This window comes from Aquimarina sp. AWH4_224 (genome assembly GCF_056160245.1).
In genome coordinates this window covers 287,666-345,336 of sequence record NZ_JBSWWU010000008.1, presented here as the reverse complement: position 1 = coordinate 345,336, position 57,671 = coordinate 287,666, and the positions used below count along the sequence as shown (strand labels likewise).

At 36.0% G+C, this 57,671-nt stretch carries 61 protein-coding genes, 1 tRNA gene and 1 pseudogene (1 of these 63 cut by a window edge); 38 read left to right on the top strand and 25 right to left on the bottom strand.

What is annotated here, in order from left to right:
• Positions 1 to 149 precede the first annotated feature (149 nt).
• Positions 150 to 470, bottom strand: a complete 321-nt coding sequence (locus ACXAGJ_RS17385) for a hypothetical protein (RefSeq protein ID WP_474841437.1) — start codon at positions 468 to 470, stop codon at positions 150 to 152.
• A gap of 444 nt (positions 471 to 914) precedes the next feature.
• Between ACXAGJ_RS17385 and ACXAGJ_RS17380 the strand changes: the two genes are divergently transcribed.
• Entirely contained in the window at positions 915 to 1,655 is a 741-nt protein-coding gene (locus tag ACXAGJ_RS17380) for a LexA family transcriptional regulator (RefSeq protein WP_474841435.1), read from the top strand.
• 123 nt (positions 1,656 to 1,778) lie between these two features.
• Positions 1,779 to 1,872, top strand: a pseudogene (locus tag ACXAGJ_RS17375).
• 236 nt (positions 1,873 to 2,108) lie between these two features.
• On the opposite strand, the gene ACXAGJ_RS17370 reads toward ACXAGJ_RS17375, so the two are convergent.
• From ACXAGJ_RS17370 to ACXAGJ_RS17360, 3 genes are all read right to left on the bottom strand, one after another.
• A complete protein-coding gene (locus tag ACXAGJ_RS17370; RefSeq protein WP_474841433.1) occupies positions 2,109 to 3,023 on the bottom strand; it encodes a TolB family protein in 915 nt (304 codons plus the stop codon).
• A 56-nt stretch (positions 3,024 to 3,079) separates the two neighbouring features.
• Entirely contained in the window at positions 3,080 to 4,066 is a 987-nt protein-coding gene (locus ACXAGJ_RS17365) for a TolB family protein (protein ID WP_474841432.1), read from the bottom strand.
• 154 nt (positions 4,067 to 4,220) lie between these two features.
• Positions 4,221 to 5,354, bottom strand: coding sequence for a helix-turn-helix domain-containing protein (locus tag ACXAGJ_RS17360; RefSeq protein WP_474841431.1), 1,134 nt, complete (start codon positions 5,352 to 5,354; stop codon positions 4,221 to 4,223).
• Between the two features lie 320 nt (positions 5,355 to 5,674).
• On the opposite strand from ACXAGJ_RS17360, the gene ACXAGJ_RS17355 reads away from it, so the two are divergent.
• The 20 genes from ACXAGJ_RS17355 to ACXAGJ_RS17260 all read left to right on the top strand — a co-directional run bounded on the left by ACXAGJ_RS17355 (position 5,675) and on the right by ACXAGJ_RS17260 (position 26,918).
• On the top strand, positions 5,675 to 6,616 hold the full coding sequence (locus ACXAGJ_RS17355; RefSeq protein WP_474841429.1) for a tryptophan 2,3-dioxygenase family protein: 942 nt from the start codon (positions 5,675 to 5,677) through the stop codon (positions 6,614 to 6,616).
• Between the two features lie 375 nt (positions 6,617 to 6,991).
• Positions 6,992 to 10,114 (top strand): starch-binding protein, encoded by a 3,123-nt coding sequence (locus ACXAGJ_RS17350; RefSeq protein WP_474841427.1) that lies wholly within the window; start codon positions 6,992 to 6,994, stop codon positions 10,112 to 10,114.
• A 207-nt stretch (positions 10,115 to 10,321) separates the two neighbouring features.
• Positions 10,322 to 11,620 (top strand): cytochrome ubiquinol oxidase subunit I, encoded by a 1,299-nt coding sequence (locus ACXAGJ_RS17345; RefSeq protein WP_474841425.1) that lies wholly within the window; start codon positions 10,322 to 10,324, stop codon positions 11,618 to 11,620.
• A gap of 5 nt (positions 11,621 to 11,625) precedes the next feature.
• Positions 11,626 to 12,645, top strand: a complete 1,020-nt coding sequence (locus ACXAGJ_RS17340; protein WP_474841423.1) for a cytochrome d ubiquinol oxidase subunit II — start codon at positions 11,626 to 11,628, stop codon at positions 12,643 to 12,645.
• 54 nt (positions 12,646 to 12,699) lie between these two features.
• Positions 12,700 to 12,774, top strand: a tRNA-Pro gene (locus ACXAGJ_RS17335).
• Between the two features lie 179 nt (positions 12,775 to 12,953).
• Complete coding sequence (locus ACXAGJ_RS17330; RefSeq protein WP_474841421.1) at positions 12,954 to 13,850, top strand: carboxypeptidase-like regulatory domain-containing protein; 897 nt, start codon at positions 12,954 to 12,956, stop codon at positions 13,848 to 13,850.
• Positions 13,851 to 14,090: 240 nt separating this feature from the next.
• Positions 14,091 to 14,279 (top strand): hypothetical protein, encoded by a 189-nt coding sequence (locus ACXAGJ_RS17325; RefSeq protein WP_474841419.1) that lies wholly within the window; start codon positions 14,091 to 14,093, stop codon positions 14,277 to 14,279.
• 646 nt (positions 14,280 to 14,925) lie between these two features.
• The gene (locus ACXAGJ_RS17320) at positions 14,926 to 16,212 is read left to right on the top strand and encodes a serine hydrolase (protein WP_474841417.1); all 1,287 of its coding nucleotides are present in this window, start codon (positions 14,926 to 14,928) and stop codon (positions 16,210 to 16,212) included.
• A gap of 248 nt (positions 16,213 to 16,460) precedes the next feature.
• On the top strand, positions 16,461 to 17,552 hold the full coding sequence (locus ACXAGJ_RS17315) for a hypothetical protein (protein ID WP_474841415.1): 1,092 nt from the start codon (positions 16,461 to 16,463) through the stop codon (positions 17,550 to 17,552).
• 53 nt (positions 17,553 to 17,605) lie between these two features.
• Entirely contained in the window at positions 17,606 to 18,541 is a 936-nt protein-coding gene (locus ACXAGJ_RS17310) for a protein-glutamine glutaminase family protein (RefSeq protein ID WP_474841414.1), read from the top strand.
• 3 nt (positions 18,542 to 18,544) lie between these two features.
• The gene (locus tag ACXAGJ_RS17305) at positions 18,545 to 19,222 is read left to right on the top strand and encodes a hypothetical protein (RefSeq protein WP_474841412.1); all 678 of its coding nucleotides are present in this window, start codon (positions 18,545 to 18,547) and stop codon (positions 19,220 to 19,222) included.
• 89 nt (positions 19,223 to 19,311) lie between these two features.
• Positions 19,312 to 19,755, top strand: coding sequence for a hypothetical protein (locus tag ACXAGJ_RS17300; protein ID WP_474841411.1), 444 nt, complete (start codon positions 19,312 to 19,314; stop codon positions 19,753 to 19,755).
• Positions 19,756 to 19,943: 188 nt separating this feature from the next.
• Positions 19,944 to 20,792, top strand: coding sequence for a hypothetical protein (locus tag ACXAGJ_RS17295; protein ID WP_474841409.1), 849 nt, complete (start codon positions 19,944 to 19,946; stop codon positions 20,790 to 20,792).
• A 58-nt stretch (positions 20,793 to 20,850) separates the two neighbouring features.
• Entirely contained in the window at positions 20,851 to 21,354 is a 504-nt protein-coding gene (locus tag ACXAGJ_RS17290; RefSeq protein ID WP_474841407.1) for a hypothetical protein, read from the top strand.
• A 141-nt stretch (positions 21,355 to 21,495) separates the two neighbouring features.
• Positions 21,496 to 22,131 (top strand): hypothetical protein, encoded by a 636-nt coding sequence (locus ACXAGJ_RS17285; protein WP_474841405.1) that lies wholly within the window; start codon positions 21,496 to 21,498, stop codon positions 22,129 to 22,131.
• A 230-nt stretch (positions 22,132 to 22,361) separates the two neighbouring features.
• Positions 22,362 to 23,000: a DUF5343 domain-containing protein gene (locus ACXAGJ_RS17280; protein WP_474841404.1), complete on the top strand. Its 639-nt coding sequence runs from the start codon at positions 22,362 to 22,364 to the stop codon at positions 22,998 to 23,000.
• On the top strand, positions 22,993 to 23,574 hold the full coding sequence (locus tag ACXAGJ_RS17275; RefSeq protein WP_474841402.1) for a Swt1 family HEPN domain-containing protein: 582 nt from the start codon (positions 22,993 to 22,995) through the stop codon (positions 23,572 to 23,574). The genes ACXAGJ_RS17280 and ACXAGJ_RS17275 overlap by 8 nt, the downstream gene beginning before the upstream one ends.
• Before the next feature lie 5 nt (positions 23,575 to 23,579).
• Positions 23,580 to 24,143 (top strand): hypothetical protein, encoded by a 564-nt coding sequence (locus ACXAGJ_RS17270; RefSeq protein WP_474841400.1) that lies wholly within the window; start codon positions 23,580 to 23,582, stop codon positions 24,141 to 24,143.
• Positions 24,144 to 24,276: 133 nt separating this feature from the next.
• Positions 24,277 to 25,731: a P-loop NTPase fold protein gene (locus tag ACXAGJ_RS17265; protein WP_474841398.1), complete on the top strand. Its 1,455-nt coding sequence runs from the start codon at positions 24,277 to 24,279 to the stop codon at positions 25,729 to 25,731.
• Between the two features lie 212 nt (positions 25,732 to 25,943).
• Positions 25,944 to 26,918: a hypothetical protein gene (locus ACXAGJ_RS17260; protein WP_474841396.1), complete on the top strand. Its 975-nt coding sequence runs from the start codon at positions 25,944 to 25,946 to the stop codon at positions 26,916 to 26,918.
• 167 nt (positions 26,919 to 27,085) lie between these two features.
• On the opposite strand, the gene ACXAGJ_RS17255 is transcribed toward ACXAGJ_RS17260, so the two are convergent.
• On the bottom strand, positions 27,086 to 28,195 hold the full coding sequence (locus tag ACXAGJ_RS17255) for a sensor histidine kinase (protein WP_474841394.1): 1,110 nt from the start codon (positions 28,193 to 28,195) through the stop codon (positions 27,086 to 27,088).
• Positions 28,196 to 28,197: 2 nt separating this feature from the next.
• Positions 28,198 to 28,986: a LytR/AlgR family response regulator transcription factor gene (locus ACXAGJ_RS17250; protein ID WP_474841392.1), complete on the bottom strand. Its 789-nt coding sequence runs from the start codon at positions 28,984 to 28,986 to the stop codon at positions 28,198 to 28,200.
• Positions 28,987 to 29,195: 209 nt separating this feature from the next.
• Here ACXAGJ_RS17250 and ACXAGJ_RS17245 point away from each other — a divergent pair, with 209 nt between their 5' ends.
• From ACXAGJ_RS17245 to ACXAGJ_RS17190, 12 genes are all read left to right on the top strand, one after another.
• On the top strand, positions 29,196 to 30,449 hold the full coding sequence (locus tag ACXAGJ_RS17245) for a hypothetical protein (protein ID WP_474841391.1): 1,254 nt from the start codon (positions 29,196 to 29,198) through the stop codon (positions 30,447 to 30,449).
• A 43-nt stretch (positions 30,450 to 30,492) separates the two neighbouring features.
• Positions 30,493 to 31,347, top strand: a complete 855-nt coding sequence (locus ACXAGJ_RS17240; RefSeq protein WP_474841389.1) for a DUF5694 domain-containing protein — start codon at positions 30,493 to 30,495, stop codon at positions 31,345 to 31,347.
• Positions 31,348 to 31,352: 5 nt separating this feature from the next.
• The gene (locus tag ACXAGJ_RS17235; RefSeq protein WP_474841387.1) at positions 31,353 to 31,982 is read left to right on the top strand and encodes an SGNH/GDSL hydrolase family protein; all 630 of its coding nucleotides are present in this window, start codon (positions 31,353 to 31,355) and stop codon (positions 31,980 to 31,982) included.
• Between the two features lie 15 nt (positions 31,983 to 31,997).
• Positions 31,998 to 32,396 carry a DoxX family protein gene (locus ACXAGJ_RS17230; RefSeq protein WP_474841385.1) on the top strand — a complete coding sequence of 133 codons (399 nt, stop codon included), beginning with the start codon at positions 31,998 to 32,000 and terminating at the stop codon, positions 32,394 to 32,396.
• A 105-nt stretch (positions 32,397 to 32,501) separates the two neighbouring features.
• Positions 32,502 to 34,112, top strand: coding sequence for a sigma-54 interaction domain-containing protein (locus ACXAGJ_RS17225; protein WP_474841383.1), 1,611 nt, complete (start codon positions 32,502 to 32,504; stop codon positions 34,110 to 34,112).
• A 214-nt stretch (positions 34,113 to 34,326) separates the two neighbouring features.
• Positions 34,327 to 34,662, top strand: a complete 336-nt coding sequence (locus ACXAGJ_RS17220; RefSeq protein WP_474841381.1) for a putative quinol monooxygenase — start codon at positions 34,327 to 34,329, stop codon at positions 34,660 to 34,662.
• A gap of 23 nt (positions 34,663 to 34,685) precedes the next feature.
• Positions 34,686 to 35,075 (top strand): CsbD family protein, encoded by a 390-nt coding sequence (locus ACXAGJ_RS17215; protein WP_474841380.1) that lies wholly within the window; start codon positions 34,686 to 34,688, stop codon positions 35,073 to 35,075.
• Between the two features lie 63 nt (positions 35,076 to 35,138).
• Entirely contained in the window at positions 35,139 to 35,681 is a 543-nt protein-coding gene (locus ACXAGJ_RS17210) for a DUF4136 domain-containing protein (RefSeq protein ID WP_474841378.1), read from the top strand.
• A 30-nt stretch (positions 35,682 to 35,711) separates the two neighbouring features.
• A complete protein-coding gene (locus ACXAGJ_RS17205; RefSeq protein WP_474841377.1) occupies positions 35,712 to 36,266 on the top strand; it encodes an HdeD family acid-resistance protein in 555 nt (184 codons plus the stop codon).
• A gap of 24 nt (positions 36,267 to 36,290) precedes the next feature.
• Complete coding sequence (locus tag ACXAGJ_RS17200; RefSeq protein WP_474841376.1) at positions 36,291 to 36,584, top strand: DUF2513 domain-containing protein; 294 nt, start codon at positions 36,291 to 36,293, stop codon at positions 36,582 to 36,584.
• Between the two features lie 75 nt (positions 36,585 to 36,659).
• Positions 36,660 to 37,424, top strand: coding sequence for a DUF481 domain-containing protein (locus tag ACXAGJ_RS17195; RefSeq protein ID WP_474841374.1), 765 nt, complete (start codon positions 36,660 to 36,662; stop codon positions 37,422 to 37,424).
• 73 nt (positions 37,425 to 37,497) lie between these two features.
• The gene (locus ACXAGJ_RS17190) at positions 37,498 to 38,010 is read left to right on the top strand and encodes a hypothetical protein (protein ID WP_474841372.1); all 513 of its coding nucleotides are present in this window, start codon (positions 37,498 to 37,500) and stop codon (positions 38,008 to 38,010) included.
• 133 nt (positions 38,011 to 38,143) lie between these two features.
• Here ACXAGJ_RS17190 and ACXAGJ_RS17185 read toward each other — a convergent pair whose 3' ends face one another.
• From ACXAGJ_RS17185 to ACXAGJ_RS17170, 4 genes are all read right to left on the bottom strand, one after another.
• Positions 38,144 to 39,046 carry a hypothetical protein gene (locus ACXAGJ_RS17185; RefSeq protein WP_474841370.1) on the bottom strand — a complete coding sequence of 301 codons (903 nt, stop codon included), beginning with the start codon at positions 39,044 to 39,046 and terminating at the stop codon, positions 38,144 to 38,146.
• A 36-nt stretch (positions 39,047 to 39,082) separates the two neighbouring features.
• The gene (locus ACXAGJ_RS17180) at positions 39,083 to 39,691 is read right to left on the bottom strand and encodes a carboxymuconolactone decarboxylase family protein (RefSeq protein WP_474841369.1); all 609 of its coding nucleotides are present in this window, start codon (positions 39,689 to 39,691) and stop codon (positions 39,083 to 39,085) included.
• Between the two features lie 371 nt (positions 39,692 to 40,062).
• The gene (locus ACXAGJ_RS17175) at positions 40,063 to 40,869 is read right to left on the bottom strand and encodes a DUF1330 domain-containing protein (RefSeq protein WP_474841367.1); all 807 of its coding nucleotides are present in this window, start codon (positions 40,867 to 40,869) and stop codon (positions 40,063 to 40,065) included.
• Positions 40,870 to 40,993: 124 nt separating this feature from the next.
• The gene (locus tag ACXAGJ_RS17170) at positions 40,994 to 42,709 is read right to left on the bottom strand and encodes a LytTR family transcriptional regulator DNA-binding domain-containing protein (RefSeq protein WP_474841365.1); all 1,716 of its coding nucleotides are present in this window, start codon (positions 42,707 to 42,709) and stop codon (positions 40,994 to 40,996) included.
• A gap of 110 nt (positions 42,710 to 42,819) precedes the next feature.
• Here ACXAGJ_RS17170 and ACXAGJ_RS17165 point away from each other — a divergent pair, with 110 nt between their 5' ends.
• Both ACXAGJ_RS17165 and ACXAGJ_RS17160 read left to right on the top strand, forming a co-directional pair.
• Positions 42,820 to 43,173, top strand: coding sequence for a hypothetical protein (locus ACXAGJ_RS17165; RefSeq protein WP_473286068.1), 354 nt, complete (start codon positions 42,820 to 42,822; stop codon positions 43,171 to 43,173).
• Positions 43,170 to 43,976 carry a DNA alkylation repair protein gene (locus ACXAGJ_RS17160; RefSeq protein ID WP_474841363.1) on the top strand — a complete coding sequence of 269 codons (807 nt, stop codon included), beginning with the start codon at positions 43,170 to 43,172 and terminating at the stop codon, positions 43,974 to 43,976. The genes ACXAGJ_RS17165 and ACXAGJ_RS17160 overlap by 4 nt, the downstream gene beginning before the upstream one ends.
• Before the next feature lie 41 nt (positions 43,977 to 44,017).
• Here ACXAGJ_RS17160 and ACXAGJ_RS17155 read toward each other — a convergent pair whose 3' ends face one another.
• The 14 genes from ACXAGJ_RS17155 to ACXAGJ_RS17090 all read right to left on the bottom strand — a co-directional run bounded on the left by ACXAGJ_RS17155 (position 44,018) and on the right by ACXAGJ_RS17090 (position 56,422).
• On the bottom strand, positions 44,018 to 44,464 hold the full coding sequence (locus tag ACXAGJ_RS17155; protein WP_474841361.1) for a hypothetical protein: 447 nt from the start codon (positions 44,462 to 44,464) through the stop codon (positions 44,018 to 44,020).
• Between the two features lie 261 nt (positions 44,465 to 44,725).
• Positions 44,726 to 45,676: a bifunctional helix-turn-helix transcriptional regulator/GNAT family N-acetyltransferase gene (locus ACXAGJ_RS17150; protein ID WP_474841359.1), complete on the bottom strand. Its 951-nt coding sequence runs from the start codon at positions 45,674 to 45,676 to the stop codon at positions 44,726 to 44,728.
• Between the two features lie 134 nt (positions 45,677 to 45,810).
• Positions 45,811 to 46,629, bottom strand: coding sequence for an OmpA/MotB family protein (locus ACXAGJ_RS17145; RefSeq protein WP_474841358.1), 819 nt, complete (start codon positions 46,627 to 46,629; stop codon positions 45,811 to 45,813).
• Positions 46,630 to 46,695: 66 nt separating this feature from the next.
• Positions 46,696 to 47,127, bottom strand: a complete 432-nt coding sequence (locus ACXAGJ_RS17140) for a hypothetical protein (RefSeq protein ID WP_474841356.1) — start codon at positions 47,125 to 47,127, stop codon at positions 46,696 to 46,698.
• Between the two features lie 64 nt (positions 47,128 to 47,191).
• Positions 47,192 to 48,094, bottom strand: a complete 903-nt coding sequence (locus ACXAGJ_RS17135) for a DJ-1/PfpI family protein (RefSeq protein WP_474841354.1) — start codon at positions 48,092 to 48,094, stop codon at positions 47,192 to 47,194.
• A complete protein-coding gene (locus tag ACXAGJ_RS17130) occupies positions 48,091 to 48,828 on the bottom strand; it encodes a PepSY domain-containing protein (protein ID WP_474841352.1) in 738 nt (245 codons plus the stop codon). Before ACXAGJ_RS17130 ends, ACXAGJ_RS17135 begins: the two co-directional genes overlap by 4 nt.
• Positions 48,829 to 48,843: 15 nt before the next feature.
• Complete coding sequence (locus ACXAGJ_RS17125; RefSeq protein ID WP_474841350.1) at positions 48,844 to 50,109, bottom strand: PepSY-associated TM helix domain-containing protein; 1,266 nt, start codon at positions 50,107 to 50,109, stop codon at positions 48,844 to 48,846.
• Positions 50,110 to 50,158: 49 nt separating this feature from the next.
• The gene (locus tag ACXAGJ_RS17120) at positions 50,159 to 52,309 is read right to left on the bottom strand and encodes a TonB-dependent receptor family protein (protein ID WP_474841348.1); all 2,151 of its coding nucleotides are present in this window, start codon (positions 52,307 to 52,309) and stop codon (positions 50,159 to 50,161) included.
• A gap of 58 nt (positions 52,310 to 52,367) precedes the next feature.
• On the bottom strand, positions 52,368 to 53,390 hold the full coding sequence (locus tag ACXAGJ_RS17115; RefSeq protein ID WP_474841346.1) for a transporter: 1,023 nt from the start codon (positions 53,388 to 53,390) through the stop codon (positions 52,368 to 52,370).
• A 141-nt stretch (positions 53,391 to 53,531) separates the two neighbouring features.
• Positions 53,532 to 53,858 (bottom strand): hypothetical protein, encoded by a 327-nt coding sequence (locus tag ACXAGJ_RS17110; RefSeq protein WP_474841344.1) that lies wholly within the window; start codon positions 53,856 to 53,858, stop codon positions 53,532 to 53,534.
• Positions 53,859 to 54,051: 193 nt separating this feature from the next.
• Complete coding sequence (locus tag ACXAGJ_RS17105; protein ID WP_474841342.1) at positions 54,052 to 54,582, bottom strand: hypothetical protein; 531 nt, start codon at positions 54,580 to 54,582, stop codon at positions 54,052 to 54,054.
• Positions 54,583 to 54,715: 133 nt separating this feature from the next.
• Positions 54,716 to 55,078: a VOC family protein gene (locus ACXAGJ_RS17100; RefSeq protein ID WP_474841340.1), complete on the bottom strand. Its 363-nt coding sequence runs from the start codon at positions 55,076 to 55,078 to the stop codon at positions 54,716 to 54,718.
• A gap of 10 nt (positions 55,079 to 55,088) precedes the next feature.
• Positions 55,089 to 55,871 (bottom strand): anti-sigma factor, encoded by a 783-nt coding sequence (locus ACXAGJ_RS17095; protein WP_474841338.1) that lies wholly within the window; start codon positions 55,869 to 55,871, stop codon positions 55,089 to 55,091.
• Positions 55,868 to 56,422, bottom strand: a complete 555-nt coding sequence (locus ACXAGJ_RS17090; RefSeq protein WP_474841336.1) for an RNA polymerase sigma factor — start codon at positions 56,420 to 56,422, stop codon at positions 55,868 to 55,870. Before ACXAGJ_RS17090 ends, ACXAGJ_RS17095 begins: the two co-directional genes overlap by 4 nt.
• A 122-nt stretch (positions 56,423 to 56,544) precedes the next feature.
• Here ACXAGJ_RS17090 and ACXAGJ_RS17085 point away from each other — a divergent pair, with 122 nt between their 5' ends.
• Positions 56,545 to 57,063, top strand: coding sequence for a fasciclin domain-containing protein (locus ACXAGJ_RS17085; protein ID WP_474841334.1), 519 nt, complete (start codon positions 56,545 to 56,547; stop codon positions 57,061 to 57,063).
• 58 nt (positions 57,064 to 57,121) lie between these two features.
• Positions 57,122 to 57,469 carry a hypothetical protein gene (locus tag ACXAGJ_RS17080; protein WP_474841332.1) on the top strand — a complete coding sequence of 116 codons (348 nt, stop codon included), beginning with the start codon at positions 57,122 to 57,124 and terminating at the stop codon, positions 57,467 to 57,469.
• 52 nt (positions 57,470 to 57,521) lie between these two features.
• On the opposite strand, the gene ACXAGJ_RS17075 is transcribed toward ACXAGJ_RS17080, so the two are convergent.
• On the bottom strand, positions 57,522 to 57,671 hold the 3' portion of the coding sequence (locus tag ACXAGJ_RS17075) for a hypothetical protein (protein ID WP_474841330.1). The gene runs 264 nt beyond the window's last position; 150 of the gene's 414 nt are visible here — the last part of the coding sequence; its start codon lies off the right edge, out of view — the gene reads right to left on this strand; the stop codon is at positions 57,522 to 57,524.

Sequence of the window (57,671 nt, the reverse complement as noted above, 5' to 3'; positions counted from 1 at the left end):
TAAGCCACCCTTATATGCTCCAAGGTCTTTATTGATTTTTCTTATCCATTGACGAAATGTATATGGAGAACATCCATAAGCATTATGAAAATCAGATTTAGATACAGCCTTATATCATTGATTAGCATTTTTAATGAATGAATACTTTTTCATTTGGTAAGATTTAATTGTTTTATAAGCTTCTGATCGTGTAGTCTTTTTAATGTTTGTGTATTGTGTTTAGGAATTCTATTATTCAATAATTCCTCAATAGTACAATCAAAAAAATTGGCAACGATCGCCAATTTATCGGCTGATATCTCCAATCGTTCTTCTTTGGTGACATATAACCACCTCTCAAATGTTCGTTTGCTTACTTTACAGGCGACTGGTAGTTTACGTTTAGCTATTATGTATTCCTGATACGGTAATTTCTTAAGGTGTTTTAAGATATTATATTTACGTTTATTAAAATTCATCTCTACTTTCATTCTTCTTTGTTTTTAATTAATAAACACTGTTTTTCAGATTTTTACTTTTTTAATCTTTCCTTGTTTCTTTTTGTGATATTACATCTGATTATTAGTTATTTTACATTGAGTTTATATTGTTTTATCAACTTTTTGTTGATATTTTTTGAAATTTTCATTTATTTTGTGTTTTAAATTTTTATTCTAGGAGGGTTTAATACCCCGAGGCTTGCCTCGTCAGTAAAACTTAAACAGTTTGAAAACGAGAATTCCTTTGAATGCTCCGCGAGCTTGCTCCGGAGATTTTTACTATTACTTACTAAAATCAATTTAACGACATTTTACACATATTATCACTGTTTTAGACGTTAATTAACGACATAATTTTAAATGTAAAGATAATAATATGTACTTAATGTATGTTTTGATTGGCATTTTTTTTACGAATTTTTATTTTTTTTAGATATGGGACAACATATAGTGACCAAACGAATATTAGATATCATGGAATTAATTGTCAGAGAAAAAAAAGTAAAATCCATGAGTGCCTTAGCGCGTAGCTTGGATTATTCTCCACAATCATTAGACAAGATAAAGAACGATGAAAGGAACTTTCCTTTAGAGGTTATCTATAAATTCTTTGATAAGTACGGAATCAACCCTAGTCTGGTATTTATTGATGATTTATGGAAAAGACATAATGAAGCAAGTGAAAAGCATCGATATTACGACCCAAAAACTTTTGGTGTTGCCGAATTAGCAGTGTATGTTGACATAGAATATACACGGCAAGTAGCAATGGTGAGTAATGAGAATGCCAAAGACTACACATATAATCACGAAAAAGAGGAGTATATAGAAAAATTAACTTTTATGACCTTTTCAAATAGGGATAATGATTTTAGAAGTATCAGAGGTTTTCAAGTTAACGGAGATGATATGGAACCTAATTTTTTTCATGGAGATTGGGTGTTTGGCATAAAAAAAAGAAAACTAAATAACTTTAATATAAATAGGATATACATTATAGTCCTTATGCATGAGATTATTGTTAGAAGAATAAGAGCACATGATAAAGAGAATAAACTGATAACAGTTTCTATGGATAATTATGCATATCCAGATTATGATATCTCGTTAGAGAGCGTATTTGAGATTTGGGAATTTGAAAATGCTTTGAAAACCCGATTCCCAATGCCAAAGTAGTCATGTTTTAATATAAAGTGCTTGTTTCCAGAAAATTAAAGGGTAGTCAGTAGTAGTCAGTAAAAACTAGAAAATCAGCTATAAGAATTAATCAAAAAAAATCCTTGATATACTTGCAGAAATCAGGATGTGTTTTATATTTGCGGCGCTGAAAACGTCAAATAATAGTATAAATATATGGGTAAAGTAGCAGGTTCGAATCCTGCCACCCCGACCAACAAAATCCAATCACGAAAGTGGTTGGATTTTTTATTTGATGAAACTTCAAAACGTAGTTTTAGAAAGTGAAATCAAATAAAAAAGACAATCTGGCGATAGCAGGGATTGGGTTTTGTTGAGCAACAACTCCAAAACCAGGATCAATAAAGTTAATCCTGCCACCCTGACTCCTAGAAATGAGTATAAAAAAATACTGTTAATTATTTGAATTTCAGTGTTTTTTATTGTGTAAGATTAATTCGTCCAAAAAGGAGTAATTTCTGTGTCGTTGTTATTTGTTATTTGAGATAAATTTGATCCATCTTTGTTGACAATAAAAAGTTCTAAATCTCCACCCACCATGGCATTAAAAACGATTTGTTTCCCGTCGGGGGACCAACTTGTTTTATAGGCCCAGATACTATTCACATCAGCATCTGCTGATTTTAGATTGGGAGTAAGGTTTTTTAAGGAGCCTGTGTCTAGATCCATAACAAACAGATCAATTTTACCAGTTTTATCAGATAAGAAAGCAATTTTGTTTTCAACCTTAGATGAAGATACGGCAAAATCATTAGCATTATGCTGTGATAGTTTTTTGAATGTTTTTTGGTCTAACGATTTTAAGTAAACCCTTAATTTTTCATTTTCGATATAAGTAAGGATGATCGATTTCCCGTCTTTGTTCCAGGCTAAATTCTGATCACTGATAGTGTTGGTGAAGAAGTGCTTGGCATTTTTTCCTGTTTTGTCGGCTATATAGATATCAGCAGTTCCTCTTGCCCAGTTGTACTCTTGATACACAATTTTAGAGCCATCTGGAGCATATTTTGCATTATACTCATAGTTAGATCGAGAGGTTAGTTTAGAAATATTAGTGATGCTCTTCCCATCAAAATCACCAATACCTAGTTTCCAACCACTAAACATGTAGGTATTAAAAATGATGTTTTTAGAGTCTGGAGAGGTAACTGCATTGTATTCTCCTCTTCGGTTTACTGTACCTTTCAACAACAGTTTTGTGGTGTTATCTACAGGATTATATAGCATGAGATCCAAAGTCCCTCCAGTATTTAAGCCTCCAGCACTCTTAGAAAATATAATTTTGGACTGCGCATAAGAAAATAAGCAATGGATTATCAAGAATATGGTGATGATATTTCGTTTCATTGAATTGGGATTTATGTAGTACTAATTTTAATGGGTAGTTAAGGCATTTTGATGTGTTACGGATGAATCATTCCCCAAACGGGAGTTAATTCTGATCCCTCAGTTTTGGTGATTTGCTGTAATTCAGTACCATCTTTTTTGATGGTAAATAGATCGATATTGGCGGTATTGGCATTCGAGAATACCAGAGATGACCCATCAGGAGACCAGGAGCATTTAAAAAGCCAAAATAGATTGCTGTTTTTGTAATAATTGTATTCGTTGTTTTTATTGTGAAGGCTAGCCGTAAGGTTCTTGGAGTTAGTTCCATTACTATCCATAATATATAGATCCAGATACCCGTTTCTATCCGAGAAAAAGGCAATTTTCTTTCCATCAGGAGATATACTCGGGTTAAAATTATTCCCCTTTTCGGTTTTGGTGAGATTGGTGATATCTTTTTTCGTTATATCATAGCGATAAATATCAGTTCCTCCATTTTTATCACTATAGAAAATGATGGATGTACCATCGGGACTCCATACCGGCATCCGGTTTTCAACATCTTTCATCCCTACAGAAACCAAAGTTTCCTTGCCTCCATTTTTATCCGAAATGTATATCTGCGTTTTTTCTCCGCGTCCTACTTTTTCATATACGATTTGATTTCCATCAGGCGAATAGTGACCATTAAAATAATAATCAGTAGAAGATGAAATCCTCTTAAATTCTTTGGTGAGCAGATTAGTAGTTAATAGTTTCCATCCACCAAATCGATAGGAGTTAAATAAAACCGTAGTCCCATCAGGAGAGATGTCTGGATTGTATTCGCCTTGTCCGGATGCGTAAGGGATGACGATTTTTTCTTCAGTTCCATCTGGGTCGATAGCAAATATGGACCACCCATTTTCGGTGTTATGTTTTCGTGCAAACAGAATTTTAGAGGATAGTGCTTTTTTGACTTTTGTGATTCCTTGGACAGCCTTGTTTTCTATTGTATTCGTTTGACTTTTACCAGTACAAGCAAAAATTAGTATTGCGATACCTACTACATGTATTTTCATAGCATTTTGAATTTGAAAGATTGATTGATGATATCAGTACGCTTTGAAAATCAATAGGTGATGTTTCAAATGGACTTGGATACAAAGCTTATAAAACAATACCAGATCGTAGTAAATACCAGGAATAATGTAGTGTCAAAACTTAGTTTTAAGACTAGTTTACAGATTGATCATGCTGTTTTGCATAGGACAAAGGAGTTACCCCTTCCTGATCTTTAAACACTCTGAAAAATGTAGATTTAGACGAAAACCCTGCCTCATTACCAACCGCTTCGATGGTTAGATCCTTCAAGATTCCATGTTCAATACGGGTCTTCACTTCTTGTATCCTGTAGGTATTGATGAATTCTCTAAAATTCACCCCAAGTTCGCTGTTGATCATATTGGTGAGATAATCTGGAGATACTTCCAGGGCATCTGCGAGTTGATATCGGGATAACTGTTGGTTTTTATAGGGTTTGGATGCCTTCATGTGGTTTTGTAATACGATGATGAAATCGGAACTGGTCTGGGAACTTCCAAAATGTTTTAAACTTTTTTGAGATAAAGGCCAGAGCAGAGCTGCAAAGAGCAAAATAGAAACATAAAGAGGACGCCAGATCACAAAACTGTTCAAAAACCAGTAATACACTTCAAAAAAATGAACAAGTGCATACGCCAACTCGCTCAATAATACAACCGTTAAAAACCCAAAAATGATAGTCCGCAACCATTTGTAGTATGCAGATTTTTTTAATCGCTTGTCAGTTTTTACGACATCCAATTTTCGTATGGATACAACGAGATAGATAATAGGATGGATGCCAAACAGTACTAACAACTTTATATAAGAGGATAGACTAATGGGATATCCAAATCTAAGTTTCGGATCACTATCCATATCAGTAACAAATTGAGTGGCCATATCTAAATGCTGGTCAATATGCTCGGGAGATTTATAGCTTAAAAACCATATCAAATTGATCAGAAAAGGGAGGTAGTGCAGATATTGGTATGGGTTGAATTTTTTATTAGGATGTAGTACCGAAAGTACAATGAAATAGATGGTGGGGCCATAAAGGTACTGGGCGATAGAACCCGCACCGATAAAGAAAGGAATACTTAAGATCGCCTCGGTTGAAATGATTATGTAATGAAATAAATCAAACGACAATGCAGCAAAGAATAGAATCAATAAACCATTGATCCGATTCATTTTTCTTTTAAAGCATAGATATACGATTAAAATAAAAAGCTGTACCAATGCTACAAAAGCCAGAATACTATAAAAATCAAACCGATACTCCATAGCTTTGTATTGAAGATATGAATATAGGATTTTAAATTATTATGAAGCGTTGGAATTGAATGAAGAATCATAGTATCTGAAGAAAATAAATTTAATATTTTTGTATAAGAAATGTTTAAAGCACAAAAATGAATAACCACCATTGTCATATCAATTGGACAGCCTATACTTTGTATAGTGTGGCTGGTTATATAAATATAAAATCTCCTTTTTCATAAGCTTCTCTTTTCTTTTTTAGATTTTTTCACCCGAATGATTTTGTGCGCGAATTTGTATAAAATCATCATCAGGGATTTCCATTTATTTTAATTTTTTCAATCATGAATAGAGAAGAGTTGCTAGCAGCAATAGATAAAAAATATACTGCCATGGGGCAAAATCCAGATGTATACTTATCTGGCTTATTACATGCAGAGCCCATAAAATACTGGGATTACATCCAACTAGATGCCCTTTTAGGGTTACAAATCAAACGAACCGAATTACCCGACGAGATGGTATTTATCATGTACCATCAAATCAATGAATTGTTATTTAAGATGATCCTTTGGGAGATGGGACAAATTTCTTATGCAGAGGATATCACCACCACACAATTTGAAATGCATCTCATGCGCATCAGCCGCTACTTTGATATGTTATCAAATTCATTTGATATCATGACCGCAGGGATGGAAGTGGAGCAATACCTAAAATTTAGAGATACGCTCACTCCAGCCAGTGGTTTCCAATCGGTGCAATACCGAAAAATAGAGATTGCCTCTACACAATTGATCAATTTGATCGATTATCGTTTCAGAAAAACTATCGATAGAGATACTCCTTTTGAGCATGCCTTTGATCATATGTATTGGCAGGCAGCGGGCAAAGACTACCAAACTGGTAAAAAAACCAAGTTGCTACTCAATTTTGAAGATCAATACAAAAAAGAATTGATCGAATGGATGAAGGAGTACAATACCGTGAACCTTTGGGACAAGTATATTCAATTGCCAGCAGCAGAGCAACAAGAAAAGAAATTGATCAATGCCATGCGTCACTACGATCATACGGTGAATATCAAATGGGTGATGCATCACTACCAAACAGCAGGTAAGTATTTGGATTCTGGAAAAACCAATAAAAAAGCAACCGGAGGGAGCGATTGGCACAAATACATGCATCCCAGATACCAACGAAGAGTATTCTTCCCAGATTTGTGGTCAGAAGACGAGCTAGAGAACTGGGGAGTGACCAATCTGGAGGAATACGCTACCATCTAGTAAAGCTTATTTTTTTCTAAGTACCTGTTCTACAAAACCATATTGGTGTTTGCTAATATGTAGTTCCTAATATTCAGATAGAAATAACTGCAAATCCGAAATTTTGGAGTTGTTACGTTTTCGATTCCTGAATAACAGGGAATCCTATGCCTAAAAATTTGACAAAATAGCTGTGCTTTTTTTGTACAAAAAATAAGGTTTTAACATAAGTGAAAATAAAATATTAACACTCAATCGTTTGCGAGAAAAATAGGGACTTCCAATGTTACCAAAAGCGGATTTTTTTTAGAAATATTTATTACAACGTTTGAAATATTTACTAATAATTGATTTTCAGATGGTTTTATTAACAATCACACAAACTAAGAACTAATTATGAAAAAACGCTTACTCTATTTTGGGCTGCTTTTAAGTCTATTGCTCCCAAAAGTAGGAACTTCGCAATCCCTTCGGAATTTACCATTCTCCTGGGATAATGTAACAGTCTATTTCCTGATCACCGATCGATTTAATAATGGAGATACCACAAATGATATTAACTTCGATAGGAAGCAGGATAGTAGAAACAACGAGATTGACTTTCATGGGGGAGACATCCCCGGGGTAACGCAAAAATTGCGTGAAGGCTATTTTGATGCACTGGGCGTAAGTGCCATTTGGGTGACTCCGGTAGTAGAAAACAGACACGGTTTTAATAACCCACCAGCCAACGATCCAACCTTTAGAGATTATCCGTATCACGGATATCATACCAACGATTGGACGGCTTTTGATCCTAACTTTACTACTGCAGAGCAGTTTCAGGAGTTTATCGACGAGGCGCACGATCACGGGATTCGTGTATTGCTGGATATCGTGATGAATCACTCCGGATATCGTACTTATAAAGAAGTAAATGGGCAACTCCAATTTGTAGACGAAGATTACCCAAGCGATTGGGTACGATTAACATGTGGGGTAGAGAACGGAGAGCTACCATGTGACGATCTAACCACACCTTTATTTGGATTACCGGATATCAGAACAGAGTCGTTTAGCGAAGTAGCATTACCACAGTGGTTATTAAACAAGTGGGATGCGGAAGGAAGAAGACAGCAAGAAGTAGATGAGCTGAATGCTTATTTTGCCAGAACCGGTAAACCAAGAGCACCTCGTTACTACCTGATCAAGTGGTTGACGGATTGGGTAAGAGAATACGGTATCGACGGCTTTAGAGTAGATACCGAAAGACACGTTGGAGTAGACGCCTGGGCCGAGTTAAAGGACGAGGCAGTGTTAGCCCTTCAAGAATGGAAACAAAACAACCCGACTAAAAAGCTGGATGACCTTGATTTTTATATGACCGGGGAGCACTCTGGTGTAAATATCATTGGCAATGTTGGGGATAACCTACCAGACGATTTTACCGTAGGTAAGTTTAACAGTATGATCAACTTCAGATCTCCAAAAGAAGCCTATACCGATCTAGGACAAGAAGAGATCTTCAGTTCTTTTGCGGCTAAACTGAACGATAACGATGGAGGATTTAATACTCCTGGAGAATACAATATGATCAGTTACCTAAGATCTCATGATTTTAGCGAATTCTACACCGGAAACATGTTTTATGGGGGAACTACCTTGTTACTATCTCCCGGTGGAGTTCAGATTTATTACGGTGACGAATCCGGAAGACAGTTTTTTGAATCTCAAACCTATGTGGATGCGGGATATCGTGGCGATATGAATTGGGATTCTATCGATGAAGCCATGTTATTTCACTGGAGAAAACTAGGAACCTTCAGAAGACAGCATATCTCTGTAGGAGCAGGATCTCACCAGCGTATGAATGAATCTCCGTATATCTTCAAAAGAGAGTATAACCGAAATGGAGAAAGTGATAAGACCTTGGTGTTCCAGGGGCAAGATGGAGATTTTGCAGGCGCATTAAATGTATATGGCTTATGGCCTGATGGTACCGTGTTAAAAGACTATTTCTCTGATCTTACCGCTACAGTAACCAATGGTACCGTGAATTTTGGAACTACCTTTGGTTTGGTATTGGTAGGACAGCCACTAGACCTATCAGATTCTGTGTCTTTAACTGTTAATCCTGCTTCTGGAGTATATACCAGCCCGGTAACCGTAGAGATGGCGGCTTCAACTACTGCTGATGGTGCAAGTGTATCTATTTTCTATACACTTGATGGGTCAACGCCTACAGCGGCAAGTACACCTTATACTTCCTCATTTGAAGTAGGTGATAATACGACGGTGAGAGCAATAGCTATTGACTCAGATGGTAATGAATCACCTATCATCCTTAGAGATTATGTAGTGGGAGATATCAGTGCTTTTGATGTACATTTCAAAAAACCAGCAGATTGGTCTTCGGCCTATATCTATATTTTCAATCAAAACACAGGAGAAGCATTACCAGGATTCCCAGCATGGCCGGGAGTAGCAATGACACAAGAAGGAGATTCTCCCTGGTACAAGTACACCATCGATCAAGATGTACAAGTAGGTATTGTATTTAATGATAATGGAGGAGCACAGTCAGACGATTTGACTAGAATTAGCGAAGGTTGGTACGATAACCAATGGTTTGATACTTGCCCAAGCGAATGTCCTGGGGATATTGTTGATACTGCTTTTGATGTGTATTTCAAAAAGCCAGCTTCGTGGAACAGTGCGTATATCTATCTGTACGATAGAAATGCCAATGCGGCTATTCCTGGGTTCCCAGCATGGCCGGGGATTCCGATGACTACCGTAAAGGACACACCATGGTTCAAATACACTATCGATCAAACGGTTGAAGTAGGGATTGTATTTAACGATAATGGTGGTGCCCAAAGCGATGATTTGTTTAGAACTACCGAAGGTTGGTATGATAATCAATGGTTTGATACCTGTCCAAGTGAGTGTCCTGGAGATATTATCGATACCGCTTTTGATGTATATTTCAAAAAACCAGCTTCGTGGAATACGGCATACATCTACATATATGACAAAAATGCCAATGCGGCTATCCCAGGAGCACCGGCATGGCCAGGAGTACCAATGAAAGCCTTGGTAGGTACTCCATGGTATTCGGTTACGATCGATGAAACGGTAGAGGTAGGGATTGTATTTAACGATAATGGGGGAGCGCAAAGCCCAGATGTGTTTAGAACGGCAGATGGTTGGTACGATAACCAGTGGTTCGATTCTTGTCCTAGCGATTGCACCAGAGCTAGTGCACAATCTGGGGATTCGATTTTCAAAAAAGGAAATCGAACCATCAGTGCTTCGCCAAATCCATTTACCAATACGCTCACCTTGTCGGTGGCGAATGGATTCAATAAGTCATCCATAGAAGCTGTGGTGTATGATCTACAAGGAAAGCAAATGAAGGTGTCTCCAGTAGAAGGAGCAAACACCCTAACTTTTGATACATCTGCCTTGCCAAAGGGCATGTATATATTACGTGTTAATTACGGAAGTACTTCCGAAATAATTAAAGTTGTAAAATAGATTTTTGGTTCTGTAAAAGGCTTGCTACTTCTTCGAGGTGGCAAGCTTTTTTTGTTGGTATCAACTAGTTGGTTGTTCCTGTTTTTTCTTGACAAAAGTTTAACGATAGCAAATCAAAAACATCCTTCCCTTTTTCTTCCTTAAACAAGCTTTGTGTCGTATCTTTATATCCTAATTGGAAACCAATTTCTTCGCTAAATATTTTTTATGGAAAATCTTGATGCAGCAAGGCTCCAAATGGCATTTACACTGATATTTCACATTGTATTTGCCTGTATTGGTATGGTGATGCCTTTTTTTATGGTCGTATCTCATTACAAATGGTTAAAAACGCGGGATCAAATGTATTTGACGCTCACCAAAGCCTGGCAAAAGGGGGTCGCCATCTTCTTTGTGACCGGAGCGGTTTCGGGTACGGCATTGTCCTTTGAGTTGGGATTGCTTTGGCCCGAGTTTATGAAACATGCAGGTCCTATTATCGGGATGCCATTTTCGTTAGAAGGTGCCGCCTTTTTTGTAGAGGCGATTGCTTTGGGATTTTATCTGTACGGTTGGGGGAAATTGCCAGAACGCTTTCATTGGTTTACCGGGATTATTATTGGCTTATCGGGAGTAGCCTCGGGGATATTGGTAGTCGCCGCAAACGGTTGGATGAATGCCCCAAGTGGGTTTGATTATATCGATGGACAGTTTACCAATATAGACCCCATACAGGCCATGCTCAATCCTGCATGGTTTACACAAGCTCTGCATATGACCCTGGCGGCATTTACCGCTACAGGATTTGCCGTAGCGGGTATCCATGCGTATCAGGTATATAAGAAACGAAAAGTAGAACTACATAAAAAAGCCTTCAAGATAGCCCTAGCCTTTGGTGCGGTGGCTGCCATCTTGCAACCCATTAGTGGAGATATCTCTGCTAAAGACATTGCGAAGCGGCAACCCGTAAAATTGGCGGCTATGGAAGCGCATTATAATACCGAAAAAGGAGCACCTTTATACATTGGCGGGATCGTAGATGCCGAAACCCAGGAGGTGAGTCATAAAATCGCCTTACCTGGGATGCTATCTTTTTTGGCCTTTGGAGATTTTGATGCCGAGGTAAAGGGCCTAAATGATTTCCCCGAGGATGAACACCCCAATGTGCCTATGGTACATTATGCGTTTCAGATTATGGTGGGGATAGGGAGTATCCTATTGTTGGCAGGAATCCTCTATTTTGTGTCGCTCAAAAAAAGAAAATGGCTGAATAGTAACAAATATTGGCTCTTATTCATACTACTGGCTCCTATGGGATTTATTGCCTTGGAAGCAGGTTGGATCGTAACCGAAGTAGGGCGACAACCCTGGATCATTCATAAAGTCATGAGAACCAAGGATGCCGTTACACCCATGCCAGGGATTGTGGTAAGTTTTTACACCTATATTGTAGTGTATGCCACTTTATCAGTTGCGGTAACCTGGTTAATGCTACGACAGATCCGAGTTCTTAACCATTCAAATTAATGCCTATGTTATACGTTGTCTTATTTTTTCTCATCTTTTCTTTATATCTGTATGCGGTGCTGGGGGGTGCGGATTACGGCGCAGGGATCGTAGAATTGTTTTCTTCTGAAGAGAACCAACAAATCACCAAAAAAACCATTTATCGGGTAATGGGTCCCGTTTGGGAAGCCAATCATATCTGGATCATTATTTTGATTGTGATTTTATGGATTGCTTTTCCTGCGTATTATAACATTATGGTGGTACATCTGCATATCCCATTAACGATTGTGTTACTGGGGGTGACCTTACGCGGAGTAGCTTTTGTCTTTAGACATTATGATGCGGTGATCGATAACTCCCAAAAGGTATATGATACCATGTTTAAAATCTCCAGTTTGATCACACCTATCTTTTTGGGGATGGTGTTTGGGGGATTGATTAGTGGAAATATTGTGATCACCGACGATGTAGCGAGCCTATCCTTTTATGAGGCCTTTTTACAGCCCTGGTTTAATATCTTTAGTTTGTTGATCGGAATGTTCTTTGCGGCTTTATGTGCCTTTTTATCCTCGGTATTGTTGATAGGAGAGGCAGAGCCCGGTAACGAAAAGGTATATATCAAAAAATCAAGAATAGCTGCTATGGTGGTAGTGATCATTGGCTTGGTTACTTTTCTGTATGGATTTATTACAGGCAAGGCCTTTGTAATGGGATTTATAGAAAACGGATTTGCGGTAGTCTCGGTAATGTTGTCTGCGGTATTGTTATATCCTTTGTGGATGACGATCAAAAAAGGAAATAAGGTATGGAGTCGTTTTTATGCAGGGCTACAGGTGTTTTTGATTCTGTTGGCGGCCCTGGTGTCTCATTTCCCAAATGTGGTGATTACTACCAATGCCAGTGTAAGCCTACTACAGGATATTGCACCCGATAGTGTGATCCAAGCCTTGGGAGTAGCCTTGATCATAGGGGGATTGGTGATCTTGCCTGGATTATTCCATTTATTAAAATCTTTTAAAATGATTAAGATTTTGGAAAGATAGCCAAAGGATTTTCTTTTTGTTGTACAAGATATTTTTATATTTGCTCACCGATTTCGGGATGTAGCTTAGCCCGGTTAAAGTGCACGTCTGGGGGGCGTGAGATCGCTGGTTCGAATCCAGTCATCCCGACTACAAAAATCCAATCCATTAGGGTTGGATTTTTTGTTTGGAAAATTATCTAGTAACTACACACATTCGTTGTGATGTATTAAAATGATTTCCCTAATTAAAAGTATAGTTTCGCTCAATACTACTTTTTCAGAATCAAAAATGAAAATAATTTAGTATTCAAACTAAACCCATCGATTTTGAAAAAAATAGTGCTACTATTATTAATATCCTTCAACGGAATTTTGTTCTGTCAATCTACAGAGTATGCAGGAATTGTTAGAAGTAAGAGCGACAACGTTCCCTTACCTGGAGTAAATATAATTGTAAAAGGAACCCAAATTGGTGCTCAAACCGACTTTGATGGAAATTTTAAAATTACTGTCCCTGATTCACTCAAAGTTTTGTCATTTACGTACTTAGGGTTTCAAACTCTAGAATTCAAATTAAAAAATGAACGAAATGTTGAAATAGTATTAAAAGAAGATTGTCATATAGACTGGTTTGATGCGCAACATATTGGATTTTATATGAACAGTGGAACAATAAACACTCCTATTGGCGGACAGTTTCACCTCTCGTTTCCGGTAATTTTTGGACAACCTACTTTTAAAACTGGAATTAGTTACCAAACAAATCTTGAGGAAAATAAATTCACAAATGCTTATTTAAATTTAGAACACCTTTTTGTAAGCTGTGATTTTAATGCAGACATTAATTCCTCTTTTAGAAGTTTAGATTTTGACAACAAAATAGACTTATCAGCCTACTCCATTGAAACTAGTCTTAATTTCAATAAAATAAGTGTAATGATAGGTGCAAGTAAAATTGATTTCACTAATACAACTGAGAACAAAATTGTCAATTCAATTGGTCCTACGCTCGGACTTAAAACTTGGGTTGGAAAACCTTTTTTAATGTCAATGTCGGCAAAAACAACGATCTATAAAAACGTGAGTGAATATCACGCTGAAATAAAAAAAGGTTACAGAGGATTTTATGGATTTATTAAATACTATAAAGTAAATGATTTTAATGAGTTAAGTTTGGGTGTTGGATTTGAATTCACTTATTATCTAAGAAAAAGAGGGAAGTAAAAATGCAACATACAAGAAACGTTCTTGCCTTAGAAATTATCTGGTAACAAAAGAAACCGGTTAATCACCAGGCTTTTTGATTTGATAAGATTTTTTTAATGAAACTAAGTACTTATAATTTCTATATTTAGGATATATAGTTACCTTTTGTAACTATAAATATGAGTTGACAACAATTTGACCCAAATTGTGTAACATTTATGAAAAGGGGAATACTTATTCTATAAAAATAGTCTCAAAATGAAAAAAACAACAAAAAGAAAAACAATAGTATTACTATCAATTGGATTGTTCACCATCGTAGCTTCTCAAATAATATCTCAATATGTAGAGTTTAATGATGTAACAAAAGGCTCATTTGTTGGAATCGGAATAGGATTATTAATTACATCTTTGATATTTGGAAACTTCAAAACTGTTCGCAATTAAAATCGTAAAAATTTCACAGTCGAAATTATCAAATTTTTTGTGAATGGAATTTACAAAAGTTGAGCAAATGGAATTGAATTCCTCACTACTAAATTCAAAGACAAAAGAGACAAATTAAAATTTATCTTTAGGAGATTTAAAGTAACTGAAAGTCATACTGTAGTTTCTAAAAATAAAGAATGTTTGATATTTGTTGTGTAAAAATGCAGTTTTGTTTTTAAATATATTGACAATCAGTAATAACATATTAGTCTGGAGGCATGAGATCACTATTTCAAATCCAGTCATCCCGACCATAAAAATCCAATCCATTAGGGTTGGATTTTTGTTTTGAAAAAACCTACATAAGTAATTTCTTAAAATATGGTGATAACAATTATAACATTAAGACACTTATTGATATAAAAGAAATAAAAACATGGCAAATACGAGTTGTACTAATAGTATAGTGAATTACAACACCAATACCCCTACAAAAACTGTAACAATTTTAGAACCGACTTGTCTGTAGTTGGTAACATCAATCAATCAAATCATGAACAAATTCGTTATTCTTATACTGTCCCTATATATTTTGGGGTGTAGTAACACAAAAACACAAAAAACACCGCCTTTTGAAAAATATTATACAACTATAGACTCGCTCATGCAATATAGTTTTGACAAAGGTATTTACAATGGTAATATTCTGGTTACCAGAAACGATTCTTTGGTGTATCAAAAATTCTTTGGGTACACAGATGGTTCTGGGCAAACCAAACTGACTAAAAACTCCATTTTCAGTCCGGGTTCTATCGGGAAAGAGTTTGTAGCCGTTTCTATTATGATGTTAGTCGAAAAAGGAGATTTACAGTTAGGTGATAATCTATCTCAATTTGATTTGGGCTTACCCGCCTGGTCCGAGAAAGTAACCATAGATCATTTATTAAATTATGTGTCTGGATTACCCAGGATAGACACTGAAAATGCAAAAAACAAGGACGATATTTTAAAAAACTTACAGGAATTACCTAGCTTGATGTACGAACCGGGTTCAAAATTTTCGTATAATAACAATAGTATTTTTCTTCAAAAACAGATTATAGAAAAGGTGACTAAACAAACCTTTCAGGAGTTTGTGACCGAGCATATTATTGGCCCTTTGCAAATGGAAAACGCAGTTTTTGATCCAGCTTTGGAGTATCCCAACAGAGTGCAGAGCTTTACTACCCACAAGCAGAATGCCGAAGAAGTTTCACGAAGTGATGGGTGGTTATGGGTATCTGTGGATGACTTAAATAAATGGATTACTGCCTTGCATAACCATCAACTTATTTCTGAAGCCTCCTTAAAAACACTCCTTCATAATCAATATTTCAAAAATCAACATTCTATTTTGGGCTCGGCAGATGAGGAATTTACGCTACATCTTCATGGGGGGCAGTACCATCAATTTGAAGCCGCTTTTATGAGCGAATTGGATACGGATCTCAATATTATTTTGATGTCCAATAGCAAAAATAAGAGTTTTGAAATCATACAATCGGTTCATAATATTATGAATGACAAGGTTTTTACCTTACCCAAGAAATCAATATACCGACAAATAAGAGAAACCTGTTTAGCAAATATTGATAAAGGGATCAAGCAGTACCATGCATTAAAAGAAAGTGATTATGATATGTATAGTTTTGATAATCCCAATGAGCTGAATAGTTTAGGTAAAGATTTATTATCAGAAAAAAAGATAGAAGAAAGTATCAAGATATTTTTGTTAGCCATTTCCGAATTTCCTGAGAATGCCAATTTGTACTATAGCCTTGGGGAAGCATACTACACCAATGAACAATACGATTTGGCATTATCCAATTATCAAAAGTCTTTAGAGCTTAACCCCAAAAACACAAAAGCCGAAGAAATGATAAAGAAGATTAACAATGTCGAAGAAAGATAGAGATCACTGGTTCGCATCCAGTCATCCCGACTACAAAAATCCAATCCATTAGGGTTGGATTTTTTGTTTTGACAAAAACAGCTACTTCACTTTTTTCCTGGGCGGTAACCCAATTGCAGCACTTTATGATTCTGGTACGGATATGAATTATACCCACTAATGGGTATTGATTTCGGATGGATATTATTCAACCTTTATTCAAAAATTATAGAGTGTATCCTATGACGCTGAATTGAATACTAGTACTGATGAAAAAACTAAAAGGATTTATAAAAGAAAATGATGAGTTTCTTGCTAGCTTAATAGCATTAGTTGGATCTATTGGCGTGATCTTAAACGCGATAAAGATCACCTCATTTCAATACATAGAAAATATAAACCTCTTTACCGATGGATTAAACCTGGCAGCACTATTTATAGGATTGTATTTTATCAAAAAAACAGTTCTGGTGATTAGCGATGACGAAAGCGTTCGGCTTTGTGAGCAATACGATTTAACCAAACAAGAATTGTCGAGCAAGTTATTAAGAACCAATTCACTAATTCGTCAACTTTACAAATCAATCCGTTGGTTTATTATCATTCTTTTGGGGTTCTATCTGTTACAATTTTATGTGGACAGTTATTTTGATTACGATTCCTTCAAAAGTGTGCTCAAAATTGTAAATGAGGACTATATTGATTTATTAGTAAATGACAGTATTGGAAGGAAAAGCGCTGCCCAATATTTGGCGATAGAAGTTTTAACCAATGCCACTAATCTATTTAGTGCCACCTTTTTATTTACCGCTTTCCTTGTACTCTTTAGTGTCACTTTAGAGGATGACGACAGAACATCAAAAATCAACAACCAAATCCCCATTGCAATCGCAATAGGAATCACTGCTTTAAATATTTTGATCCTGTGTAAAGGAATTCCTGGTTTAACTCTTGAAGAATCGGCAACTATTGTACGATTACTGGGAGGACTGTATAACGGAATTGCCATGGCGTTGCTCTTTAGTAGATTTATTTCTATGGAATATTATTTCCAAAGCTCAAACAAATCTTTTGAAAGACTGTTTTACTTCTACGGAGTCACTATTTGGCTTCCTCTTTATGTGGTGGTACAACCGCTGTATTCACTTTTTAATTTATTTGATTTGGGCCAGACTGCTGTGATAAAAGCAATAGTGTTTTTGATCACATTTTGGGGCAAATTGGTCTTCTTGTTTTTCATCTATACCATGCTCAATAAAAAATGGATTCACTCCTATATTCTATTAACACTTATGGAAAAAGATAAGTTAGAAAAGCTGTCTTTTGAATTAGAAGATGTAGAAAAATTAAAAAAAGATTGAAAATAACTACAACTCATGCATTGGACTATTGGCAATACACTAAAACCAGAAATATGAAAAAACATTTCATTACACTTTTATGTACTATTACCTTTTCAACAGCAATCTGTCAGCACAAAGAGTTTAAAATTGATTATTCTTATGGTATAGCAGGAGGGATGACTCCTACCTATACAGAATTCAATGACGAGGATGCAATTACCAAAAAAGAAGCCAATGCCTTGGTCAAATACCTGTTGGAAGCATCTAAAATGGATTTTAAATGCGTATATAATGGTTGTCAAAACCGAGCAATGATTGTTTCATTAATTCTTAATGAAAAAAAAATCAATCACCAGAAAATATGGAATTTTGATCCTTTCAAAATAGCACTATACCACAAGCAAGATGCATTGGATGTTGAAGACCCGTTGGGGTTAAAAAAAGACAGCATATTTTGGGATTTTCATGTGGCTGTTGTTGTTCTTGTTAAGAATGATAAAAATGAAAATGAAAAATTTGTAATTGATCCATCTTTTTCAGATTCGGTGTTAACGGTATCGGATTGGTTATCCCTACAGAATTCTCCCAATTCGCACTATACTTATTTGGATCCAGAATGGTATAATTTTGTCACCTTACAATCCAATTCATCCATATCCTGTAATAATAGTTATTCTAATATTACAATCCCAAATTGTTTTCCTCACCTCATTACCGGGGATTTTTACAAATACTCCTCTTCTAATTTTAGTGCAATCGCAGAAGAACTAGCCACCAATGAGCAGATAACAGATTTTACGATGAAAACAATTTACAATCTTGATGAAAATCAGCATGTTGAGAAAGCTCAATTGGCAGCATTATTTTCTGATTATAATAGGGTCAAAGCCGTACTAAAAGGAGAAAAACTATTAGAGAATTCTCACCCTTTCATCCCATTTTTAACTGAATACAAGGAAGCATATACCAAGTCTTTTAACGATTGGCTGAATAAACTAAATAACTAAAATATGAAAACAACAAGAAAACTATTAGTCGTACTGTTCATTTTGGGAACCATGATCGCTTGCAATGATTCTATCGACAGTACAGAAATCAATTTCACCGAATTAGCGAGAAGCTTAGAGGCATCAGACCCAGAAAACTTTACGGTAAAAGCTATTACTGATTCCATCCCAGTGACAAGAGATGATTTAAACAGTATGCGAACCGTAGTAAAAGTGTTTAACGGTAAAGATGATGCAGGTGTTACTATTCCCGGTTTCGGTGGTTTGAAACTTGGGAAAAAGGAAACCAGTCTTAACGTGTATTACGTGGAAACGAAGATTGTAAGACGACAAAATGATACGGTAGTTTATGGGATAGGATATTCCACACATTATTTGTTTAAAAAGCTGAAAAGAGGTATCGATATATCCAATTTGGCAAGTGTTGCTGCCTCTGCACAGCTTCAAAGCAACAGAACATCGGTGTATTATAGTTTGCAAACATTTGGAATTAAATCTCGGGAGTTGGTCAACTATTTTAAACCTCAGGTAAATAGCAATTTTGATGTTGATGGTTTTGGAGTGATTCAATCAAGTATTGATGGTATTCATAATGTTTTAGCCGATTCTCTATTGTCAAAAAGAACGCAATTCACTCCAATGGAATTGAAATTTGTTAAACCAACGGATCTACAGCAATAGCTAGCCGTAATTACTTGTATTTATCATATATGGGGTACTAGTATATATTTAAATAAGGTAGTCACAAGTTACATTTAAAAATAAAAATTATGAGAAAACTATTGTTTATAGGTTTACTGTTTTTTGCACAAACTATGTTAGGTCAAAAAGTAAAAGTAGCATCATCCAAAATTTTCACAAGCTCGACCTATCAAAAAATTGAAAAATCTGAGTCTTTGAAATCTAAATCCATCAAAGAATTAAAAAGCAGCACGAACGAAAGCTATAATGATGCTGTAGAATTAAGATATAAAAAGAACAAAGCGCGCTATAATGTGCCCAGGAATGGAACATCGTATATAATTTTATCGTCGACCAAAACTACATTAGACGATTGTTACCGATGTCCGAATAGGGATTATACAGATTGGTGTCCTGCAAAATACGAAGTCCAATCGAGACAATATACAGAATGGAAAGATGGAGAAATAGAAAGAGTATGGAATACGACTTCTAATGTTTTTATGGGGTGTGGAGTCTGGCGTTATTATTAATCATCTATTAGCGAAAAAGGGGGTAAGAATGCATTTTACAAAAAGCTTTCTATTTACCTCACTTTTTGTTTTGAATTGCTTAGGGTTGTGGGAATCCGTAAGGGGGGTGTTTGAAAATTATTGATATTGTGGCGTAACAAATTTAAATGACCTGCTATTAGTAGTTAGCAACCATTTACAAAAAATATATGACGGAAATATTTAGTAATAGGGAAATTTCAATTACTTTTTGGGTTATAATTTTCCTTTTGTTTGTAGTTACTCAAAAAAGTGTACGAAATTCTTTAGCCCATTTAATAAAAATATTCTTCAATGAAAAAATAATTGATATAGTATTTCTGATGACAATCTACATTGGATTGATTATTCTAATTTTGACATTAATCGGTTTTTGGGAAATATCATTACTAAAGGATTCTATATTTTGGATAATTTTTGTTGGATTTCCTTTACTGATGAAGACTAATAACATTAATTCTGAACAAGGCTTTTTAAATTCAATTATGATCGATAGTATAAAGGCGATTGTAGTCATCGAATTTATTATCAATCTTTATACATTTTCACTAACCACGGAGTTAATTTTGATCCCGATTATGACATTTATCGGAATAACACCTATAATTACGAAAGGGAAACCAGAATATCAATCAGTGGAAAAACTATTTAACGGAATTACTTCTGTATTTGGATTAATAGTACTAGGACATACTATTTTTAATATTATTCAAGGATTTGGTGATTTTGCGAGTGTAATGACTGTAAAAAGTTTCTTATTTCCTATTATTTTGACATTTTCATTTGTTCCTTTCTTATATTGTATTGCTCTACAGTCATTATATGAGATAGTGTTCATTAGAATGAATCGTAGATTAAAAAAGAAAAGTCAAAAACAATACCTAAAAAGAAAAATGTTTATTACTTTTTGGTTGAATCGTAAAAAGCTTAGGCAATTCCAACTTGAAATGGGATTTCAGCCAATTATGAATAAAAAAGATATTGATAATGTTATATTGGAATTTTTAAAAAAGAAATAGCATAATGACTGGCACCATAAATTTGATCATGGTAGATCCACGATAAGTTGTAAATCATATGAAAAAATACGTATTTCTCTTATTCAGTTGTATTGAGGTGATCGCTTTTGGGCAAGATATCAGAGTCCAACATATTGAATCTGAAGTGCAATCTATTGATGCGGATTCAAAACTCGAATTGACAGAATTTGATTGGGTTGAGCTGACTGGAATTACTACGGATGGAGGTGGGGTGATAAAAATCTGGAAGAATGAAGAAGGAATCAAGAAAATTATTCAAGAAATCGGATTTTCATACGGTAGAGTTAGAACTACTCTTTATATGAGTGAGGGAAAGCCAATAAAAATCATTGAGACAGAAGAGAATTTTGAACTGACTGATAACGGATTGAATTACAAAAAACTAAAGGAGGTATTTAAAGAAGAGGTTTTTGTTTTTGATTGGAAAATGTTAGACGGAAAAATAAAACAATCTGGAAAAAGAGTGATGAGTGAAGGAAGTTGTTCAAGTTTTGATTATGAACCGATAATGGAACTTGCTGAAAAAGCTATTTCTAAATAGAAGCTTGGATGTTATCAAAAACCTTTAAAAAAGTGGAATAAGTAAAACACAAATAAACTTTAGACATATTAGCTCTTTTTACTGGATTAGGTATTGGCACGTTGTTTGAGCCTTAGAACCTTAACAAAACCAGTGACAAAGATGATACATATCCCCAAAATACCCTTTTTGACCCTTTCTTTTCTAGTATTTTTTGGTTCTATATGCCTATATGCCCAGAACAACCAAACATCGGATTATTTGGTGTTGCATACTGGTGATACGGTATATGGAAAAGTAGAGTATATTAAAGAAGGTGGATTTGGGGGGAGAAGGTTCCATAAAAAGGTCAGGATCACTGATGCCAGGGGTAAAACAAAAAAGTATCAAAGAAGGGACGTCTCCAGTTTTAGGGTAGATGGTGTTGTGTTTGAAAGCTTTTGGTTATATCAAGAATCACAATCCTTGATAGGTGGGGCATTGGGAAATCCTGAGTATACCATGGATCGTAACCAAGGAGAACAACATTTTTTACGGGTGATACACAAAGGCAAATTAAGCCACTATCAACTAGAATGGTTTGAACAAGGAAATAGTACACTATGGTCCATGTCGTTACTCAAAAAAGAAAAAGATCCCTTTTTGATCCGCGCAGATCAAGGCTTGTTTGGACTAAAAAGAAAAGTATTACAACGTTATTTTTCGAACTGCCCGGAACTAGGAAAAGCCATACAACAAAAACAAATCCGTAAAGTGAGACAGGTTGTAGAGTGGTATAATAAGAGTTGTATCGATTAATTGATCGTCCAGTCATTACAAATACAAACATCCAATCCTTTAGGGTTGGATGTTTTGTTTTTTGTAATAGCTTCTTCATTTTTTTCGTGAATAACACCCAATTGTGGAAACCCGTAAGGGTTGTGTTTGCAAATTATTGATATTGCGTAGATATAAATAACATGTATATAAGATATATAGTTACTGGTAACCATATATACTTGTTGTGCATAATTTAAAAAAACAAGATAATGAGTAAAGATTTACCATATATAAGTTCCCCCGGAACAATTCCAAAAGTTTTAAATAAAATAATTGAAGCTAGTGTTCCTGAATCTTTTAATGCAGACTTCCTTGGAACTAAACTGGGTTTTCCTGGAGGAAATCAAAGAAGATTTATTTCTTGGGCAAAAAAATGTGGAATTTTAAATCAAGATGGAACACCTTCGCAGATATATAAAAATTTCCGTAATCCAGACTTTCGTGGTGGTGCAATGGCAAAGGCATTAAAAACTGGATATGAAGAATTATTTATTAGAAATTCTTATGCTCATGAATTGTCAACTAAAGACTTAACGAAATTAGTATCTGAAATAACCGGAAAACCACACGACAATGCAACAGTAAAATATATAGTTAGGTCATTTGAATTCGCCAAAGAGTTTGCAAATTTTGACTCAAAAGAAGAAGTATCAAAAGTCACTACTTTAAAACCTAAAGAAACAAAGAAAGTGCAAGAAGATGTTCCAAACATTGATTTTCAAAACAATTCTAAAAACCTGAATTTGGGACTGAACTACACAATCAATTTAGTCCTTCCCAAAACAGATGACCCTGCCATATTCGATGCAATCTTCAAGTCGCTTAAAGAAAATCTATTAGATGAATAAACTAGATAAGATAAAGTTATTCAGTTTAGCTAATTCATTGACTGAACACCAATTGGATAATATTGAAAAGGAATTCGATTTAAATTTAGGTAGAGTTCCAAACCAAGAGGTTCAAAAGAAAGAATATTATCTTCAATTCGATTCTGAATTTAGAAAAGAAGCGAAGTCAATGGCGGAGCATTATGAAGTATTCTATTGTCTAGAAAAATCAATTAGAAAATTGATTTCGGAATTAATGGAGGAAAAGTATGGCGAAAATTGGTGGGATGAACAAGTTAAAGAGGCGATTAGAAATAATGTAGACAATAACATTAAAAGAGACGAGGATTCAGGTTTTACAATTCGTTCAGAAGAAAAAATAGATTACACTACATTCGGTGAATTAAGTCAAATTGTAACCACTAATTGGGAAGCTTTTGAAGAATTATTCAAAAGAGGTCAAAGGTCATTTCAAAGAATAATGACAAATCTAAATCAGCTTCGTGGACCAATCGCTCATTGCAGTCCACTTGCCGAGGATGAAATTGTGAGATTAGAATTAACAGTTAAAGATTGGTTTCGATTAATGGATTAAATAATATGCTAGCAACTCAAATCAGACTTTTTAGAGAAAAATTAGCTAATGATAAAGAGAACTTAGATATCCGCAGAACTCTTCACGAACATTATGAATGGTTAGAATCTTATTGGCAAAACAGGTATAAAGGAAATAATCACCTAGATAAGTTTGACAAAGAGTTTGGAGACTATTTTTGGAATTTAAAACAAACAAAAGGTATAGCCTATAAATTTGCATTTTATCCACCTGTAGGTAGTTCTAAAAACAATTTCGAACCTACAATTTCTTTAGAACGGGCAACTTTTTATTTACGATATTTTTCAGAACTTTTTGAAGAAGAATTTCCTGATACTTCGAACGAAAAAGAAATTGGAGTTTTATGGAACAAGAGTTCATTTGTAGCTTTATTAACAATTGTAAAACAGGTAAGAGATAATTTGTTTCACGGCAGAAAAATGGAATTAGAAGAGCCGCAGTATACAAGAAATAAGGAATTAATAACAATATCTGTCGAGGTTACAACAATAGTTCTCGACAATTTAGAAATAGCAGAAAAAACTATGCACAACGATGGCTATAAGTAATTGCTTGTTCTCAAATACTTCTGAAAATCCGCTAGAATTTTCAGCTTGGTGTGTACTTGCAAAGTTAACCGCTAAACCAAGCAACTACTCATAGCCGAGACCGTTATACCTAATTTAAAATCATTGCGAAAAATTGAAAATTGACATTACATCCGAAATTGAAAGATTTAAAACTCACTTAAGTCTTTCAGATAATAAACAGATAATCTTTTCTGGAATATTTGGTATCGGGAAAACATATTTCTTAAAAGATTTTTTTGAACAAAACTCTGAGGATTACGAGTTATTTTTACTTTCACCAGTCAATTATTCAATATCAAGTAATGATGATATTATTGATTACATAAAGTATGACATTGCATTTGAACTTCTTGGTAAAAATGTGGAATACGAAAAAACTGATTTTTCAAAATTACTGACTGCTCAATTTTATTTAAAAGACAATTTTTTGGATACAATGTTTCTTTTAGCGAAAAGCGGAGGGAAAATTGGAAAAGCTTTCAGCGATATATATGAAAACTTAAAAAAAATCGTAAATAATATTAAAAAGCATAACTCTGAATCACAGATTGACGAAAAGAAAGAGTTAATAGATTTTTTAAAAGAACTTACTGCTAGAGATAATTCTATTTATGAGGAAAACAGAATTACCGAATTGATTTCAGGGCTCATTGAAAAACTTAAAGAAAATGATAAAGAAATAGTTCTGGTAATAGATGATTTAGATAGACTTGACCCTGAACATATTTTTAGAATACTAAACGTTTTTGCTTGTCATTTTGATATTGGAAATTTTACTAAAAACAAATTTGGTTTTCATAAAATAATCCTTGTTTGTGACATTGAAAACATTAGAAATTTATTTCATTCAAAATATGGTTCTAATGTAGATTTTTCAGGTTACATAGATAAGTTTTATAGTAGAGAAATACATTACTTTGATAACAAAGAAATTGTAAGTAAATCTGTAGAAAAAATACTTTCATCAATCAAAATCCAAGGTGCTTACGACCACATAATAAATTTAACAGACAGAAATAAAATAACAACTATAAATTTTAAAGAAATTTTAGAAGATTTAATTAATAATGACTTATTAAACCTAAGAACTTTACTAAAACTATTTGATAAGGAATATACTTTAAGTTTCTTTAATTTTAAAATTAATGAAAATTACAGAAGCGCTTCTAGTTGGCACTTCCAAAAAATATTAGTTTTTGATTTTTTAATATCATTTTATGGCTCAATCACAAGTTTGAAAACAGCTCTAGAAAAACTAAGTGAACGAAATCCAACCAAATTAGTAGACGACAGACAGCTTAGGAGATATGGAGATTTAATAGCCTTAATTGACTATAAAAACCATAAAACAAGCGAAGGTAACTTTGAATATATTAACACTAAATTAAATGTTTTCATTAAATATTCAGCTATTAGACACGGGAATTGGAGAGACCAAATAAGAGCTAATATTAATGAAGTTACTTATTTAGACAAACCTGAGATTAAGAGATTAGATTTTCCATTTGCACCACTTTTACAAATAGCATTTGAAGAATATTTAAATTTAACAAGAGTAAAAAACTAGGTGGAACAATGTGTATAAAACATAGCTAATAAGCACTAAATCGAAAGCCTTATGCATATTTTAAAGACCGTCGAATTTTTAAATTTGGCTTTAAAAAAAATGAAGAATTAAAAACAAAATATAGAAATTTGGCTCTGTCTTTATCCGAAAAGTTAGTGTTTTTATGTGCTACATTTCATCCACACTACATTTGCCTTTAATACTAAAATGAATTGCAAAAAATATCAAAACCACAGGTAAAAACGATAATTAAAGACACTATTATTCTTGTACAGAAAGACAGTGTTTATATTAATTCGAATGAACTAAAAGAGTTAAATACTCACGTCAATGAAATTAAAAATGAATTAAACAAAGAAGAAAACACGTTTTTGGGAGCGACTTACGATACTGCATTTACGGTTTTAATCACTATTTTAATATTTGTTCTTGGAATTATCATTGACCGAATAATAAAACATTATCAGGATAAGGCGGAATTAAAGAAGCTTAGAGTTTATTTTAACAATCAATTCAATGACTTAAAGAATAATATCCTTCCTGAATTAATTAAAGGTTATAGGAAGAACTATCAAGAAACAATAACGTTAGACAGAGGTTTACCAACAACGTCTCCTAAAATACTTACAAATACATATGACCGACTATCTAAATTAGAATCACCTCTATTGTTTAAAACTTTTAAAAACAGTTCTAGTTTTAATACTGCATTTGCTCAAATAGACTTGATTAAGAAGTTAATGGCTGAAATTGATCAATATCATTCCATTATTTTGGAAAGAAGTTCATCAATTCGAATATCATTAGCAGAACTTGATTCTAATTATATCAACAAATTGGTTGCTTACACAGAATTCCAGAGAAATAATAATCCAAATTTCGCAAATGAACCTACTTTTCAGTTGATAAATGAGAAAATTCTTTTCTATCATCAACATATCGCAGGGAAGAGAAATCTAACAAAATATTATATAGAAGTTATCCGGCCAATACAAGAACATTTGGTTGAAACAAATCTCTTTAGGACGGACCTATTTTGCAATGAGATTAGTGAATATGGAAAGTTAATTTCCCATAAATTCAATGATTTGAAAAGACTGTTTATTGAAATCAGACTTCAGTATAGATATTTTAGCAAAATACTAAGTGATTCAAAAATTAAACTGGATAATTTAAAAACTGAATAAGTACTGGTGGTAAATTTGGCTATAATTCATTGTGACTTCGGTATAAAATGAAAACAATGACAATAACAATATGGCTAGATTCCACAAAGAAATCATAAGATAGTATTTAAAATATGATGGTAAAATGTAAAAACTTAAAGGATATAACTTTAAAAGCCTTCAGATTTTTAAGACCTTATTATCGGAAATACCATCTCAGTCACCACTTTTTTATTCCCACCTTGATCCTCAACATTCTTCATTTCAAACTTAAAATCTCTATTGTATAAAGAATCCATACGCGATATGATATTACTAATCCCAATCCCCATAGCAGGTTCGGTTTCGGGTAAAGGTTGGCCATTGTTGCTAATGACCAAATGTATATTTTCCTGGGATGCAGTGATGGCTATGGTAATGGTCAACACATCATGATGTAAGGAAAAGCCATGTTTGATTGCGTTTTCTAGTATGGGTTGTAGTAATAAGGGAGGCACTTTGGTGGTTAGTAGTGCTGGATCCACATCCATCCCAAATTGTAGCTTGTCGTCAAATCGGATCTTTTCGAGTTGTAGGTATTTTTTAAGCAGTTCTAATTCTTTTTCAAGCGATATAAATTTGGAGTCCGTCAAGTTTAAAGTATCTCGTAACAAATCACTTAAATCGGCAATGGCATCCTGAGATTTGGTAATGTCTTCTTCCATCAAGGATGAGATATCATTTAATGCATTAAACAAAAAATGCGGTTGCAATTGGGATTGTAAGGCTTGTATCTTGGAGTCAAACAACTGGTTGGTTAAATGCATTTGCTGGATTTCATTTTCTTTTTCTTTCTGCAAATAGTTATAGGCATACAAAATGGCCACCATAGAGAAATAGACAAAAAAGTTAAAGCTTAGGCCATTTAATCCTCTAATGTAGACGCTTTCAAAAGTCACCTCGATGGCACTGCCCATAATGTGTTTGCTGATCAACAATTGTACAAAAGAGGTATAAAAGGAGAGCAAAAACGCCAACAAAATATGGAGGGTCGATTTTAATACGATTTGTTTACCACCAAAAAGATATTTTTGGGTAAATACCAAGGCCAGGTAGATATACAACGACTTGGTGAAATAATAAAATACATAGTTGATCAATAAGCGCAGCAGCCCATCATCTTGTATAGGGGCTGTACTTGCCAAAGAAGAAAGGTATACCCCCAAAAAATCCACCAGATAGGCGATCAGGTAAAAAAACAACAAAAACTGCAGTAGTTTTTTGTCAAAATAAAAAGGGTTCTTTTTTCTGGATTCCACAATTATGATTTTATACCCATTTTTTTTAAAAATGCCTGGCGATAGTTTTTGGTTACGCTAAATGCCGTACGATCTTTCATGGTGATGCTATAATCCCCCAAACCTTCACTAATCACTTCTTTAATTTCAGGTATCGCCACAATGGTAGACCGATTGATCCGTAAAAAGCGATGAGGATTCAGTTTTTCTAGTAGTGCCGCCATAGAGGATCGATACACATGTTTTTTCCCGTCCTGCATAAAAATCTCTGCATAGTAAGAGGATGAAGTAATATATTTGATCTGCGCGGTATCCGCAAACACATACTTTTTCCCCATTTTTAAGGCAATCTTCTCCAAATATTGGTTTTGGTTGGTGTTGGGCGCTGCGTTTTGTGTAGCCAATTGTTGTAGCAAGTGCTGCATCTTCTCTTGATATGCATCCCGCTCTTTGGAGTTCACTCTGGCAATGGCTCTATGCAAGGCAGCCAATAGCCGGTCGTTTTTATAAGGTTTTAATAAAAAATCCACCGCCTCGACCTCAAAAGCTTTGATGGCAAAATGATCAAAAGCAGTTACAAATACAATGATAGGCAGTACAGCGGTATCGATATGTTCGATCACTTCAAAACCCGTCAAATCCGTCATTTTGATATCCAAAAACACAATATCGGGTTGGGTGGTATTGATTTTTAAGATGGCTTCTTTCCCAGAGCTGGCCTCATCTAGCTGATAGGGATCGCTCTCTTTTTCCAGAAGGTTCAGGATACGTTTTCTGGCCAGGGTTTCATCATCTGCAATCAAGATTTTCATCAATATGAGCTATAGCAATTTGGATTCGAAAACCAAGTTATGAAAAAAATGAGTGGCATACCAACCAAAGATATACTTGCCACAAATATTGCTATATACCATCAAAAAACAGCCAAAAAATGCCTTTTTACATCTTTAAATCAGTCGTCCATATCAAAATATAGCCATTCGAGCTATGGTTGGAGTACCTTTAAAGAAAAGAACACTACATGAAGCATATACTATGTGTTAGTTTGTTTTTAGCGGCATTTTTAGGTCAGGCACAAGATCTCAATAGTCTGTACAAACAAAGTATGGAGGCCTATAAAAACAAGGATTTTCAAAAATTCAAAGCCTTAAATCAAGAAGCCTTGACCATACATCCTTCGCAACCTACTATACTGTATAATTTGGCGGCATCTTATAGTTTAACAGGAGATGCCCAATCCGCAAAAAATACCTTGCAACAATTGTTATCCTGGAATGCGATGCTGGAATTTGAAAAGGATGCAGATTTTGAGGCGATGGTGGCAGCAAGTGATGTTTTAACCGAGTTACGGCAGGCTTCCAAAACCTTGCAAACGCCAAAAACCACCAGTGAGGCCTATGCAACAATCGATGCGCAATATCATATCGAAGATCTGGTACAAGTAGGCAAGATCCTGTATATGACAGATATTCGAGAAGGGCGTCTAATTGCCCATGATTTGAAAACAAAACAAAGTGAAGTGTTACTCAAGTTACCTGGGGCACTGCTAGCCATTGTGAGTGATACCTTCCAAAAGTCTGTATGGGTTTCTATGGCTGCTTTGCCTCAGTTTAAAAGTACTTCCGAAGAGAACAATAAGGAGCAAAAAGTATTGTTGGTGGAGTTCGATATCACCAAAAAAGAAATCATTTCAGAAATCACATTGCCAGACAAGGCCGTAGTGGGGAGCATGGTGATAGATCAACAGGGGAGGTTGTATGCCTCCAATTCGGGAACACCAGAGATTTTTGTGATCGATACCCGCAAAAAAGAGTTGATAGAGACCATTCCCGTACCCGATGCCAAAAACTTGCAGGGGATTACCCTGGATCCCAATAACCAGTGCCTGTATGTAGCCGATTATATCAAAGGGATATGCAAAATTAATATCGAGGATACCGATAAAACACCAGTTTGGATGCGCTCCCCCCAATATTTACTAAAAGGAATAGACGGGCTTACCTATCTGGACGAAAAGACGCTATTGTCCATACAAAATAACACTACACCAAAACGGTTAATAAAAATCAATCATGATGAGATGAGAGTAGTGGATGTTTTGTTGTTGGATAATGCTTTACCGGTTTCGGGAGAACCTACCAATGGTTCATACGATCCCGAGATCGGTTTTATGTATATCACCAATAGTCAGTGGCCACATTATGACAAGGAAGCACAACCTATCCTGGATCAATGGGAACCACAACAGATTCGGTTGTTGAAGCTTGGCAAATAAGCCATTGTTATCGATCGATTTTACCAAACGCAATACGATGCCTATGAAACGAAATTATAAGAGCAATAGGGTATGGCGTGTTGTACTACTTCTAGTATGCATATTCACCATATCCTGTTCTGAAAATAAAAAAATAGCAACAGATGCACTAATTGGCCCAAAACCAGAGCTGCCCAGTATTGCGATTTTGGGAACCTTTCATTTTGGAGCGACTTCTGATTTTTCTTCCATGGACCTGGATAATTTTCAATCCCCAAAACGCCAACTCCAAATCAAGAACCTGTTGGATCACCTTAAAAAATACAAACCCACCAAAATCATGGTAGAATATCCTATGGATCAAGCCGAAACATTAAACCAAACCTATTTGGAATATCTGGAGGGTACCCATGAGTTAACGATTAATGAAATTGAGCAACTGGGATTTCGATTGGCCAAAGCACTGGGGCATATACATATGTATAGTATCGACTATACGCTAAGCTTACCCTTGGATCGATTAGTTACGTTTGCACAAACCCATAAAGCAGAAGAGTTTGACGCCTTTTTGAAGAGTATCAAAGAAAATGACAAAAAAGACTCAGAGCTTTTACGGGAGCGTACGTTGATCGAATATTATGCCCACAAAAACTCTGAAGAAGAAGACCTCAGGAACAAGAATCAATATGTAGTGGGTACGGGGCAGTTTGTTTCAGATTCGACCTATATCGGAGTGGAGTTTGTGTCCAAATGGTGGGAACGTAATTTTTATATCATGTCCAACATCGATCGGCACATCACTAAAGATGATCGAATATTAGTAATCATAGGGGGTGCCCATCGTGCCGTGTTGAAGGACTTTTATAAGGATAGACACGATATGGAGTATGTTGAAATTCAGGACTATTTAAAATCCTAATGGCTATGCGAATCCAAATACTGTCGTTGTTGATCGCACTAAGTATGCTGGGTTGCACTACCCAAGGGCAGGAATCCATAGATGGGGCTCATGTGCTATTTGTAGGGAATAGTCTGACCTACACCAACGATTTGCCCGAATTGGTGAAAAACGTAGCGGCAAAAAAAGGAATGGTGATTGAGGTAAGCATGTTGGCAAAACCTAATTATGCCATTGTAGATCATTGGGCCGAAGGAGAGGTGCAACGCTTGATCAACTCAAAACAATTTGATTATGTGGTGATCCAACAAGGGCCTTCTTCACAAAAAGAGGGCAGAGATATGCTCATTCGTGATGGGAAAAAATATGCATGGCTATGCAAAAAGAACAATGCGCAATTGGTGTATTTTATGGTGTGGCCAGCGCAATACTATTACCACACTTTTGACGGGGTGATCGCCAATTATACCGCCGCTGCCCGAGTAAACAATGCCATGTTGTGTCCAGTGGGGAAAGCTTGGAAAGCACATTTTGATACCACTCAAGACTTTTCTTACTATGGGCCAGATGGTTTTCATCCTTCTCTACAAGGGAGTACGGTTGCAGCACAAGTCATTGTGGAGCGTTTGTTTGTCAATAGGAATACCAAAAATTAATAAAGTATCCATCATATGGTTACGCTATTAAAAAAACATGCCGATTTTTTTATTCGAGGCCCCGTAGGTTTTCATTTGATCTATGGCTCCCAGGATAATGTGTTTTCTGTTGAACGTATGCAAGAGTTCGCCGATTTTCTGGCCAATTACCAGGTTATTTTTCCATTAGTGGCCGCACACATTTCGGTGTACGCTCAATTTATTTGTGGGATATTATTCATACTGGGAAAGCAAATAAAATGGGCGGCATTGGTCATGATCATCAATTTTGTAGTAGCCATTGGTTTGGTGCATTTGAGTGATTCTTATCCTCAAAAATTCCCGGCTATTGTGATGTTGTGTAGCTCGATTTTCTTGTTGCTGAATAGCCTATCACATCCTTCTGAAAAAGGAAATCTACATTCTCTTAAATAGTGATATAGTTTTTTTAAGTTTTAGTTATTGTAAAAATCTCTTGAAAACGTTTACTTTTTGATATCACAAGATGAATATGAATCTTTTGTATCTTTAAAGTTCATTATGAAACCAGCTGATACAAATAATTCGTCTACTACACAACGATTAGAGCAACAACTGAAGTTTGAAAAATTAATATCTCAATTTTCGAGTCGATTTATCAATTTACCGCCGGAAGAGATAGATAAAGAAATCAACCGTTCGTTAAAGCTCCTCACAGAATTTATGGAGGTGGACTATAGTTGTCTTAATTTCTATTCTGCTGAAACGAGGTTGGCATCTACAACGCACTTTTTTGCCCAACCTTCTATACAAAAGTTTATTACTCCAGATGATTTTCGTGAGGTTGCAATGGATGATTTTCCCTATATCATGAGCGAATTAGAAGGCCATGGATTGATCTCTATTACAGATCGGGAAGCTTTACCAGCTGAAGCAAAGAATTTTAAGAGTTTCATGAAGAAATTTGATTGTAAATCTATTCTATATGTAGCAATGATCGTGGAGGGTAAAATTATAGGATCTTTAGGTTTTGATTCTTATACGCGGAAAATAGATTGGTCCGCAAAATATATAAGCCGACTAAAATTGGTGAGTCATATTTTTGCCAATGCCATTACCCGAAAAAAGCAACAGGAAGAACTTTATAAAACCTACCAGGAATTAGAAAAACTTAAAAATCAATATAAATACGAAAGTGAGTATTTGCAGGAAGAGATTAAAATTGAAAGTAATTTTGATGAAATAATTGGAAGAAGTGGTACCTTAAGGAAAACCTTACGAAAAGTAGAGCAGGTGGCTCCAACTGACAGTACAGTATTAATCCTGGGAGAAACGGGTACAGGCAAAGAATTATTGGCCAGAGCAATACATCATATCAGTAAGCGTAGTGAACGTCCTCTGATCAAGGTGAATTGTGCTGCTCTACCCACATACCTTATAGAAAGTGAGCTGTTTGGACATGAAAAAGGTGCTTTTACAGGTGCTATCAATCAACATATCGGTCGTTTTGAAGTTGCTGATCAAGGAACCATCTTTCTAGACGAAATAGGAGAAATGCCTTTGGAGCTTCAGGTAAAACTCTTAAGAGTATTGCAAGAGGGAGAGTTTGAGCGTATTGGCAATCCCAAAACGATTTCAGTTGATGTTAGGGTAATAGCTGCCACAAATAGAAACTTGCTCTCTGAAGTTGAAAAAGGGAATTTTAGACAAGATCTTTATTACCGGTTAAATGTATTTCCGGTAGAAGTTCCCGCCTTACGAGATCGTAGGGAAGATATTCCTTTTTTGGTACGACAATTTGTAAGTAAATCAGGAAAGAAAATTGGAAAATCTATTCATACTATTCCACAAAAGGTGTTTACCTTACTACAAAAACACAGCTGGCCTGGTAATATACGGGAGTTGGAAAACGTAATAGAACGTGCTGTAATTACTTCAGAAAACAATGTATTGACACTTAGTGATTTTTTGGTGCAAACTTCTATATCAAAAGATGATACTCTTTCAGGGTCTCTAGAAGAGGTAGAACGTAAGTATATTCTAAAAGTTCTACATTCCTGTAATTGGAAAGTAGAAGGTGTGGATGGAGCCGGAACTATTTTAAATCTTAATCCGAGTACGCTTAGATCCAGAATGAATAAACTGGGGATCAAAAAAAATCTTCGTAAATAACCTACCTCAGATTTCATTCTTCTTTTTTGCCATTCGTAAAACCACGAAATATCATAGAACCTTTATATATCGAGGTTGTATCCTACCCTTTTGAAATTTAAAAACCAAATTAAAACACTGATATTCAGTATTTTAATTTGGTTTTCTTGATTTTGGCATATCCGTTGGATGGAATATGTTCAATTGAAAACAATACAAAATAATGATTGGTCTAATGGCAACCATAGTGGTCAGAGCTGAAAAACGAGATGAATTTCTGAGTATACTTTCGGAAAACAAGGGAAAAATTAAAGAAGAAGAGGGATGCGAGGATTTTGAGATTTTCAAGGACTTGGAAGATGACAATACATTTTGTCTGATAGGGGTATGGAGAAATCGAGAATCATTTATCGAACATACGAAATCCAATCAGTTTGCCATGATTTTGGCAGCGCTTAAGTTGCTAAAAAAGACCCCTCAACTACGGTATTTTAGTCATGAAATCGGTAATGGTATGCATTGGCTTTTGGAAACTATATTCGATAGTACAAGTACCCAGAAACAAAATTAATATTAACATAAATCATAAAAATCATGAGTGAAATTTTAAAAGGTTATTGGAACGAACTTAAGGGAGATGCTTTAATCACCTGGGGTAAACTTACTAACAATGAACTGGATCAAGTTGCAGGAAATGCAGTAAAACTTGAAGGACTATTACAACAAAAGTACGGGCATAGCATTGAAGAAGCCAGGAAGCAAGTTGCAGAACTTCAACATCGTTACGATAATATGACCTTAAAAGGGGAGTGGAATCAAATTAAAGGCGAGATGCAAAAGATTTGGGGAAACCTTAGCGATAATGAAGTGGATCAAATTAATGGAAGTAAAACCAGATTAATAGGAATGCTCCAAGAAAAACTTGGTAAAACACGGGAAGAAGCTTTGGAAGAGGTTGATTCCTTCTTAAAAAAAATCTCATAAGAACATCATAAACCACCTCTTTGCCTGGCTTGGGGTGGTTTTTTTAATTCAAAACTATACATCATGAAAACACAAATTAAAATAGTACTGATAATGACACTTGCAAGTGTAATGCTTACAAACTGTAAAAGTATAACTGATCTTAAAACTACTTCTGAATTTGATAAAGAGGCCAATTTTACGTCTTATGAAAGCTTTAAATTTTTCGATCATATATCATTATCTGATGTGAAAGATAACTATAGTAGCATGAATCAAAGAAATATCGAAAATGCAATCCATAAACAGTTAAAAAAGAAGGGATTTGAAGAGACCGAAACTCCGGATTTGGCTGTTAATTTTTTAGTAATCGATGAGCATAAGTCAGAAAGTATCACACGTACTTCTTATCAAGAACAAGCATATGGTGGATTAACACATCTTGATACTTACATTAAAGATTACGAACAAGGAACCCTGATTATCGATCTCATAGATATTGAACAAAATAATTTGGTTTGGAGAGGACTCGGTACAGGTGTGATTACCGGAAATCAAGAAGATAATGAAGATGTAATCAATGAAGCTGTTAAAGCAATTTTGTCAAGCTTTCCACCAAAAAGATAATCGATTTTGAATCATGATAAATCAAAAATTATGAAAAATAATAGAAATTATAAGTGGATGTATATCCTCAAAGGTATTGTATTTATTGTTGTGGCTGTTTTGATATTCAAAAATCCTGTTTTGTCTTTATTAAGTTTGGTAGCAGTTATAGGAATGATGATCATATTTACCGGAGGGCTTTTTGTAATAGGAGGTATAACTTCCAGAAAATTTACCAAAAAGTGGAAGTGGATACTCCTATTTGGAGTTCTTGATATTGTTTTAGGCATATTATTGCTGACTTCCCCACGATTAAGTGCTTTATTGTTGGTGGTCTTTATCGGTTCCTGGGCAGTATTTACTGGGGTTCTGGAATCTGACTTTTCTTTTCAAATTAAAAAAATAGGCATCAAATCCTGGTGGCAAGTATTGATTGTTGGAATACTTTCAATAGTGATGGGACTTATGATTCTTTTTCGACCTGAAGTTGGGGCATTATCTATTACTTTTTTCATTGGGTTTCAATTTGCACTCTATGGTACTTCACTAGTCATAAGAGGTTGGCAAAGAGAAAATATAGCCAAACCGTATCAGATTACTGAATAAAATAAGCGAAAATACAAGGTCAATATGAAACGCAATATATTATGTATAACCGATATCATTAGAACGTTAGAGCGATCAGATGCTATATTGTCTGATACATCCAAAAAGTTTAAACTTGAAGGGTACGATCAAAAGACCCTTGATTATCACATCCAACTTTTAAAAGATGCAGATTATATTAAAACCAAGTGTTTTAATGGCAATGAAGAATTACCTACTCGTCTTACCTGGAAGGGCCATGAATACATCGATCAAACATTAAATAGTACATTAAAAGTAATCGACCAAGGAATCGATATTATTGGAGAAATAGAGTAACCCCCACCTACATAATTACCCTCTTAAATTACACCCCTTAAATGTTTTTGAGGGTAATTTCTTTACATTAGACGCATGATACAAAAATACAATTATATATTCCTTATCATTCTAATCATTGGTTTTGAGACAACTGCACAAATTGTGAATGTAGAATCTTTACGAAAAGTAGCAGATACTTCGGGTTGGTCAGGCTTTATGAGTCTAGATTTGTCCTTAATCAAGAACAGACGAGATATTTTTAAGATTGCCAACCGAACCCATGTGCAATATAGTGCAGGAAAACATCTGCTGCTGTTTATTAATGACCTGAATATTCAACAATTGGATGATGAGAAGTTTGTAAATCGTGGGATTCAGCATTTGCGATACAACTACAAATTTCATCCGCGCATCGCCTGGGAAGCTTTTGTACAAACTCAATTTGATCCGGTTTCTAACATCAATATCCGTGCATTGGCAGGTACGGGAACCCGGTTTAAAGTACTACCCTCCAAAAAGCATCGCTTTTATATAGGAACCTTGTTGATGTATGAATACGAAGAAACCGAAGAAATGGAGATGGAGGTGATCAATTCAGACATTCGAGGGAGTATGTATGTATCAGTGAACTTATATCCATCGGATAATATGTCGATCATTAGTACTTCGTATTATCAACCACGGGTAGATGCGATTCGGGATTATCGAATTTCGAATGAAACTTCAATCGTGTTTACAATATTTAAAGACCTCAGGTTTAAATCGACCTTCACCTTTTCGTTTGATTCCTTCCCTGCTATGGATATTCCGGATACCCAATACGAGTGGACCAATGGGTTGGCATATACGTTTAATTGATTTTAAATTGAACTATAGAGGTAACATCTTTCCTTTTGGAAACATTAAGAATAATAGAAAAAATGATCATATTATGCACAAAATAATTACACTCTCGCTTTTGGTTTTTGTATTCATCTCTTGCGGTTCTGATGATAATGAGGATTGCATGAAGATTATTACCATACCACAAACCTATTTCGTTAATAATCGGTCTTTTTCTTACGATATAGAGCAGCTTGTACCTTGTGATACTCCAGAACCTACGGTTGCTGAAGTTTTGGATACTCCACCTTTGCTTGAGAATTTTTCGTTTGAAGTGCTTAGGTTTGAATTTACTCCAGATACTGGTAATAATACCATTAGACTTCAATTTGAAATTAGATTGACCAACAATAACAATTTTGACGTAAATGGGATTCCCTATATGACCATAAGAACTGATGATTTTGAGGTGTCGAGAGTGTATGAAAATGCCATAACTCCTTGTTTACAATTGGAAGCAAATTCTAGTTGTACATATACCTATGATCAAGAAGATTCTTTGGTTTTTGGAACAATAAATACCATAGAGTTTGTGGACTTGCAATATTTCTTAACCAATTAAATGTATATACCTATCCGCAAATGAAAAAAATCCAACCGATAAGATTGGATTTTTAAAGGACCGCCACAAATCCGCGTCGCTAAAACGGAAAACCAGCTAAATCATTTTTAAATTTATTCAAACGTTGTGACCTTCACATCTGATCATTGGTAAACTTTTTTGAAGTACCATACCGTTCTAAATCGGCTACAGGGTACAATGTCGATTTCTCGAAACTATCAAACTTGTAGTCTCTGGTCGTGTATTTATATACATGTTTTTGCTTGTCCCTAGGTTTACCCAGCTGGATATAGGTAGTACTGGGTAAGTAGGTGCCATTGCTGGCTCTCTCCCGATCCCATTGTACCGTTGCATGTTGCATGCCTTTGGGCATAGGTAAAAAGAAATCCCCAATGGTGAGTTCTGCAAGATCAATAAATCGAGTTTCTTTGTTGATGTAGATAAGGAAACGATCGTATTGTTTGTTAGGAGCTTCGCTTCCCCAGGTAACATATACCGTTTCATAGGTTTTTCCTTCAAATTTCTTTTCACCTGCGTATCGCACAATTTCAGCATCTTTTATCGTCAATGGTGCTTCTATGAGATAGTGATAGGTAGCAAGTCCCCACAAATAACGGTCATGTTCGTGCCTGGTGATTTCTTCGTGATCAACACAGGTTTTATAGCCCTCCCAGGATTGGAGTCCCTGTACCAGCCCTTCTTTACGACCTTCGAGATATTCTACCTGTCCATCAAAAGAATTGGTGGCAAAACGAAATTGAACGTCTTTATTCAGGTTCCCTGGCAAGGCATTCATTGGCATGAGTGGCCAAAGGCCTTTCCATTGAAAGTTGGCCACCGTTTCATACACTTCACTATTGGCCAATTGGTCATATCCCATTTTGTTGGAAGATTCTATTAGCAACTGTCTGCCTTTCTCTTCCAAGCTTTGTGGAGATTCACTTTTTACATAGTCCGTTCGTAAATCAACAGATTTACAGGAGTACAATATTAGAATTAGTATCCATATGGGTATTGATTTTAAAATGTTTTTCATGATTTTAAAAATTTAGAATGTTCGTTTGCTATTTGCTTAGCGATAATCTGTTTTGAAAGCTTCAAGTCCTTCCGTAAAGGGTTGCATAGGCTCATCCACTTCGTTGATCGCAAGTTGATTCGCAAAATTAGAGATCACTTTTACTGCAATGTTGGTAATTACATCCAAAGCTTGTGCATTATTGTACCCTGCATTTCTAAATGCTTCTAGTTCGGTATCATTCACACGACCGTGTTTTTGGTAAACGCTAATCGCAAAAGCACGTAATGCATCGAATTTTTCGCTAGATAAGGCAGTTTTACTGCGTAAAGCAGCTAAATCCTCTTCCGCAGAACCAAAAAATACTTTTCCTGCCAACGTATGTCCGGCGGTACAATATTTACACTCATTTTCTACGGCTATACTCAATTGCACGATATTGTTTTCTTCTGGAGAAAGACTACCGATTTTATCCAGATTCCATTGGGCATGGATATAAGAAAGTAAGGTCGCTTCAGATCCGCTTAATAGTTTGGTGAGATTAGGGATAAAACCAAAAGTTTCGCTCGACCAATCATACACTGCCTGTACTTCTTTTGACGGGTTTTCTTGCAGTTCTAAATCGAATCCTCTTAGGGTTTGTTTCTTTTCTGTTTTAGTTTCCATTTTTAATGTGTATTTAAGTTATTCAATGTTATCAAAGATGTCTATATCGTTTTGCTTTGATTTCTTTGTGTAGTGAATAGGTATCAAGAATGAATGATGAAGAATCGTCTTGTAGTAAATGGGTAAGACATTCTATATGCTTGTTTTGAAAATTGAGCGAGAGAGCACATCATCCCGCCCAATTTTCGTTAAACAAACGAACAATCATCAATCAATCACTATTACTACCAAAATCCACCTTTGAAAAGAAGGTAATACAAGCTCTTTTTAGATTTCTGTGTTTGACACTTGCATTCTTTTTTTGTTGAGTTTTTTTTGGAGGTTTTTTCTTTCGATCTCTTTTTATTTTTCATAACAACCTCCTTTTGATATTATAGGATAGGTTTGATGTGAAATACATCGATATAAGGAGCACCCTGGCTTCTTTTTTCCTTATGCTGTTGAAAAGCTTTTGTTTTCTCAAAGCGCACCTGAGAGTCTGGCCCACCTTTCCATTGTGCAAAGGCAATTACCGAAGGGTGATAATTTTGGTCATAGACTCCCGGGATAGGGTTGAGGTTAACAATAGGGGTGTACCCAAATTCTGGTTTTGAGGCCGTAGGCAGCACCGCCTGAAAGTATTCTTGTAGCAAGTGTGCTTTTTTGGGATTGATAAAAATACCTGCAAAGTCATAAATCTGATCCGAAGAGATGGTAACAGTGACATCCTGTTCTACCTGAAAGTACCCCTGGCTTAAGAAACTCAATGCATTATCTCTGATGTTTCTTAGTTTTAGGTATTCTGGATTGGATTCGAATGCTCTTTTTTGTTCGATACTTTCCCATTCAAAAAACACTACCATTTGGTTGGGTTTATCACCCAATACTGTTTTTACTACGGCAAAAGAAGCGATTGGTTTTGCTCCATAAGGAGTAGCTACCGGCATTACTTTTGGGAAATACTCTTCCATAAATGCTTTTTGACCTTCTGGTTTTACAGATAATAAGGCTACTTCGATAAGTTTACCCGATTTAAAAGTGATGCTGGCAGATTTTACTGTTGTAGAAGCATTTTCAGTTGCTGTATTAGGAACTTCTGCAAGTTGGTTTGTTTTTTCGGTTGATGGATTTTTGCAAGAGGCTATCGCCGAAAAGGACACGAATAACACCATCAAGGTTAAGAATTTTACTGTTTTCATTTTAATGATTTTTAAAAGTTTATTCAAATGTCGAAAGTGCACTTGCTTTTAAATCATTTATGTGATCAATGGGTAAGCAGTGAAAAAAAATGTAGAGAATTGTGTAGTAGTTGGGTAGGAATGACTATGCGGTGATATTGGTTAACAGCGTATGATCAAAACTGCGGCTTACTGGTATTTCTATATCATGTTGTGGCTGGGTAACAAAGCGGGTTTTAGAATTCCCAAAGAGTTGAAAAGGGTTTGTGGTATTTAAAAGATAGGTGCGATGGATGCGTACAAATGCATTAGGAAGCTGTTTTTCTATAGTTTTGAGTGTAGCGCGTACCAGTTTTTGTTCTAATCTAAAGTTCTGAAAGAAATACATACGCGAATAATTGTCTTCGGCTTTGATAAACAATAGAGCTTTTAAGTTCACCCGAATGGTTTCTTTAATATCGGTATGTAAGGAGATATAATCAACGTCTTCCACTTTTTCTGGCAACCACACCTGAGAAACCATTAATTGATACCGTTTCCATTTGTGGATGGGTGCTAATTGAGGATCGGTGAGAATGAATAGCATGCCCGTACGTGCTTTCCAACCTTTTTCGATAAGGTCCATTACAGCTTCCCAATCTTTTCTGCCAGAATACACCTGAGCTTTGTAATTATGTAGCACACGATTAGGAAATTGTTGTTCTATGGTATCAAAATGATCCAAAAAGTCCTGGGCTTCCTGATCATAACCAAATTTTCCGTAGAAATACCCCATTCTGGGAACATAAGGAGTGGTGTCTGATAAGTTTTTTTGTAATTTCCGTAGGTAACGAGAGGCAAGAGCTTCGTTTCCTCGCAAAGAGGCGATGTACATTAGATTCTCTAGAGAAGCAATGTCATTAGGAACCATCTTTAAGATGGAAAGAAAGGTTTTTTCGCTATCATCATAGAGTTCTGCACTCAATTGTACATCTCCGATCATATTCAAAATACCGGTGGATAGTGGGTCATACTCCAAAGCCGAATATAGGGCATCCAATGCGGCATCGTATTCTTTTAACCCATACCAGAAAAAGGACAATTGTTGGTAGGCTTCGCTAGCATCTACGTATTTCTCTAGCCCTTCTTCTATACTGTTGTAGATATTTCGCCAATCCAGATTGTAAAAGAAATCGATGAGGTTTTTGTCAATGATAGCTTCTCCAGATTCAGGATTGAGTTGTAATGCCTGATCGATGGCTTTTCGCGCTTTTGGATACACGGTATCTGGTTTCTCTAAGCCTCGCCCTGCCTGAAAGATGTAACATTTGGCCAATTTTAAATAGGCAGGTGCAAAATTGGGCTCTTTTTGGATCACCTCCTGGAATAATGCTATGGCCTCTGCAACATTTTCTGGAGTCCATCGGTTAAAATGATACCCCCCAAGCATAAATTTTTGATACAGCTCAGGGTGGGTGAGTTTTTGTACGGTGAGGGGTTTTTGTTTTTCTTCTTTGATCTGTAGCAATTGTAAAACAGCAGTTCGACAACGCTCTCCAAGGGTAAAGATGCTGGCTTTGGAAATAGAAATGGTGGTTTCTTCTATTTCGTTAAGGTCAAGCCTGTGGTATTGTATATGCACTGTTAATGCATCTTGCTCTATGATTGTACCAGTGATTAAACGAATCACATCTAGTTGGGTGCCGATGTGTGCTAAATTAGTGGATTGCGCTACGGCTACCTGGGTGGATTGCTTAGAGATTACCGTATACTTATGTGATGGACCAAGCTCTTGCATTAGCACTTCCTGAATGCTGTGCGACAGAAACTGTAGTTGTTCTGTTTGATACTCAAAGGGTAATATGGCTATTCTCTTGGTCATATAGATATGGATGATCCTTTATGGTACAAATATATTTATAAGATAAAAATTTTGGTTGGTATGTAGTGAATGGGTATGTAGGGATACTATATACCGTTACATTTGTACTTATGATACCCTATGACTTCATACTGGATTTATTATATTCGTTACCCTTACGAACCAAAAAGATGTTTGGGAATGTAGGGATCTATGTAGAAGAAAAAATCGTATTGGCCACCCGATTCAAAGAGCATAGTCCTGTAGATAATGGGATTTGGATCGCAACCAAAGTAGCATATCAACCTATTTTGAAGGAAATGTTCCCCTCTTTACGAAATTTGGAAACCTACAATATTAAATCCTGGCTGTTATTACCTGATGAAGCAGATGATTTTGAGGAAGCAGCCGCAGCCATAGCAGAGCTAATCAAACAGAATAGTCATTTAATCGGTGTAATTCCTAAATCAAAAAATAAAAAATGATCCCAGAGCACATTCAAAACAGAAAAGGCCCAAGAAGCTTAAAAGACTTAGATCCAGAAGTCATAGAATACCTGAATGCCGGAAAAGTAGAAACCAAAAACCTGATGGAGTGGTTGGCTACCGATCAGTTGGTATTGCTGAAGACGGTTTTGGAACCTTTGGGAAAAATGGATTGGTTTTCCTCTTTTGAAGTTGCCGTAAACGCACAAAAAAAACCAACAGCCAATAGCAATACTAAGGTTATCGGAGAGGTTTTTGCAGAGCTTTCGGATGTTGCTTTTATTCGTAAACACTTATCCAATCACCCCAGTGATATTGTAAGATGCTGGAGCTGCTGGGCCGAGAGTTTGTTTTATGATGAGGTTGCCGATTTATTAGCTGCCATGCAACCCTATGCAGCGGATTCCCATTTTGGAGTACGAGAGGTAGTTATTTTTGCAAGCAAAGAGCGAATGATTGAGGATCTGGATTCGGCCATTCAAATATTGTCTGGTTGGACAAAGGATCAAGACGAAAATATTCGTCGCTATGCGGTCGAATCTTTACGACCAGTAGGGGTATGGACCAAAAAAATACTGGCTTTTCAGGAGGATCCTCAAAAAGGGATTTCGCTTATCGAACCTGTAAAATCCGATCCCTCAAAATATGTACGAGATTCGGTGGGGAACTGGCTCAACGATGCGAGCAAAACACAACCTGATTGGGTGAGTATGATCTGTACCACCTGGACCAAAGACTCGGCTACCAAAGAAACGGCTTACATCGTTAAAAAAGCAATGCGTACCATCGCCAAGATGAAGTAATAACAAAAGTAAAATTCATCAGAACAAGTGATGCATTTCTTTTATTTTATTCGTTTATAATTTTCGGCATGGTAATAATGTCCATTTTCATCCAGATCAATTTGTTGATAAGAATCAGGACCAACAATTAGCTCAAAAGTAAATACTTTGGTCGTATCCAGGATTTTCATCATAGAACCAGAGGCGTACTCTAGACGTTCTTCCAGAATGCCATCTTTTATGGTGTACGTTCCGTAGCCAAACCATTCGTTATTGTCTTTTGGATCGTAACGGGTCCACATCACTTTTCCTTGACTGTACATTTTGATTTGTCGATATCCATTTTGATTCAGCAAGGTATCCGCAATATGATTGTCTTGATACATAAATTGATGCTGTAATTCCCAAACACCTTCCAGGTTATAGAGTTCGCTATTGGGTTTGTTATTTTCCTGATTGATCGCTAGGAAGGAACAGAACCCCATTAGAATAAAAATTAAGGTTTTCATGATTGAGAGGTTTTAAAGTCTGTACCTCATTAAGTTACAAAAATTTAACGAGATAAAATCATTTTGAATAGCTTTTAAGAAAGCTTTAAAACAAGTTTGATTCCTTGATGTATGGATAGCACAAAGAAGAAAAGAACGCTAAGATCCAGAACTACCATGAATCGGCGTAGGTTAGCTTTTAAGGTAAAACATTTAAACAACCATTATGAAATGGTTTTAAAAGTACTTCTACGCCGAAAACATAGTAGTTTGAAAAGTATGTTATAACGTTATCGCCATTTGAATATTACAACGCTCGTAAGGAGTAGGGTAGCCTACCACTTTTTTGAACCCAAGTTTGTGATAGAGATGTATCGCTGGTTTCAACACCGTATTGCTTTCTAAGTATACCGCTTTGGCCCCCAGGGATTTTGCTTTATCTAGCGTAGCTTGTCCTAATATCCATCCAATGCCTTTTCCTTTGGCCTCGGGAGCAACCGCCATCTTGGCGAGTTCAAAATCGTATTCTGGATGATCCATTTTGATCAAAGCACAGACGCCTACAGGTGTTTCGTTATACAATGCTACCAGAATTTCTCCTCCTTTATTCAAAATATAATCTTCGGGATGATCCAACGATTTTCGATCGGTATCTTCCATTTTGAAGTGTTGCGTTATCCATGCCTCATTGAGTTCCTTAAAATGAGTTTTGTATTTGGGAGCGTAAGGAATGATTTGAACATGTTGCGCTTCTCTGTTTTTCTTAAGGGCTTTTACCCGTGTCAAAAGTGGCTTTTGCTCTAATAAGAACTCGAATTCTTGCAAGGCATTCCACATATTGTGGGTACTCTGATTTAGAATTTCCTCAACGGCGTTTCGCACATCCAGATATTGATCTTCAATCTGAGAGGCAATTTCTTTTCCTTTTGGGGTTAACCGAATGTTGTTTTTGCGTCCGTCGATTTTGTCTTTGTGTTCCGAAAGGATTCCTTCTTTGATCATTTCTCGTACAATCTTACTTACAGAAGGGTGGGAGTGACCAATCTCTGTTGCAATTTGTGTAATGGATTTTGATTCATCGTGGGATAAGAGATAAAACACAGGAAACCATTTTGGTTTTAACCCTACATCGTATAGATCATAGATTTTTGTAGCTTCTTCGGTAAGTTGTTCGCTCAACATTCTCAACCTTGAACCTATAGCCATGACGCCTGCTTTATCAAAAAAATCCATATTGTTATATTATTTACGTAACTGGTTACGTAAATATATTAATTTTAATTGAATTTTCAAAAACATCTATAAAGTAGAGGTATAAAAAAATCCGATCAATACGATCGGATTTTAAGATATAAGGAGTTGTTTTTTTATCCTTTGTCGTTTTTCATATTATTCTTCACCAAATTGAAAAAACTATCAAATTTTGGATCAATAATAATCTTGGTCACCGTTTCTATACCATCGGTAGCGTATTCGCTTTTACCTACAGCTTCCAAACGTTTAGGATCTACTTTGTAATCGTTTTGCAATACGCGAACCACAGAGGCAGCTTGTCTTGCACTTAGATCCCAATTATCTAATAGCGTTTTACCATCCAGCTTTAGCGCATTGCTATTTCCTTCAACAATTACGTTTAAGTCTTTACTTTTGTTCAGTACAGCAGCAATTTTTTCTAACATGGCTTTTCCACCATCTGCCACCATATAGCTCTTATCATTGTCACCAAAAAGCATATCATTTGGCAATACAATATAGATCACACCTTGTCCGATTTTTACATTATCCCCACCAATAGCATTTTTAAACGTGCTAAAAACAGCCAGATTGGTAGAATCAGATTGCGTTAACGCATCATTTATGGTCTTCAGTTGTCTGTCTTTCTCCTGAATGATCTCTTGAGATTTCTTAAGGTTTTCAGCTTTTTGATTAGACAACTCTGTAAAATTACTCATGTTGGATAGTAAAGAAGCATTAGTATCTTTAAGATCCTTTACCTGAGCTTCCATGGTCGCTACTTGTGTAAGTGTGGCTTTTTCTTTCTTTCGGGAATCACTTAGATCAGCTTTTGTGGTTTTTAGCTCTTTTCTAAGCTTGTCTATCTCTTCAAGAAGGTCCTTTTTCTTCTGTGCATATCCTGAAGATGCCGAAATAACTAGTACGGTTGCAAATAAAATTATTTTTCTCATTGGTTTAAGTGATTTGTTGCAGCTGCTAAAGTAAAACTTTTTTAGAAATTATGATAGCATAGTACTTTAGGGCTTTTGCAATATCGCTTTTGCGTTTTTAATACTGGTGTTAATTTGATCTCTTAATTTTTCAACTTTCACCTCTTCTTCTTGTAGTAATTTGAACTTAGCGGCCAATTTTTCCGGATCAGTACTATCGTTAGTTTCATCATGAGGGAAGGAATCGCTAAAGTTCCCCATCCAGCTCATCATATAGTCATAAGCGTCTTTTACATCTTGTTGCGCTTTTGCGTAGTTCTGCCCTTGAGCAGTAGTATCTACTTTGGCTTCCAACTCTTTGATGAGTGAGCTCATTTCTCCCATTTTTGGCATTACTTCGTCGTGTACATCAATTACCTTTTGCATAAGTGCATCAAACTCCTGTTCTTCTTTGGATAATTGATTACAAGAGAATAGTAGGATTGATAGTATAAGGGAATAAAAAATACGTAGTTTCATTATGATTTGATTTTAATTGTTCAAAGATATTATTTATTGGTGTTGTTTTGTGATAAAGCGTCTATTAGTTTTTGTCCGTAGACACCGTCTGTAATAACTGGTCATACATTTTTTCGGTCATAAAGGTAACCACCTGATCGGTTTTATCCGGATGCCCGCCTTCAAAAGGAGGATCGGGATCGTATTCTAAGTTCAACGCAGTAAACTGCGCATAATTGCGTCCCATGATATGATCTACCAGAGCAAGACTCATATCAATCCCTGCCGATACGCCTGCGCTGGTCCAGTATTTACCATCATGGGTATATCTTTTTTGTACAAATTCGGCTCCGTATTTTTCGAGATTTTCTTCGGCTTTATACCAATTGGTGGTCGCTTGTTTTCCCTCTAGTACACCCGCAGCTCCCAAAATCCAGGCTCCGGTACATACACTTGCGGTATATGTACTTTTTTGATCAATTTTACGAATCCAGGAGAGTAATTCCTGGTCTTGGGTAGCCTTATAGGTTTCTACCACACCACCGGGTACAATGAGAATATCCAATTGTTCGATGTCGTCGATGCTATGATCCACTTGTATCTTTACGTTATCGCTACTGGTTACCATTCCTTTTTCTCTACCGATCAGTAGTTTTTGAGCGGGAAGGATATGATTGAGTACTGAGAGTGGTCCCATGGCATCCAACATAAAATATCCTTCATACAACAAGATTCCTATGGTTTTTATGGTATCTCTTGGCGGTTCGTAAACCGCTCGCATTAATTCGGTATGCGATAATGCATTCAGCTCTTCAATAGTATATGGTGATCCGTCTTGCTTTACAATTCGATCTTTGGAAAGATTGGCGTTTTTTTCTTCTTTTTGTTGTTCAATGTTGTTCTGCTTAGTGGTAACAGTGGTTTGCTCTTGTTTTTTACATTGTGCAAATAGCACCATGCTTAGAAGCAGTATTAAAAAATTTTTCATGACTTTTTTCTTTTATTCAGTGTTTTAGAAGTCAACCCATACAATAGAAAGCCAGAGAAAATAGTAAAGAGTCCAAACAGCGAAAATGCTCTTAATAATAGGTTATTGAAATTATCACGCTCCTGGTAATCCATGGTGTGTAACATCCAAAAGAAATCAAACACCCGCCATTGGTTATTCCTAAATGTTTGCACATTACCATAGTCTACCGAAACGTAAACCGTGGTATTGGCAGGTTGATCAAAAGTAATGGCATAAGCGGGTAACGGCCTGCCTCGATATTCGTGATGGTTTCCGGTTTCGGTGATATATTCAACCTCGGTCAGCTCGGCAGTAACATTCAGTTTTTCTTTGGCTACTGCAATAGCTTCTTCCTTGGTTAGCTCTTTTCTTTTTTTTCCAGTTATGGCATCTACCAAAAGCACTTGTTTTTGTTTGGAATTGCCATATTGTATTCTGTATATCGGTTGTTGTAGAATAGTAGAGAGTTCGAGGGAAATCAAACTATCTCTTTCTGTAATATGGTCCTTCAGAAATAGCTGTGGAGCAACATAATCCAAATGATACGGAATCTTTGGAGCATTATTTTTTAGGTTGTCCCCTCTAATTTCATCAATATTGGTCCAACTAAAATAGAGTCCTCCTATTGTCCACATCAAGAATTGTAATCCTAAAATCAGACCCAGGTATCTGTGCCATTTTCTGGTCGTTCTTACTATTTCACGTTTTTTCATAATTATCTTTTAAAGTTAGGATACCGGAACAGGATGTACTTTTTTTCTCTTCAGCTTTCTAAGATACTCGATTAGTACTAACAGCACTATACTTGCCCCAAACAAAGGGAAAATAAGTCCTAAAATTACGACAACGATAGCTATGCCATACCCTACACGAAATGCAACAGGAACTTTTGGGACACCCCAGCTTCCTTTACGTTTGCGTAAAACATAGGATACTAATGCCGAAACACTCATTATCGTTAATACCAAAGCGACTCCAAGCATCAACGACCAATTCCATTTGCCAAATTCTCCTTGATGAAAAGCCATCACCCACATTCGAGCCCTCATCAAGATCCCAACATCTGCCCAGGCTACCGTCATCATTTCTTGACCCGAATACTGATCATAATGGATCTTTTTTTGCGATCCAAGATCACTGGGGTTTTGGTTAGAGATGCTAAACACACCTTTGGGACCCTTCGGAAAGTGTATAGTAGTTTGACCAGGAAGATCTAAGGCAACCGCTTTGGCTACCATTTCATCCAATGTAATCGTATTTCCTGTGGGTTGCGATTGTAACCCTATCCCATGCCAGGTTTTTGGAAAACCGGTATTCGTTACTTTTTGTACATATTTAAAATTTTCTCCAAATACATCCGTCCAGGGGAAACCTCCAGCCAATACCAGAATCAATAGTCCCGAAATCCAAAATCCACTAATAGCATGTAGATCTCTAAAAAAGGTACGCCTACCATGTTTCCATCTAGGGATAAAGAATCCAGAGAGATTCCATTTTCTAGCCGGCCAAAACACATAGATTCCAGTTACTATAAGTACTACCATCCAGCTGGCGATAAGCTCAACGATTTTAGTCCCAAAAGACCCCATAAGCAATTCACCATGGAACTTTCTGACTTTGTACATATCGGTTTTTTGGGTAATTACCTCACCAGAAACTTTTCCTGAGTAAGGATTGACATATAAGTCACTTTTCCCACTAAAACGACCTGAGACAAATTGAGTTGCCTGGTTGTTTTTTGTGGGAACAATCATCGAATTTGGTTTTTTGACCGCATTTTGATTTGCAATTTCCCATTGTTCCTGGAAACCTATAGCTTTTCCTTGAACACTAACCTCTGTAATGTGCTGTTGTTTCTTGGCTTCATAATCCGTTTTGAAAAGATAGATGCCACCAGTAATCGAGAGGATACTAATAAAGGGAAGAGTGATCAGTCCGGCTAGGAAATGCCATTTCCAAAGCCATTTATTTAATTTTTCGTTTTTTTTCATCATTCAAAAAAATAAGACCCGATGAATGGTAGTTTCATCAGGCCTCCATAGATTAAAAATTATATCGCATCCCTACATGAAAAGCTCGGGGATTTCCTACCGTAAAGCTATTTTCTCCTCTAAATCGATTAAAAGAAGCTCTTGCGGCATACAACTCATCAAAGACATTGAGCGCATGACCCCACAACTCGAATCCTTTGTAAGCCACATTGGCTCTTAGGTTGAACACACTATGTCCATCGTAGGTAGCGGTACTAAAAGTACCATCTTCATTTTCTACTTGTCCTTCGAAACTGGTATTGTATTCACCCACCAATTCGTGTTCTGCAGTAACACTAAACCCTAAATCGGTGTTGATATTTTTTCGATAGGTGATCAAAGAATTCCCTAATAAGTTAGGAGCCGTTTCTCTATCGGTATCCGAGAAGTCTACCCCACGATCAAAGAAATCTATATATCTGTGCATGGCATAACTACCATTGTGCGTAATGGATAATTCTTTGATAGGGGACCATGTAACTCCATATTCAACACCATAGGATCTTGTTTTACCAGCATTGGTATTGAAAAAGTTATCATCAAGATCTCTTAACGTGATTAAGGTGTTTTGTCCATCCAAAACATAAATAGCAGCATCTACTTTAAATTTTGAAGAAGATAGGTATCCTCCAATTTCATAGTTATTGTAACGACTTGGCTTGATTCCTATTAAATCGTTACGATTACGGTACAATGTAGAAACTTGTGGTGGTGTAAATCCTTGCGAATAATTAGCATATACTCCAGATCTTGAAGTGAAATTATAATTCACTCCCAGTTTTGGTGTAAGATTGTTGAAATTATCTACAGCATCATCAACTCCTACAATACCATCTACCTGGTTGTCATAATCATATTCGAAGCCATCATAACGAAGTGCTGCCGTTACTTTTATCTGATCCACAGGAGATATTTCGTACTGGAAAAAACCAGCGTAGTTAAAAATATCCGCCTCGTAGTTTAAGATATACTGTCCAGAGTTGATCGTAAAATCAATGTTTCTACCCGTTTCTGGATCTACAATAACATTGGTGCTTTCTGCCATATACTCCTGAGGAGAATAATCTGCTGTGGCTCCTACAATCAAAGAGGAGTTGGCAAAGTTCATGTTTACTTTGTGTTGGACTAAACCAACATAACTTCTGAATTGATTGGAGTTGATTTCTCCAGATCCAAAGCCGGTAAGTTGCCCTTGGTTTCTGAATTGGCGAATTCTATAGGATGGATTCTGATCCATACGATTATCACGAACGATCAGGTTGAACGAGGTTTTGTTTTGCTCGTTCCATTGGGTGTTGAATGTGCTACGCACTCTAAATGCCAATGCATCTCGCTCTGTAAACGTTTGGTCACTTTCAAAATTACCACTTTCGTAATCCGCTTCACTCAAAGAACCGGTCATATCCGAACGATAATCTACCAAATCTACTACAGTCGTCCAATTAAGCTTTTCAGAGATATCGTATACCGTTTTAAAGGTAATAGCTGTTTTTTCGTAATCACTATGCTCGATAGGACCATCTTGTCGTTGTACATGTTGTCCACCCAAATAAAACCCAAATTGTTCACTAGGTGAATCAGAAACTTCAAATTCGTAACGCGTTAATCCTAGGTCGTTGGTTTGAAAACCTACACTACCACTCAAATCTTCGGATGGAGACTTTGTAATAAAGTTAAAACTTCCTCCTATCGATTCACTACCGTAGATACTAGATGCGGGTCCTTTTAAAACCTCTACACGGTTATAAGCCACATCATTCATTTCTAATAATGCATTGTGATTAAAAACGGAGGTAGGTCGTATTTGCAGACCATCTTCCAGATACAAAAACAATGCTTTTGTAGATATGGGAGAACGAACGGCCATAAAGTGTTGTTCGTTACTTGCTACCCTTGAAGTCGACATAAAAACTCCAGGTACTTGATTTACCAGTTGATCGATTCCAAATGCTTTGGTTTCTTTTAAAGCCTTTGCATTTAAGGTAGAGATAGAACCTGGTACTTCAGATCTTTTTTGTATTTCTCGACTAGCCGAAGTCACAATAACTTCTTCTAGGGTTTCTTCTGACATAATTGTATCCTGTGTTTTTGTTGGATACTCATTTTGTGCATAGGTCTGTATTCCTGCAATAAGGAATAAGATATATAATAAATTTTTTTTCATTGCTATTGAAATTATTGCTCATGTAATTACAATACTACACGTCAACAGTTGTATATATTTATAAAGCGTATTGTAATCCTAGTGTAATGGTTTCCTTATTTCTAAGCTGAACACCGTTCATATTCTGAAATACAGGTAGTGCTTCTTCGAAACCTAGTCTTAGGTTCTTTAATCCCCCTTGAAAAGCGTAAAGATTAAAACCTAAACCGGCATTAGCATAGGTCATTCCAGAGTTTGCCGTATCTGCAGTAATCACCATCATAGGATTTAATGCTGGATTAGCTCCTTCGATCCTGTCGATAGCGCCTAGTTCAAAACGTCCAGAAAAACTTAACCAGTTGGTAGCTTTCAAGGCTAACCAGTTGTTGATGCTATATCGATTTCCTAATCGATATTCGTTATCGTTCTTACCTAATCGAAGTGTAGTTCTGGCCTGTGTCCCAAAAGAAAGCTTGTCCCATTGTTTTAGGTAGGTCAACGCTAATTCTGGATCCCAGGTTCCGCTACCTATTTGCATAGGGTATGGCAGTATTACTTCGTTGGGAGCAGAAGCAGGAGTCACATCCATTTCATCAATACTACCCGTAGGGATAGAGATTCCTACTTGAGCATGCAACTGCTGCCTGTTGCTGTTAAAGAACTTGTATAGCGCTGCAATTTTGGTGTCTCCAAATCCAGAAGCTTCTGTGGTAAATGTCCCTCCCATAGCGGTAATATGATCCATTTCGCTGGATAGGTAATTGGCCATGACCATCAAAGTGATTTTGTCACTTGGCGCGTACATGGCACCTAGCATATGCATTTGCATAGGCATCTGTGTAGGCGTAACCATGTAAATGTCGTTTGGTCGCAGTGCATTAGAGAAAGGTACATTTTCACTACCGCGATTGAGATCCTCCATATTCATATACATATAGCGATATGAAAACATGAATTCTCCTTTTCCGTGCGTATGATCTCCCATTACCGAAATAGGAGCGTGTCCGTCTGGTCTTGATCCTGACCATTTATTTTCTGCCGTTTCCTGAGCAAAAAATAATTGTGTTGCCCCAAGTAATAGGGCATATATATATAGTTTCATTATTGATAATTGATTGTATAGTTCATCCATTGTACGTGTTGAAACAGCTGTACAATAGAATTGCCATTTTTATTTAAAAATGAATGCATAGAATACTGCAAAGACGTATTGCTTTGAGTGTTCTGTTAAAAAATTAAATGGTTAAGAGAGTAAGAATTCCGGCGGATGATCTATATCGTTGAGAATGGTTTTGGTAACCAAATCCTTGGTTTTCCAATTGTGTAAGTATTCAAAACCTAAAAAATCAAGGTTTTTGATGCGAACCGTATGATCTTGAAAGAAAAGAGGAATAAAAGCCTCTGCACTAATAATGGTGTCAGATTTTTCTTCTGAAGGTTGTGTTTTGGCCTTCATTTGGCTCATTAAGTAACACTTACCATTACAATTAAGTTTGGGTCGCTCTTTGTTTACACAATAGGTTTCCACAATATAATCGATATTGAGCTGATAGTACATGATTGTACTCATCTCCATAACCGGTTTTACGGCGAATGTGGCAAACAATAGTATTGAGAACAAAACCCTCATTAAATGCTACTAAATTTCGCGCAAAAATACGAATTCGTGCGGTTTGATACTCACAAAAAATAAATAAGTTGTTGTTAAAAGTTGTTGGATAAGCGTAAGAATATCATATCCGTGGTATTTTCAGAAGATTACGTTATTTGTTTTTAGTAACATACTTGCCAGGAATCGGATTTTCTTCAGTTTCCTGTGTCCAATAAATATTGATAATCCACCATCTTTTTCCATCATTGAGCAGTTGGATGCTATTGATACCTCTCATAAACGGTGTGGTATCATTTTTACTTTTGAAAGATTCATACGTGCTAAATACTTGTGCGATATTACCAAAAGTTTGTGTTTCCCGATGAATTTCGTTTTCAAAAAAACCGTTTTGAATCAACCATTTTCCTGAAGTTTTAATATAATCATCAGGAGATAGGTAGCGTACTTGATAAACTCCCTCTTTATCTTTTCCAGATGGGATTAGTTTTGCGTCGGGTTTAAAAAGAAACCGAAACAATTCCCAATTGCGTTCTTCTCCTTTTTCTCCAGAGATTACGTCGTATAGGGTTATAATAGTTTGGTCGAGGGTTTGTACTTTATCGGTATAATCTGTAGGACTATCTTGTCCATGTATTTTGCAGCAAAATACAAAAGCGATGAGAACCAATATTACATTTTTCATCTGTATATATTTATTGTTTTTTAATAGTTCATACTTCGATGACACTCAGCGCGAGAATGGAATCGCCACATCCTCATTTCGATTTGGTATCCACTTAATCGTTATGACTTATTTCATATCAAAAGAAGTTTAATCAAATATCCTGAACAAAAAAGATAGCGTTATTGTTGGGATCATAAAAACCAAATTCGTGAGTATTCCAGGGAGTATGTTTTCTTAATTTGTCTTTGTTGACTGTACCCCGTTCTACAAACTCTTCAAAAATGGGAATAACATTTTCTACAAAGATTTTGATTACAGAGCCGCCTAATAAAGGATCGTCTTCGGTATCGGCATGCCATTGCAGATGTATTTCGAGATCATCTTTTTGTAAGCCTGCATACATATGATCTCCAAACACCAACTCAAAGCCCGTCATTTCTTTATACCATTGTATGTCTCTCTTGATATCTGCAGAGGGAAGAACAGGAACCATAACCGGAAGCTTTGTTACCATATGCTAGTAGTTATAACAAAACATTGGATATCAAACGTTCAACTGTAGGATGATCATTGCCACCTTTGGGTTCGATGGTAATATTAATTGATTCGGCATTGTCAATATACTTCATCACGATCATATTTTGATCTGATGGGATCACTCCCATATCAATCATTTCGCCATCTACATCTGCCCACATTTGATAGGTTTCAGCATCGTTTAACTTTGTTAGTCCTTGTGGATTTAAAATCACCGTTTTTTCTGAATGGTTGACATAAGTGATCGCAGAAGAGGTAGGTGAGATTTGATTACCTTTTAAGATCAATTTTACCGTGTTTGGATTATTAATAGCCGTATACCATTTGCTGGTTTCATTCAGGTTGTTCTCCAGGGATAGAATTCTATCTCTTAAGTCATTGGTTTGATTTTGTACCACTTCTAAAGTTTCTTTAGCATCTTGCCATTGTGTATACAACCATAATCCACTAACCATAAACACCATGGCCAATCCAGCTGCAATAGCCAGATAAGTTACTAATTGACTTTTTTGTGGTCGAGGAATGGTAGGAACTTCTTCATCGGTATCAGTTATATGATTTAGTACATCGGATTTGATATGATCAGGTGGGGTAATTGCGTTTTCGAAAGCGATTTTTTCAAAATCATCTTCGATTTTACCCAAATAATCTCGCAAATCGGCATCTTCTCTCAAAAGATCTTCAACTTGAGTTCGTTGATCTTCGGAGAGCTCGCCAAGCAGGTACTGCTCTAATATTCCTGTATCTTTTATCGTATTCCTATCCATCATATCATCATTTCAGTAAGCACCCATAGAATAAGGAGTTCTTTTTGATATACTTCTCTAAGTTTTTTCAAAGCCTGTTTCACATATGATTTGAATGTACCCAAAGGGACATTCATTTCTTCATGAGCTTCGCGATGCGTAAGTCCATTAAAATAAACCAGCTCCAACGCCTTTTGATGATGAGGTTCAAGTTGCTTCAGAGAACCGTCCAATTCTTGTATATCGATTTTCGGTTCTTCGTCAGTCTTATTTATATATACACTCAAATCTTCATTTTGGATGAGCTTATTGGGACTACGTAAAGAATTTAACGTTTGGTTTTTAGCAATTCTATAGGACCAGGTAAAGAATTTTCCCTTTTTCGGATCGTATTGATTCGATTTTTCCCAGATCTTCACAAATGTTTCTTGCAATAGATCTTGTGCCATAGCCTCATTTTTACAAATACGTAAAATAACCCCATACAATGCACCAGAGTAGTGGTCATAGATCTCTGAAAGTGCTTTGCTGTCCTTCTGTTGTAACCTTCGTATAAGCTCTAAATTATCTTGCATTTTGTGGGCTAGGGTTATTCAAATTTAAAAAAAATGAGTCAATCTCATCCAAAAGGAAAAAACATGTGTATATGATAATGTAAAGCGCGCAGAAAAAATGTTTAATTATTAAAATAAAAATCATGAAAAAGTTAATTTTCGTTCTTTCAACATTATTCTTATTCTTAGTTGCCCAAATGGCTTCTGCTCAAAACAATAAAGACATTGTAGATGTGGCAGTATCTGTAGACGATTTCTCTACATTAGTAACGGCAGTAAAAGCTGCAGACCTAGTAGGTGCATTAAAAGGAGATGGACCATTTACAGTATTTGCTCCAACCAATGATGCATTTGCAAAAATCGATTCAAAAACCTTAAATAGTTTATTAGAACCAGCAAACAAAGAAAAACTTTCTGCTATTCTAACTTATCACGTAGTAAGCGGAAAACTGGCTGCCGGTGATGTAGTAAATGCTTTGAAAAAAGGAGGTGGTAAAGCCGAAGTAACTACGCTGCAAGGTTCAAAATTAAAAGTAATTAAGAAAGACGGTAAAATTTGGCTGAAGGACCAGAATGGTAACTACAGTCAGATTGTAAAAACCGATGTAATGGCCAAAAATGGAGTGATCCATGTGATTAGTGATGTGGTAATGCCTAAGTAATGAAGGCGGACTATCTGTTGGATCATCCAACAGATAGTCTTTTCATAAAAATAACATTATGAAACATTTCTTATTACTACTCATCGTTGCTGGTGTTTTAAGTTCTTGTGATGCTTATAAGACCACATTAGAATTAGATGCTTCTCAATCTATGGGAATTACAGGTATAGGGCCTGGTCAAGATGCTGTAATTAATCCTTATTTTGGATACGATAGTTTTATTATCATTAAAAATAGAGGGGAAAATCCTTTTGGAGTTAGAATTCAAAACAATGGAGAAATTATAAAGAGGACTGATGTTGCTCCCACTACAACGGCAAGGTTTAAACTTAACGGAAAAGATCGAGTATTCTTTGATGCTACATCAAAATCTGTGGCAGTTGTAAGATTTGAAGGGATAGACTAGGGAATCAAATTTGCTATGAAAAAAACAGAAGCGCCTTAACCAAGGTGCTTTTTTAGGTAAAAGGTAACAGGTCCGGTGCTACGTATTCTTTTTTGGCATGATCGGCTGTAAAAATATTCCAGCTGTAATGACTGGCTATAAGCTCTTTGAAATTATTTTTCAACCTGGGAAATTCTTTAATGAAGTCTGTAAAATTATTACT

Bases quoted from the DNA above. Each gene is read 5' to 3' on its own strand.
- ACXAGJ_RS17270 (WP_474841400.1), top strand. From the start codon at position 23,580: ATGCTAGCAACTCAAATCAGACTTTTTAGAGAAAAATTAGCTAATGAT.
- ACXAGJ_RS17325 (WP_474841419.1), top strand. From the start codon at position 14,091: ATGAAAAAAACAACAAAAAGAAAAACAATAGTATTACTATCAATTGGA.
- ACXAGJ_RS17115 (WP_474841346.1), bottom strand. From the start codon at position 53,390: ATGAAACTATATATATATGCCCTATTACTTGGGGCAACACAATTATTT.
- ACXAGJ_RS17125 (WP_474841350.1), bottom strand. From the start codon at position 50,109: ATGATGAAAAAAAACGAAAAATTAAATAAATGGCTTTGGAAATGGCAT.
- ACXAGJ_RS17240 (WP_474841389.1), top strand. From the start codon at position 30,493: ATGAAACGAAATTATAAGAGCAATAGGGTATGGCGTGTTGTACTACTT.
- ACXAGJ_RS17305 (WP_474841412.1), top strand. From the start codon at position 18,545: ATGAAAACAACAAGAAAACTATTAGTCGTACTGTTCATTTTGGGAACC.
- ACXAGJ_RS17145 (WP_474841358.1), bottom strand. From the start codon at position 46,629: ATGAGAAAAATAATTTTATTTGCAACCGTACTAGTTATTTCGGCATCT.
- ACXAGJ_RS17090 (WP_474841336.1), bottom strand. From the start codon at position 56,422: ATGCAAGATAATTTAGAGCTTATACGAAGGTTACAACAGAAGGACAGC.
- ACXAGJ_RS17295 (WP_474841409.1), top strand. From the start codon at position 19,944: ATGACGGAAATATTTAGTAATAGGGAAATTTCAATTACTTTTTGGGTT.
- ACXAGJ_RS17205 (WP_474841377.1), top strand. From the start codon at position 35,712: ATGAAAAATAATAGAAATTATAAGTGGATGTATATCCTCAAAGGTATT.
- ACXAGJ_RS17130 (WP_474841352.1), bottom strand. From the start codon at position 48,828: ATGAAAAAACGTGAAATAGTAAGAACGACCAGAAAATGGCACAGATAC.
- ACXAGJ_RS17190 (WP_474841372.1), top strand. From the start codon at position 37,498: ATGCACAAAATAATTACACTCTCGCTTTTGGTTTTTGTATTCATCTCT.
- ACXAGJ_RS17310 (WP_474841414.1), top strand. From the start codon at position 17,606: ATGAAAAAACATTTCATTACACTTTTATGTACTATTACCTTTTCAACA.
- ACXAGJ_RS17170 (WP_474841365.1), bottom strand. From the start codon at position 42,709: ATGACCAAGAGAATAGCCATATTACCCTTTGAGTATCAAACAGAACAA.
- ACXAGJ_RS17100 (WP_474841340.1), bottom strand. From the start codon at position 55,078: ATGGTAACAAAGCTTCCGGTTATGGTTCCTGTTCTTCCCTCTGCAGAT.
- ACXAGJ_RS17225 (WP_474841383.1), top strand. From the start codon at position 32,502: ATGAAACCAGCTGATACAAATAATTCGTCTACTACACAACGATTAGAG.
- ACXAGJ_RS17160 (WP_474841363.1), top strand. From the start codon at position 43,170: ATGATCCCAGAGCACATTCAAAACAGAAAAGGCCCAAGAAGCTTAAAA.
- ACXAGJ_RS17235 (WP_474841387.1), top strand. From the start codon at position 31,353: ATGCGAATCCAAATACTGTCGTTGTTGATCGCACTAAGTATGCTGGGT.
- ACXAGJ_RS17345 (WP_474841425.1), top strand. From the start codon at position 10,322: ATGGAAAATCTTGATGCAGCAAGGCTCCAAATGGCATTTACACTGATA.
- ACXAGJ_RS17185 (WP_474841370.1), bottom strand. From the start codon at position 39,046: ATGAAAAACATTTTAAAATCAATACCCATATGGATACTAATTCTAATA.
- ACXAGJ_RS17360 (WP_474841431.1), bottom strand. From the start codon at position 5,354: ATGGAGTATCGGTTTGATTTTTATAGTATTCTGGCTTTTGTAGCATTG.
- ACXAGJ_RS17365 (WP_474841432.1), bottom strand. From the start codon at position 4,066: ATGAAAATACATGTAGTAGGTATCGCAATACTAATTTTTGCTTGTACT.
- ACXAGJ_RS17210 (WP_474841378.1), top strand. From the start codon at position 35,139: ATGAAAACACAAATTAAAATAGTACTGATAATGACACTTGCAAGTGTA.
- ACXAGJ_RS17150 (WP_474841359.1), bottom strand. From the start codon at position 45,676: ATGGATTTTTTTGATAAAGCAGGCGTCATGGCTATAGGTTCAAGGTTG.
- ACXAGJ_RS17370 (WP_474841433.1), bottom strand. From the start codon at position 3,023: ATGAAACGAAATATCATCACCATATTCTTGATAATCCATTGCTTATTT.
- ACXAGJ_RS17195 (WP_474841374.1), top strand. From the start codon at position 36,660: ATGATACAAAAATACAATTATATATTCCTTATCATTCTAATCATTGGT.
- ACXAGJ_RS17200 (WP_474841376.1), top strand. From the start codon at position 36,291: ATGAAACGCAATATATTATGTATAACCGATATCATTAGAACGTTAGAG.
- ACXAGJ_RS17275 (WP_474841402.1), top strand. From the start codon at position 22,993: ATGAATAAACTAGATAAGATAAAGTTATTCAGTTTAGCTAATTCATTG.
- ACXAGJ_RS17105 (WP_474841342.1), bottom strand. From the start codon at position 54,582: ATGAAAAATGTAATATTGGTTCTCATCGCTTTTGTATTTTGCTGCAAA.
- ACXAGJ_RS17280 (WP_474841404.1), top strand. From the start codon at position 22,362: ATGAGTAAAGATTTACCATATATAAGTTCCCCCGGAACAATTCCAAAA.
- ACXAGJ_RS17230 (WP_474841385.1), top strand. From the start codon at position 31,998: ATGGTTACGCTATTAAAAAAACATGCCGATTTTTTTATTCGAGGCCCC.
- ACXAGJ_RS17250 (WP_474841392.1), bottom strand. From the start codon at position 28,986: ATGAAAATCTTGATTGCAGATGATGAAACCCTGGCCAGAAAACGTATC.
- ACXAGJ_RS17080 (WP_474841332.1), top strand. From the start codon at position 57,122: ATGAAACATTTCTTATTACTACTCATCGTTGCTGGTGTTTTAAGTTCT.
- ACXAGJ_RS17320 (WP_474841417.1), top strand. From the start codon at position 14,926: ATGCAATATAGTTTTGACAAAGGTATTTACAATGGTAATATTCTGGTT.
- ACXAGJ_RS17380 (WP_474841435.1), top strand. From the start codon at position 915: ATGGGACAACATATAGTGACCAAACGAATATTAGATATCATGGAATTA.
- ACXAGJ_RS17220 (WP_474841381.1), top strand. From the start codon at position 34,327: ATGGCAACCATAGTGGTCAGAGCTGAAAAACGAGATGAATTTCTGAGT.
- ACXAGJ_RS17155 (WP_474841361.1), bottom strand. From the start codon at position 44,464: ATGAAAACCTTAATTTTTATTCTAATGGGGTTCTGTTCCTTCCTAGCG.
- ACXAGJ_RS17085 (WP_474841334.1), top strand. From the start codon at position 56,545: ATGAAAAAGTTAATTTTCGTTCTTTCAACATTATTCTTATTCTTAGTT.
- ACXAGJ_RS17245 (WP_474841391.1), top strand. From the start codon at position 29,196: ATGAAGCATATACTATGTGTTAGTTTGTTTTTAGCGGCATTTTTAGGT.
- ACXAGJ_RS17355 (WP_474841429.1), top strand. From the start codon at position 5,675: ATGAATAGAGAAGAGTTGCTAGCAGCAATAGATAAAAAATATACTGCC.
- ACXAGJ_RS17110 (WP_474841344.1), bottom strand. From the start codon at position 53,858: ATGAGTACAATCATGTACTATCAGCTCAATATCGATTATATTGTGGAA.
- ACXAGJ_RS17315 (WP_474841415.1), top strand. From the start codon at position 16,461: ATGAAAAAACTAAAAGGATTTATAAAAGAAAATGATGAGTTTCTTGCT.
- ACXAGJ_RS17120 (WP_474841348.1), bottom strand. From the start codon at position 52,309: ATGAAAAAAAATTTATTATATATCTTATTCCTTATTGCAGGAATACAG.
- ACXAGJ_RS17215 (WP_474841380.1), top strand. From the start codon at position 34,686: ATGAGTGAAATTTTAAAAGGTTATTGGAACGAACTTAAGGGAGATGCT.
- ACXAGJ_RS17095 (WP_474841338.1), bottom strand. From the start codon at position 55,871: ATGATGGATAGGAATACGATAAAAGATACAGGAATATTAGAGCAGTAC.
- ACXAGJ_RS17300 (WP_474841411.1), top strand. From the start codon at position 19,312: ATGAGAAAACTATTGTTTATAGGTTTACTGTTTTTTGCACAAACTATG.
- ACXAGJ_RS17290 (WP_474841407.1), top strand. From the start codon at position 20,851: ATGAAAAAATACGTATTTCTCTTATTCAGTTGTATTGAGGTGATCGCT.
- ACXAGJ_RS17385 (WP_474841437.1), bottom strand. From the start codon at position 470: ATGAAAGTAGAGATGAATTTTAATAAACGTAAATATAATATCTTAAAA.
- ACXAGJ_RS17135 (WP_474841354.1), bottom strand. From the start codon at position 48,094: ATGAAAAATTTTTTAATACTGCTTCTAAGCATGGTGCTATTTGCACAA.
- ACXAGJ_RS17180 (WP_474841369.1), bottom strand. From the start codon at position 39,691: ATGGAAACTAAAACAGAAAAGAAACAAACCCTAAGAGGATTCGATTTA.
- ACXAGJ_RS17285 (WP_474841405.1), top strand. From the start codon at position 21,496: ATGATACATATCCCCAAAATACCCTTTTTGACCCTTTCTTTTCTAGTA.
- ACXAGJ_RS17165 (WP_473286068.1), top strand. From the start codon at position 42,820: ATGATACCCTATGACTTCATACTGGATTTATTATATTCGTTACCCTTA.
- ACXAGJ_RS17175 (WP_474841367.1), bottom strand. From the start codon at position 40,869: ATGAAAACAGTAAAATTCTTAACCTTGATGGTGTTATTCGTGTCCTTT.
- ACXAGJ_RS17350 (WP_474841427.1), top strand. From the start codon at position 6,992: ATGAAAAAACGCTTACTCTATTTTGGGCTGCTTTTAAGTCTATTGCTC.
- ACXAGJ_RS17140 (WP_474841356.1), bottom strand. From the start codon at position 47,127: ATGAAACTACGTATTTTTTATTCCCTTATACTATCAATCCTACTATTC.
- ACXAGJ_RS17340 (WP_474841423.1), top strand. From the start codon at position 11,626: ATGTTATACGTTGTCTTATTTTTTCTCATCTTTTCTTTATATCTGTAT.